The following is a 57,671-nucleotide window of genomic DNA, read 5'->3' on the forward strand; positions in this document are numbered from 1 at the left end:
GGGGGTGTTGTGGTTTTGGCGAGGATTATGGTGGGGCAGAAGCGTTGTGGATGCAACGGTGTCATGTCAAAGAGCTAGACAATTAGGTAAATTATAGCTAAATTCTATCCTTGGGATTTCGACATGACCTGCGATGATACAGTAACCAAAGTCATTATCATGAAATTCGAGGCAGTTTTCTGGCATTTTCGCCTTATTTTGCCTTAAAATGGCACTAAAACTTACCGAAGTTTAAAGACTGGTGGCAAGCGCCAATGTTTGGGGCATCCTTAGGATGCCCCAGTGAAGGGAGGTAACCGTGAAGGAGTCCTGGCTGACGAAACGTCTGGCGGCTTTTGTGCTGGCACCCTGCGTGGCGCTGGCGGGTTTTGCTATCGCCTTGCCGGCTACTTTCTTCCCAGTTGCCGAGAAAGCTAATGCCACCGACCGCGCCGCCACTGACCACAGTGGCCCCATCGGTACCGATAACGACCCCTGGCCCCAATCCTTCCCCCGGGATAATTCCCTCAATCACCTATCTAATATGAAAAGCGGTCGCATCGCTTTGCTGTTCGATTTCGATGCACGTTACACCTGGGAGACCATGGGTGGCAAGTCAATACCAAGAGGTTGGTATCAAAAAAGCGAAAGGAACTTCGACCAATCTCAACAGCTTAAGAGGTATATTTCCAATCTTAAAGGTGCCCCGGTACAGGTGGGCATCTACACTTTTGATAATTTTAGCCGCACCGACCAATACCAAAATGTGGCCTGGGGCAACACCCCCGATTTGCCGGCTACTTCCTTAGAGAATAAAGAGGGCTTCGACAAAGTAATGGCGAAATTGGATTCTCTTGATGCCACTGACGGTAACGGGAATCGCAAGAACGGTGGCCAGTTTGATTACTCTAACCAGGAACAAGGGCTGCAAAAAGTCATCAACGATATGAAAATATACCACTATACAGACGTGTTTCTGTTTACTGTGGGCAGCCCCAACCGTTGTGGGGTCAAGGATAGTGGTTGCGATGCTACCATAGCAGCGGCGAAAAATGACTCGGAGAAAGCCCAGTTTTTGAAAGCCTCTGGAGCATTGAATGACCAGGGGAATTTCAATGATGTTTTCGAGGGTAACAAGTGGAATTACAATCGTAATGGGGTCATAGCCGCCGCCCTTAAAGCTCATGAGCTGCAAAAAGCCGGAGCCAATCTGCGAATTATGCACATGTACACCAATAGCGGTGTAAATGAACGTGCCATCAAGTATGCCGGATACATGTTTGGTGGGCGGGTAACGTGGAGTAAGTCTAAACTGCCAGGTGATGAAGTCGAAGACTACGTAAATTTGAATGTGCCGGCAGCACTAAAAGATAAGTGGATTACAATCCGTCACGTTGGACGTTTCAGTGATTATTACGAGAAACGCAACAATATTTATTGGAACGGCCAGATTTACTGGGAACCAGATGAACAGGTCGTCCGGCCTGGTGGAAGTGCCAACAAGACTCGTATAGATGGCAGAGACATATTGCAAGCCTGTAATAACTGGCACGGTATCGGGGGGTTATACATACCCAGCCCCTCTGTGATTTGCGAGGGGGAGCCAAAACCACAACAGGACTGTGGGGGGAAAACCCAGCTCGGTAGAATCTGGCAGGATTCGATAAAACTTGGCGGTGATGATAACAGCCACAATGGTTTTAACAGCATGAACTGTAACCATGTCCGTGATGGGAAGTTCGGTCAAACTGTGGTGAAGTGGCTGCAAAAGGCCAGCGGCCTGGCAGTAATTAATGACCAGGTGGATCAGGATTTGCGCTTTATTAAACCCAATGCCGGGCGCTCATTTAAGGTCACTAAAGTTGGTGGCTCTACTGTCTCGAAGAAAACCGAGGGCGATGGTATGTTCGACTTGGATTCTACCGATGGCCGAGTCGCTTCGGTGGAACTAGCGGAACCCAATCCTACCGAGCAAATCACACCTTTTGCGGATAAGTATGACGAAAATGGACAACCGCAGGGTGAATTGCACAATGCTCGCTGTGTGGGATGGAATGCGGCGCATAAACCAGAGTCCTTCCACCCTGAGGATGTGAATAACGCTGAGGGCATCCCGGTGGGTTTCAAATTTACGGATGCGCAACGATCCAAATATCAGCTGGCTAAATGCGCCATGTATTCCCGCCCCCTGCAAGAAACTCAGATAGTCAAACAGGTAGAGGTCAAAAACGAACAGATTCGTTTCGTAATTGGCGGGGCGCCTATACCAGGCACTAAGCCCACCGAATTTAAGGGTACCCGGGCTTCCTATACCTTCCAATGGAAATGTACCGACCCGCGAAACCGAAGCCTGGAAGTTGCTAATAGCGATGGTATTAAAGGGAAAGGTAAGATTGCTGAAGATAAACGCACCAGAGACATTAACGGCTTGAATGTCTCCGCCGAGCTGCCAGCTGTGTCGCTCGGTAAGTTGCCGGTAGGAACCAAATGCGTGGTTACTGAAACCATCAATTTGCCCTATGACCGCAAGACAGAGACTAAGGGCAGCGAAGACGTTAAAAAGCGGGCGAAGCAGCTGTTTACCTCGGAGAATAAGGTAGAGGGACGATACTACCAGCTAACCCAGACAAAAGAAACCCCGGAGGATGGCCAAGCGGCATCTAGCCAAACTACTGCCACGGTTCTCTACCACAAAGTCAACAAAGGTGAACCGGTATCGCAATTGGTTTCTAAGACTTACTATGAGTCCAAGAAAGCCGGGATTAAACTCCGCTTGAAAATCACGAATAAAGAAAAAGACGCCGGCTTTGTCAGCGCATTCACTGGTGTTAAGAAAAAGCAGCTTACCGTCCCGGTTTACTACAACTGCCGGTTTATGCCCGATCCCACCAAACCGCCGGAACTGCCCGAAAAGAATCAGGGGTCTTATCCTGGATACGTAGAGGTTGGTTGGAAACCCGTGCCGATACCAAAGGGCGTAGATGAATACGGGACTGAAGTTGAAATAGGATACGACAAGAATCACCACCCCGCTTGGCCGGTTGGGGCTCACTGCCTGTTCTCTACCAATGTTCCCGCAGCGGATATGAATGTTGATTCCCGGCCACTAAATATTCCCGGTTTTAAGAGCGACGATTCTTACGCCTCCACGGTCTGTAGCAAACACTGGAACGCAACAGACAAAAAAGTTCAAGATTGTGGGAATAATTATTTCTGGGTACGTTCTGACGGTGAACAAAAGATTGACCTCACCCAAGATTTCAAGCGTCAATACGGGAAGCTAGAAGTTAACAAGATTCTGAGTGGGAAAGCCCAAAGTCAGGGTATTGGCAAGTCCTATGAAATGAATTTAATTTGTAAGCAAGGAAACGCGACGCTGCAACTCGGTAAAAATACAGCTAAATTTAACGTTACTGCTGGAACTCCTACAATGGTCAGTAACGTTCCGGTGGGAGCCGCTTGCTCTCTTACAGAGACTAAACCTAATCTGGACAATGTCGAGGTCGCGACTCCGGGGACTGTGTCCCTTGATACCTCTGATATTCTTAATCAACCTAAAAAGGTAGAGGTAACAAACAATTTTAGCTACAAAAAAGCTAACTTAACTGTCAACTTTACAAGCATTTTTGGAGGAAATCTTTCTGACAGTACAGTGCAGGCAGAAATCAATAAGTATTCTAAAAAAATAAATGTTAGCTGCACTGATTTGGATGGCAGAGTTACTCGCCACGACTTTGCTTCCACTGGCAATCAAGGTAGTAGCGGGCTACTTGTAGCTGCTGGCTCTAAGTGTCAAGTTAGCGCTGATACCAGCGACTTTGACGTATCAGTAGCGAGGCCTGGATCCAAGCCGAATTCAACAGTAACAAGTTCGTATCGCGTCCAGGTTATCTCCGATACGGTGGAAGTTGATGTTCCAGAAAAAGGGAAAACCGCAAATATTGAGCTATTATTCTCACAACCACCAGCCGGGCAGCTGTCCATTATTTCTAAAGTGCAGCAGTGGCCATCTTACCAAACACTTATAGACAGACTGAAGAATATTAAAATTAATGCTGCTATAAGCTGCGACGGATCTTCGAATGATATCTGGTCTGCTAATCTTGACCTTGACATGAGTAGCCCGCTAGCTCTCACGGGCTCAGCTATGCCCGCTAATAAGAGGTGTCAACTTAAACTTAATGCATCGTGGCCGTCACAGGTAGATGGGGAAACGGTACTTAAGATTGATGGCACGCCATCAGCTCCTATCAAGAACCAGTCCTCAATGACTTTTGAGTTTACGTCGCCCGCTAAAAATCAAGGTTCTTCGCTGGTGCTGAATCACACTTTCGCTGTGGCTATGACCAAGGCGGTACTCTCGGTTACAACCCCGCAGTTCCGGACTAGTGCTGATGCCACAGAGACTGATTTCGAGAAGATGATTCAGGTACCAGATTCCTGGACACAGGCTTTGATTGCTGGAAATAACCAGAGTGCGGCAACTGTTCCTGGAACGGTTAGCTGTGCACTAGATAACGATACCAAGACCTCCTATTCTGTGGATATTCCTCGTGGTGACCATACAGTAGACCTGGATGTGCCACGTGGCTGGGAGTGCAGTGCAGAAATAGCGTCGGCAGCGCTAAAAATACGTGGCACCGATTTTAAGTCGTGGCAATGGTCACAAACCGACTCTAGCGTCTCGACTCCGACTCGAGCTCATGCAGCGGACGAAGTGGCGCCGGTAAGGATAACCTGGTCATCTGGAGAGAAACCATTTGTTGCTAGCCTGCAAAGCGATTACAGAGTGCAGTTAGCTTCTTTTAACCTCAAGAAGAAAGTCGGCGGCGAAGGCGTGGCTATGATTGCTGGGGATCGATTGTACTCAGTGAAGTATTCTTGCAAACTAAATAATCAGGAAATTCAGCTGCCCGTCCCTGCCGACATTAATACCCCCGGCACGGCTGCCTTGGAAGGTAACTCACCTTGGGATGCCACCAAACATCTGAAGAGTGACCTTGGACGTCGCCTGAGCGATTTAGCCTCGGAAAGAACTGTCAAAATCGGCCGTTTCCAGCAGGGTGAATGGCATCCAATCGATGCCTTGCCAGCCGGGGCGGTATGTACCTTGGAAGAAACAGACGGAGAGGAAAAGTCCTCGCGGTGGGATAACTACTGGGAAATCACTCCCGGGTATCGCAGCCGTGAAAAAGAAAGCAAATGCGAGGCAGCCTCAGACAAATGCCGCCCGGTAAATGAAGCTAGTACCCAAAAGGTGGAGGTTGTCCTTCCGACAAATCAAAAACCGCAGGAAAACAAATATTACGACAAGAATAAAGACACGAAAGGCTTTTCTAACCATCCAGTTGTTCCCGAGACACTGCCGGAAAACTTTGCGGGCACCATGGTGCCGTGGAATAACTATAAGTTTGACAAGGTTCAAGTTAAGGTGAACATGCAGCTAGAGGGCAATGGAGCTGCGTTAGTGTCAGACCAGGCGGTGAATACCCGACTTTACTGCCGACCCCCCGCACTCAAAGACATCAATGACAATCTAGTAGCTTCTGATGCCAACGCCGCTCAGGTAATTAAAGTTCCTTTGCAGTTCAAGAAAGACAAGGGTAATAATCAAGACTGGCCTATAACCATGACAGCCAGCCAGCAGGTTCCGGTTAACTATCGTTGCATTATGGCTCAAGAAGATATTCACACTGGGGACGGCTATGTCAGCACCAAGATTGAGTATGCTGCGGGTAGCCAGAATCAATCCGACAACACTTTTACTGCCAATCAAAATAAGCCTGAGGAAGTCAAAGCGAAACTACAGGAATTATTTACCACCAAATCAGCTACTAGCGGTTTGGCGGATTTGGATGAATACGATAGCGATAAGAATTTGCACCTTGGTGAAAATGAAAGCTTTATTGCCGGATTCAAAGTACCGTCACAGGTAGCTACAGGTTCTGAATTTATCGATTTGACCCTGACCAACACGATTCAACGCCAGGGTGTGAATTTGAGTGCGCAGCATGTGCTGTCTAACGGGATTCCTGGATATTACAATCTGAGTTCACAGGACTTGGCGAGCCCGAGTTACAAGTTGCACTACGAATGTGATGACAAGTACCTGCGCGACGCTAACGATGTCACCAAGCCCCTGAAATACATGGGTGACCTGGTATTAGGTGGAAGCAGCACTAGTACTAGTGCCACAACAATCGGCACCGGTACCATGGTTTTCGAGGCTGACTCGAAGCAAACCGCCGGGGGCGTGGCCAACGCACCGCGCTTTGTGCCGGCCAGTTCCAGCTGCCAGTTCCAGCTTCAAAACACCAACAGCGACCCTATTGCAAGCTACCCTAATGTGCATCTGCTCACCACCGGTAGAGTCGCTGATGACATGAAACTCGATGGACGTTTCAACAACGAAAAGAAATCTACGGATCGTAATCCGGCCGCGCTAAATATTATTCCGGTGGTGTTTGAGAAATACGTTCCCGAGTCCACCGGCTCGGCTGATCCTAATGAAACTGCCGGCGGTACCACCGCAAACAGCGGCACGTTAAATCCCAGCACCGCGCCCGGAGGCACTGCCCCAAATGGTTCAACCAGTAGCACCAACCCAGGAACCACTCCCGGTGGCACGACTTCGTCCGGTACCCCGGTTAATATGGAACCGCTGCAGGCCACGCTGACCTTTAGCACCTGGTATTTCACCCCACAGCAGGTCTATACCCTGCGCACCTATGCTGTAGGTAATTACGCTGACCAGGTTATTGGTTCAGCTAAGTTCTCTTACAAGTACACTTGTGACTATAAGAATCTACCGGGGCACAACTTCGACAAAAAAGAAAAGACTGTTGAAGTTGCTGCCGGTTCGCCAGTCCGCCTGGGTGAACCTAATTGCGTCACAGACTCTAGTGGTATGAAAGTATGCAGTGAAAATGTGGTTCCCGAGGGTACTAGCTGTACAGTGACTGGGACGCAGCCCCAAGTCCCGGCAAACATGGACTACCTCAAGTTGGTTACCAACCAGGTGGATTCCACGAAGCTGATGGCTTTTGATAAGCAAGGCCAGCCAGTCGGCGAGCCTGACTTTACCAGCAAGGCCATTACTAATGCCACAGTGGTAAATGTAGATGCACAGAAGAGATTCACGGTTAGCTTCCGTCCCGCGCAGCCTGACGAAGCCACGCCACCTCCCAGTGACGTAAGTATTGGGCATATTGTGTATCGCAATGGAGCTGAAATCTATGTACGCCGGGTGGATAAACCCACTGCGGGGCAGACAACTGGGACAACAGTATCTGGCGCTAAATTCGACCTTTTCTATTCAAAAGCAGATGGCGCTATCGATACCTCGCGACCTGTGACGATAACCGAAGATGGTAGCAATTCTGGGGTGTACAAGGCTACTTTGGCACCGGGGACATATTGGTTGGGTACCACCGACACCGGGAAAGGCAACCAGACCGAGCTGCTGTGGCAACGCTATAAGTTCGAGGTAAAGGTTACCAAAGATAATGCCTGTACCAATACCGATACCTTCGTGGAATTGGCTCCCGAAACCAAGCACAGCGGACTGGTGGATTTGCAGCAACGCCAGCTGGAAAACACCCCCACCGCTGCTGGTACTGGCACCACAACGCCCGCATCCGGCACCGGCGCTGGCACCAATCCAGCAACACCGGGCAGTACCTCGACAAGTCCCGCGAGTCCTTCGACCCCAACCACCCCGAGTTCCGGAACCACATCCGGCACTGCTGCTCCACCAGAGCCGCAATGCCTCGTCAATGCGGCACCGGGGTTCACCAAGTGGGATGTAGATGTAGCGGATATCCGCTTCGGGGATTTGCCACTGACCGGCGGACGGATGCCGTGGCTGCTCGGAGCAGCCGGCACGATGCTGGCCGGAGCCGTGGCGCTGATGATACGAAACCGGAGGCGCGATGTAAACAATGCCTGACCACTACCTGTGGGGACGACCAGCTCCAATCCTGTAGCCCCACCACCAAAAACATAGCAAGGAAACACAAACACTAGCGTAAGGAAAATAAAATGGGACACCAAAAAATACGCAGCCTCAGGGTTCTTGCCCTGGGTCTCAGCCTCGCCCTAGCCATGATAGGCCTCTTCACCTGGGCACCCCTCGGCCACGCCGCCCCCAGCACAGACACCGTAGTGAACCCAAACAAGAAAGGTTCAATTACTGTCCACTCCATTGCCGGTGAACCTATTTCGAGCGTTACAAGTGACGGCACAGAGAAAACTCTGAGCTCTGCAAAACCTCTTAATGGGTCAATATTCAAATTGACCAAGAGTAACATCGATGTATCGACATTGTCTGGTATGAAACAAGCCAAGAGTGTTACTGTTACCAGCGGCTTTACAACGGACTCCACTTTTGCTGAAAAAACCTGCACTACAACAGGCAATGGGGCGTGTAAATTTGATCAGTTACTACCGGGTGTGTATAAGCTGGAACAGACCACAGCCCCCGCTGGACACCAAACAGCGATTCCTGCTATAGTTATTTTGCCGCTGACAAATCCGCAGGGTACTGGATTTATATATGATATCCACGTTTATCCAAAAAACTCGGAGTTAGGCAAAATCACTAAGGTGGACACCACGCCAAAAGGGACATTCCTCAAAGAGGGTGCCCAGATGACCTTCAAGATTACAGTTCCGGTTCCTAAACATGATGGAAATCAGTTTGAGTCATTCACTATTACCGATACTCCTAAAAAGGGCTTCGAGGTAGACACAAATCTCGTAGATTCAATGAAAGTTGGAGATACAAAGCTAGAAGCAGCTGACTATTCGGTTTCTATGGCTAGTAATGGTAAGGATGCTGTTATCACATTTACTTCTTCTTCGGGATTATCTAAAATTCAGAGTGCTGCGGCAAATACTTTGATTGAAGTAAATGTTAAAGGTAAAGTCAAAAACATTGCCACAGACGGAGCTGTGCAAAATGGCGCGTCGTATACTTACAAGTTCAAAGATGGTAAAGGCGGCGGCACCGGAACCACCGAGGGCGATAAGGACGAGCCCAACGTTACTTTCGGCTATGTCAAGATTAAGAACGTTGACGGTTCTGATGCTTTGACAGGCGGTGAATTTACTGTTGGTAAATGTAATACTGCTGGTACAGACATTGAGTCTGGAAATGGAAATGTGGTGAAAACTGGAGCAACTACTTCGGATGACAAGATTGGTCCAATAGGGCCTCTCACTGATGCAAAGCTTTGTGTGAAACAAACTAAAGCTCCCGATAATTACGCATTGAATTCCTCAGCCACGGCGGTTGATTTTGGTGCGACGCAGATTAAAACTGCAACTTCCGCTAACCCCATGGAAATTACTGTAACCAATACCAAGGCCAGCGATTTCCTCAGTAAGCTGCCATTGACCGGTGGACCGGGCGTGATTGCGTTCCTGGTGGGGGGAGCCTTACTGCTGATTGCAGCGGTCGCCACCATGGTGCGTAAACGCCGCCAAGATCAAGAATAAACCGCCACAAACCTAAGGAGCCAAAACATGAAACAGTGGGGACGGTGGCTGGCAGTAATCGCTGCCTGTGCGCTAGTGACTGTGGCTAATCCCTTCGGGGCGGAAGCCAGCGACACGCTGCCCGCCATCGCTCCCGCTGGCTCCACCCACGGACCCATCACCGGGGATGGAGACCCGGAAATTCTGACGAAAAAAAATACTCCCACAGGCTCGGGAACCCTGACTGTCCAGCTGTATCAAGGCAACCTCTATGACGATGTCAAAGCGCCCAACTCTGTGGGAGTAAAAATTAAGGTAGCAAAGGTGAAGGGTGTCACCTTGACGGATAGCGCCTCATGGAACGACATCAAAAACCTGAGCATAGCCCAAGCCACTCAGAAAGGACTCGCGGCACCCACTATCGCCACCACCGGCGCTGACGGCAAAGTCAAGTTCGAAAACCTGGCGGTGGGACTATACCTGGTCAGCCCGCAAGAAACCAACACCAGCTTCCACCCCTTCCTGGTAACCCTGCCGGTAGCGGATAAAAAACGGGGGGAATGGAACTATCACCTCGTGATAACACCAAAACCCCAAGCGAAACCCACCACCCCGCCCAGCTCCGGCGGCGGCACCTTGGATGTGGACACCGGCGCCAACAGCAAGGACACCTCGAAACAAGTCACCAAGAGCCCTACCCCCACTCCCAGTCCCAGCAACAGCCAGACTCAAAAAACATCACCCGGGACAGATACCACCCCGATGCCAAAGACAGGAAACACTGGCGAAATTCCTGCTGATGCCCTCAAGATGGAAAAACGCGAAAAACCCCCCGTCGGCGGCGTATGGATGCGCGCCCCCAACGGCGACATGATACTGGTAGCCCCCAACGGCGAGATTATCGCGCGGCTGCCCGCCACCGGGGTCGTCGCCACCCAAATCGGGGGAGCCGCCCTGGTACTGCTGGCACTAGGTATGGCCATCCTGGCGTGGGCACGGCGTCGCGCCAAGCGAGAAAACGATGCCAGCCACACCTAAACACCAAAGCCGACCCAAGGCACAACGAAAAAGCTCCCGAATCGTTCCCCTGCTGCTGGCTTTGGCCGGGATAGCCCTGCTGCTGTACCCCGTGTTTGCCACCCAATGGAACAACTATCGGCAAAACCAGATTACAACCTATTACGCCCAACAAGTCCAAGAACCCCAACGGATTGAAGCCCTCGAAGAATCCCTGGCCGCCGCGCGGCGTTATAACGAAAACACCCCCGGCGCCCCAATCCTCGACCCGTGGCTGGCACGGGTATCCCAAAACAACAACCCCTACCAGGCGTATTTGGCACAACTGAATGTCCTCGACCAGATGGGTCAGCTGCTAATCCCGAAAATCAACGTAAACCTGCCGATATACCACGGCACCGAAACCCAAACCCTGGAACGCGGCATCGGACACCTCTATGGATCCTCGCTGCCGGTAGGTGGCCCGGGAACCCACGCTGTACTCACCGGGCACACCGGCCTGACCACCGCCACCCTGCTCGACCATCTGGATCAACTGCAAGTTGGCGACGCGTTCTATCTCAACGTCGCGGGGCAGCGCATGAAATACGTCATCAACTCGACCATTGTGGTCGAGCCCTCCGAAGTGGAAACCCTGCGAGCCCAAGCCGGTAAAGACCTGGTAACCATCATTACCTGTACCCCTTACGGGATAAACTCCCATCGTTTGCTGGTCACCGGTGAACGTGCCCCCCTGGACGACCCCACCGAAGCCCAATTCACGCCGGGATTCATGCTGACCTGGTCGCTGTGGATGATAATCGCGATGGCCGCCGCCGGGATAATGCTGGTGCTGCTGCTGTGGTGGCTGCGACGCGGCTCCGGGCGCCGCCGCCGCGAACCCGCCAGCAACCCCCCAACCCGGCGCAACCGGGCGCGCGGTAACCGCAAAACTAAGGCTAATTTAGATTCAGCTATGGGACAGAAACACGCATAAAGAGAGGCAGCTCTCGCTCCAAACGGAGCAAAAGCGATTTGGTAAAAACGCCAATGTTACCGTACTATGGTTGCTTGGTGCTTGGTCGCTTAAAATCGGTTTCCACCGGGGTCGAGCTGTGCTGGGTGCCAAGAATTTTATCCCTACTATTTGACCCATTGGAGTCACCAACTCAATGACTACTACTGTTCCTACTACTGTTCCTCAGGTTGCGATAAACGATATTGGTTCCACCGAGGACTTGCTCAAAGAAATCGACAAAACCATCAAATACTTCAACGATGGTGATTTAGTTACCGGCACCGTTGTAAAGGTTGACCGCGACGAAGTACTGCTCGACATCGGCTACAAAACCGAAGGTGTCATCCTCTCCCGCGAACTATCCATCAAACACGATGTGGATCCGGACGAGGAAGTCAAAGTTGGTGACGAAATCGAGGCGCTGGTTCTGCAAAAAGAAGACAAAGAGGGGCGCCTCCTGCTGTCCAAGAAACGCGCCCAGTACGAACGCGCCTGGGGCGACGTCGAAAAAATCAAAGAAGCCGACGGCGTGGTTACCGGCACCGTTATCGAAGTTGTCAAAGGCGGCCTGATTCTAGACATCGGGCTGCGCGGCTTCCTGCCGGCTTCACTGGTGGAAATGCGTCGCGTGCGCGACCTGGCACCCTATATTGGCCGCCAGCTAGAAACCAAGATTATTGAACTGGACAAAAACCGCAACAATGTGGTGCTGTCCCGCCGGGCTTTCCTGGAACAAACCCAGTCCGAAGTCCGCACCACCTTCCTGTCAACCCTGCAAAAGGGTCAAGTACGCACCGGCGTGGTTTCCTCTATCGTCAACTTTGGGGCTTTCGTCGACCTGGGTGGGGTCGACGGCCTGGTGCACGTCTCGGAACTGTCCTGGAAGCACATCGACCACCCCTCCGAGGTGGTACAGGTCGGCCAGGAAGTCACCGTCGAGGTCTTGGACGTGGACTTCGACCGCGAACGCGTGTCCCTGTCCCTCAAAGCCACCCAAGAGGATCCGTGGCAGACCTTCGCCCGCACCCACAAAATCGGCCAGATTGTTCCCGGCAAGGTCACCAAACTGGTGCCCTTCGGGGTATTCGTCCGCGTCGAGGACGGTATCGAAGGCCTGGTGCACGTCTCTGAACTGGCCACCCGCCACATCGAGGTGCCCGAACAGGTCGCCAAGATTGGTGACGAAATCTTCGTCAAAGTTATCGACATTGACTTGGAGCGCCGTCGCATTTCGCTGTCGCTCAAGCAAGCTAACGAAGGCGTGGATGTGAGCTCCGACGACTTCGATCCTTCGTTGTACGGTATGCCCGCCGAATACGACGCGGAAGGCAACTACAAGTACCCCGAAGGCTTCGACCCTGAAACCAACGAATGGATGGAAGGCTACGAGGAACAGCGCGCCGCGTGGGAGTCCTCTTACGCCCAAGCCCAGGCTCGTTTCGAAGCCCACAAGGAACAGGTCGCCAAGAACCTGGAAGCCGATAAAGAAGCCGCCATCGCCGCAGGCGAAGCCGAATCCACGTCTTACTCTTCCGCTACGGAAGAAGACGCGACTCATGAAGGCACCCTCGCCGACGACGCCGCCCTCGCCGCTTTGCGCGACAAACTTGCGGAAGACAAGTAAAGTCGCCCGGTGGCATGAGGCGCCATTTCGGATGGCACCTCATGGCACGGCATAAAACCTAATCACAAATCGGGGCGGGAACCACAAGTTCCCGCCCCTTTTTCAGGATTTTTCCATCAATGTGCTCTATCCTGAAAAGGCGGCTGGGCGCAAACCCAAAAAACCGCCCCGCCGACAGCCACCCCCAACAGAAAGGCTCGAAACGTGAAGATAGTCATCGCCCCAGATTCATTCAAAGGAGCGCTTAGCGCCCAAGATGCCGCCGCCGCCATGCACCGCGGCGTGGAAACCATTTTCCCCGACGCCGAATGTGTCACCGTGCCCGTCTCGGACGGCGGCGAAGGCACCGCTGAAGTCATGCTCGCGGCCTACGGCGGGGAAGTCAAAACCTGTAAAACCGTAGATGCCCTGGGACGTGAACGCGAAGCCGAATTCACCTGGATACCCAGCCAAAAAATGGTGGTTATGGACACCGCCGAAGCCGCCGGCATCATGTACATCGGCATGTTGGAACGCAACATCATGGAATCCAACACCGAAGGCGTCGGAATGATTTTGAAAGCCGCGCTGGACTTGCAGCCTGAAACCATTATTGTCGGCCTGGGTGGATCGGCTACCAACGACGGCGGCTGGGGCATGATGTACAACCTGGGAGCGCGGCTGTACAACGAATCCGGCGAATCCCTCGACCCGAAAGTCTCCGCCTTGCCCAACGCCGCCAAACTAGACTTATCCGGTTTGGATCCGCGACTCCAAAACGTGAAACTGATAGCCGCCAACGACGTGCGCAACCCCTTGACCGGGCCGACCGGAGCCTCGGCTGCTTTCGGGCCGCAAAAAGGCGCGAAACCCCTCCAATTAGGCAAGCTAGACCGCTGCCTAAAGAACTGGGGACGGCTCTTGGAAGAAACCACCGGTCGCCAAATCGTCGACCAGGAAGGTGCCGGGGCAGCCGGAGGGATGGCCGCCGCCTTTTTTGCGTTGGGCGCGGAAAACCGCAAAGGCTTCGACGTGGTCGCCGAAGCCACCCATTTGAATGAAGCCCTGGACGGCGCCGACTTAGTGCTGACCGGGGAAGGACAGCTCGACCGGCAAACCCAACGCGGGAAAACCCCGTGGAGTGTCGCCCAACTGGGACGCTCGCGCAACATCCCGGTTATCGCCTTTGCCGCGAAACTGGGAATCGGACACGAAATCCTGTTACAGGACGGTTTCACCGCGATTGTACCGATTATGCACCAAACCATGACCAGCGATAAATCCGCCATGGAAAAAGTTCCCATGCTGCTCGAAGACTCGGTAACCCTGACGTTGCAACTGATGACCGTCGGCGCTAACCCGGCCATCAGCGACATTCTGCTCAAAGCCTTTGACGACTAGGCGGCCAGGATTCCGTCCACAATAGTTATGTCGGAACTGGAAAAACAGCCAGCGCCAACACCGTACACATCGGCAGAGATTACCGAACCAACAGAACCGGGTGTGCTGCAGCATCCGCAACTGCGGTTGCTGCGCCCCTGGCCGCCGCGCCCGATTGACCGTGCCTGGAAGATTTGCGTCAGCGGCGGCATCGGCAGCGGCAAATCAACACTGGTGCGAGCGCTTGGCGATTGTGGGGCAGAGGTGTTCGACGCCGACGCGGTGCTGCGCCGCGCCACCGCGCCCGGTGGGGTGGCGCGGCCGGCGCTGCGCCAGGCTTTCGGTTCTGGGGTGTTCACGAGGTGCCATCCGAGTGGCGACCTCGACACCGTAACTGTGCGCCACCCCGATATCGATAGAGCCAGCGAAACGAAGGCTAAACCGGGTGACGGTACAGGCACTGACACGGATTCCGACACGCTGGATCGCGCCGCTTTGGCCGCACTGATTTTCGCGGATCCGGGAGCCAAGGCTCGCCTGGAGGGGATTCTGCACCCACTGCTGTGGCAGGACTTCGACCGGGTGGTCGCCACCCTACCACCCGAGGCCATCCTGGTAGCGGAAATCCCCCTTGTTACCGAAACCGGGAATGCCGGACGTTTCGATGTCGTCATAATGGTGGATGCCCCTCATGAAACCCGAATCAAACGACTGGCCACCGGGCGCGCCATGAACGAAACCTCAGCCCGCGAACGCATCGCCGCCCAAGCCACCCGTGAAGACCGCGCCGCCATCGCCCATGTGTGGGTCGAAAACACCGGCAGCAAAGCTGACCTCTCGGGCGCGGCCAGGTGGCTGTGGACATCTATGATAAGCATGTAACGTGTGATATGATGTATTTGAAGTGGCCTGATACGACGTTGCGCACGGAGGATATCCATCCTAGGGTACTTCACCGCACTGCTTCCGCGCTCAAATTGGATGAAGCATGTTGTCTAGTTGACACACAAATGAACTTGTGATAAATTGCGAAAAATTCGATGGAGAAGCGGTATGGTTGAAAAAATAGTAATTTGCATTGTTTCCTTGCTCGCGATTGCGTTCGGAGTATTGATTGTTTACTGCGGAAATGCGATGAAAGCAGGGCGCCTTCGACCAAACGGATTGCTAGGAACAAGAACTGAGTTCACTATGAAATCAGAGAATAATTGGTACATAATGCAACGCAAAACAGCCAGATCAACCATATTGTTAGGTTATTCAATGTTTCTATGGGTGCCTGTCTTTTGTATAAATCATTCAGCCCTTAAAAGTTTTTTTTTACTTCTTGTGTTAGTAACGCAAATAGTATTTATTGTTCTTTTTTGGATTGATTATTTTAAGGGTACTAAACAAGTGCAAAGTACAGAAAAAACAGATTCTGATATATTAAAGTGAGGAATAAAAATGACAAAACATACCAAGTACACGCAAGAATATTGGTAAGATATTGTTACAATAGATGTGGAGAATAAGAGTAGATTTCTCCAGTCCTTGTCTTCTTTTCGAGAGTCTCTATTGAATGATGTGAAAGCTCAAGATGCTTTTGAATCATCCCCCAAAGCTAGTCTTATACGCTATGAAAGTCGACTGTGGCAATCAGGTAATTCTGATATCAAAGATATTCTTGCAAGGCTAGAATCCGCTCCTCGTGGAACACGGCTAATGATGTTAGATTATATATTACTATGTAATAGTGATGAAGGTGATTGCTTCAAGGATGATGGTGAGCAGCCCAACGTCTTTGTCGCATTCGCTAACGTAGCTGCGGTTTACAATGCTGGCGCAATTACAAACGGTCTTGTGTATCGACAGGCTGGAGCGTTCCTTTGGATTGCTGCTGTAGCAGTGTCTGTCACATTTGCAAAAGGCCATGGTAGCAGTCTAGCTGATTCACATCTACGGCCTGTTACGTTGGAGTTTAGCTCACGTTACATGCAGGGATCTTTTCATCAATATTTGAAGACTTTGGGATACGAACCTTTTTTGCTTGTACTTGACGAACCTACATCTTCTACTGATACTATTACCGAAAAGAATTTATTTCAACACATAAGCAATGATTGTCGCAATCAAACCATTATACTAGTCTCGCATAGTGTAGATACTATCAAGATTGCTGCAAAAATATTTGTAGTCGATGAGGGCAAAATTATCGCCGATGGTACACACCACGAATTATTAAGAAAATGTCAAACCTATGCTACTCTTTTTCTGAAAGAATGACTTGACTTGCTCATATTTGAGTGTTCGGTCAACCTTAACTGACTTTTCGCGGTTTGGGAGATATGATTAAAACGTGAGTGACGCGAAACCCCTGCCCCGCGACCTGGTGGAAAACCCGATCCCCTTCCAGGTCATCAGCAACTATCAACCCGCCGGCGACCAACCCCAGGCCATTGCGGAACTGGCCGAACGTATCAACGCGGGGGAGCAAGATGTCGTGCTGCTGGGCGCGACCGGCACCGGGAAAACCGCCACCACCGCCTGGCTCATCGAGTCCATACAACGCCCCACCCTGGTGCTGGAACCGAATAAGACCCTGGCGGCGCAACTTACCGCCGAATTCCGCGAGCTACTGCCCAATAACGCCGTGGAATACTTCGTGTCGTATTACGACTACTACCAGCCCGAGGCCTATGTGCCCCAAACCGACACCTATATCGAAAAGGATTCCTCGATAAACGACGAGGTCGAACGCCTGCGCCACTCCGCCACGAACTCGCTGTTAACCCGGCGCGATGTGGTGGTGGTCAGTTCCGTCAGCTGCATCTACGGCTTGGGCACCCCCGAAGAATACGTGTCACGGGGGATACACCTGTCGCGCGGAATGGAGATTGGGCGTGACGATTTGATTCGACGTTTCGTGGGAATGCAGTACAACCGTAATGACGTGGACTTCACGAGGGGCAATTTCCGAGTTCGCGGCGACACCATCGACATTATCCCCATGTACGAGGAACTAGGGGTGCGAGTCGAGTTCTTTGGGGACGAGATTGACACCCTGGCGGTTTTGCACCCGGTTACTGGCGAAGTCTTGCACGAGGTAGACGAGATTTACGTGTTCCCCGCCTCTCACTACGTGGCCGGCCCGGAGCGCATGGAGCGGGCGATGGCCGGAATCGAGGCCGAGATGGAATCGCGCTGTAAGTGGTTCCATGACCAGGGGAAATTGCTCGAAGAACAGCGCTTGCGGATGCGCACCACCTATGACCTGGAGATGATGCGCCAAATCGGGATTTGCGCGGGGATAGAGAACTATTCCCTGCATATCGACGGACGCCAGCCGGGCGAGCCCCCGCACACCTTGCTTGACTATTTTCCGGATGATTTCCTGCTGGTAATTGACGAATCCCACGTGACGGTACCCCAGATTGGGGGCATGTTCGAAGGCGATATGTCACGCAAACGCACCCTGGTGGATTTCGGTTTCCGCCTGCCCTCCGCCCTGGACAACCGACCGCTGAAATGGGACGAATTCCAGGCGCGTATTGGGCAAACCGTGTATCTGTCCGCCACCCCGGGAGATTACGAGTTGGGACGATCCGACGGGGTCGTGGAACAGATTATTCGCCCCACCGGGCTGGTCGACCCCAAAATTGTGGTCAAACCTGTGGAAGGACAGATTGATGATTTAATGGAGGAAATCCGGGTGCGGGTCGAGCGCGACGAGCGTGTGTTGGTCACCACCCTGACGAAACGCATGGCCGAGGACTTGAGCCAATACCTGGCCGAGCGTGGCATCAAGGTCGAGTATCTGCATTCGGACGTGGACACGCTGCGCCGCGTCGAGTTGTTGCGCGAGTTGCGTAAAGGCACTTTTGACGTGTTGGTGGGGATTAACTTGTTGCGTGAGGGCTTGGATTTACCAGAGGTTTCATTAGTTGCCATCCTGGATGCCGACAAACAGGGATTTTTACGTTCCACCAAATCATTGATTCAGACTATTGGGCGAGCCGCGCGTAATGTTCACGGCGAAGTCCATATGTATGCCGATGCGGTGTCCGATTCCATGCGCGCCGCGATTGACGAAACCGAACGACGTCGTGCCAAACAGCTCGCGTTCAACCAGGAACACGGCATCGACCCCAAACCCTTACAGAAAAAAATCTCGGATGTTACCGATATGCTGGCGCGCGAAGACATCGACACCGAACAGCTCCTGGCCACGGGATACCGCCAACCCGACAAGAAGCCGTCCGTGGCGGCTCGAACCGCCGCGCGCGATGCGGCGGCGGCCCGTGCCGCCCTGGAAGTCATCGCGGGTGCCCGAGAGCAAGCCACCATTAGAAACGCTGGTGCTGACCACACCGGCACTGTCCGTGCTAACGGGGGAGACCCCACTCGAGGAACCGCCAAGGTCGGGGCTAAAGGCGAAGAAATCGTGGATTTGGAGGCTTTACTGCGCGAACTTTCGACACAGATGCACCAGGCCGCCAGTGAAATGCGTTTCGAGTTGGCCGCCAGGTTGCGCGACGAAATCGTGGATTTGAAGCGCGAAATTCGACGCGGCAAACCACTCGGGGGATAATTAGCCACCGCCGCCTGGGATTCACCAATCAAACATTTCTTGGATTCCTCCACCCACTTTTTGGCTCTTCGGACTGTCAGGTCGCCGATTTTTTGCAGTTGCGCCAACTCGGTTTTGTTCAGGTTTCGCGATTTCGCTCTTTTGCTTTATCTAGTTGCTTTCTGCCGGGACAACCGGCTCGTAGTCTTTAGATTTTGCCATTTTAACGGCCAGGTCGAACTCAGCTTCAATTTCCGGGTTCGGTTTGTAGGTAACCATAGACACTGCATAGGCTACCAGCCAACAGACCACAAAGCCCGGCAGAATTTCGTAAATCTTGGTGTTAGCAATCACCGAGAACTCGCCGTTGTTCAACAAATAGTGCCACACCACCACTGTTACTGCCCCCGAAATCATGCCCCAGAGGGCACCGGGGGCAGTCAGTTTGCGCCACCACAGCGACAAAATAATGATTGGCCCGAAAGAAGCACCGAAACCGGCCCAAGCAAAGGACACAATTATCAAGATGGAAGAGGAAATCAGACTGGTGGATTCTTTGGCATTCCAGGCTAAAGCCACACCTACCAAGGTGACGAATAGCACCACTACGCGCCCCATGGTCACCCCCAGGTTGGATTGAGTCACGGTGCGATCACCAATGGTGATTCCCAAAGAAACGTTTTTCACATTTTCCTTGGAAAACGAGTTATAGATGTCTTCCACCACGGCCGAGGAAGTCACCAGCAGCTGCGAGGAGATCGTGGACATAATGGCTGCGAGAATAGCCGCCAGCATGAATCCCGCGAAAATCGAGGGGAACAGGGTGTGTCCCGTTACCAGGAAGATGGTTTCATTATCCGCGCCATCCATGTTGATAATCTTTTGGCGCACCAAGGAAATCCCTACTATCGCGGTGCCGATAGCACCAAATAGGGACAGCACCATCCAGATAGCCCAGATGCGACGTGCCTGGGTGGCTTGCTGGGGGGTTTTCAAAGCCATGAAACGCACAATGATATGGGGCATTCCGAAGTAGCCCAGCCCCCAAGCTAAACCGGTAACAATGTCACGCGGGTCGACGTTGAACACCAAAGATAGCATCTCTTGATTAGTTTCCACACCTTTCGCGGCCACGTCCACAGCCACCTGGCCAAGCCCCCCGGCGGCAATCAAACCGGTAATCGGCACCGCAACCAGGGCAATCACCATCATAAAGCCCTGTACCGTGTCGGTCCATGACACCGCTAAAAAGCCACCCACTAGGGTATAGAGCACCACAATAGCGGCCACAATCACCATGCCGGTTTCATAGGGAATCCCAAAGGAAGAATCAAAGAACTTTCCGCCAGAAACCAGGCCGGACGCCACGTAGAGAGTAAAGAACACCAGGAAGATTATGCCCGCTGCCACTCGAATGGCGTTGCTCTTGTCGCGCAACCGGTTGGACAGGAAGGACGGTACGGTGATGGAGTTCTTTGACACTTCGGTATAGGTACGCAGCCGAGGTGCCACAATCCACCAGTTGATATATGCTCCGGCGGTCAAACCGATAGCAATCCAGGATTGCACCAGACCGGCAGCGTACAAGACACCGGGCAGACCCATGAGGAGCCATCCGGACATGTCAGCGGCTCCCGCCGAAAGCGCGGCCACCAGCGGATTAAGTTCGCGTCCCCCCAACATATAGTCGTCCATGGTAGAGGTACGGGTATACGCCCACAGCCCAATCATAATCATCGCAGTAAAATAGACAATCATGGCGATGGCTACACCTTGGGGGCCAGACATCACATCGAGGACAGCGGGGACGATTGATATGGTCGAAATCATATATTTATTATCCCTTCCATCAGCGGATTTTAGGAACACCAGCGTCCAGTTACCCGCATTAGTAGTCAAAATTTAATGTTTGGTCAGTTTTCATTTTAACAATATTTGAGGTGCTTGGGTATTTCAATACCAGAATCTTTAGAAAACATGGGGAATCTATGGATACCCAGCAAAGTCTGGTAGTCTAACCTAGTTATGCATGTACCTCCTCTCGCTTGGGTTATCCTGATTGTCGTCGTCATTGGCATCCTGGTTTTCGATTTTTTGGGGCACGTTCGCAAGGATCACTATCCATCCTTGAAAGAATCTGCCATCTGGACCGGTATCTATATCTCGATTGCCCTGAGTGCTGGCCTAGTGATTGGCCTAACCTTGGGGTGGAATTTAGGAACCGAATATATCGCCGGATGGGTTACCGAATGGTCACTGTCCCTGGATAATTTGTTCGTCTTTGTCATCGTCCTGTCCGGGTTCAGCGTGCCGCGCCCCCTGCACCAAAAAGTCATCGCGGTGGGCATCACCCTGGCACTGGTTTTCCGACTGATATTCATCCTGCTGGGTGCTGCTCTAATAGAGAATTTTTCGTGGATTTTCTATATCTTCGGGGTATTTTTACTGTTCACAGCCTGGCAGCAAGTCCAGGAAGGGATGCATCCTGAAGCCGAAGAAAACGCGGAATATCAAGAAAACGGGTTTGTGTGTTTCGTGCGGCGTTTCCTGAAAGTAACCCCCGGCTTTGTGGGACACAAATACCTGCAGCGCGTCGACGGGAAACTGTTCATCACCCCGTTACTGTTGGTGGTTATTGCGGTGGGTTCGGCCGATGTGATGTTCGCGGTGGATTCCATTCCCGCGATTTTTGGGTTGACCAACGAAGCCTTCATTGTATTCGCCGCCAATGCCTTTGCCTTGATGGGGTTACGCCAGCTGTACTTCCTAATAGAAGGCCTGATGCAACGCCTGATTTTCCTGCACTTCGGCCTGGCCGCCATCCTTGGTTTCATCGGGGTCAAACTGCTGCTTCACGCCCTGTCCACCAACGAGATTATCTTTATTAACGGTGGCAAACCCCTGGATTTCCTGCCGGAACCAACCATTCCATTCTCGCTGGGATTCATCGTGTCCACTCTAGCGCTAACCGCCGTCATCTCACTGACAGCTTCCCACCGTCGCAACAAGAAAAACTACGGCAACCCCGCCGACGACACTCCCACCAATCAAACCCCACCACCAGAGACTAATTAATTAAACCCCCCCGAATTAATTAAACCCCCCGAATTGTCGATAAAATCTAGCTGTGACCAGAAAAAACTTGCTTGCGTGCCTGTTAAGCATGACTCTGGGTGTGATTACGCTCGGTATGTCTAACGGCACCGCGTTGGCGCTTGACCCACCTTCGCAGGCTGACCGAGCCGCCGCCCCATGGATAGCGCAAGTGGCCGTGATGGATTCGCGCGACCGGGGTTTCACTCACTGCACCGGCTCTATGGTGGCACCACAATGGGTATTAACCGCCCGACACTGCGTGGAATCCCCAGTACTCAGCGAAGCCTACATAGACATAGGCCCCGGCCCCTCCTACCGCTATCCCTATCGGATTACCTCCGTAGTGAAACACCCCCATTTCGACGTGGCCTTACTGAAACTCAATCAAAACTTGAACACCCCGACTCTCGACATCGAGGATTCCCTGCCGGTTCCTGGCACCACCGCCGAATTCTTTGGATTCGGGGGAGCCAACGTTTTGACCCAAACCACCCTGAAAATCCTAGGCACCGGCAGTGACAAGCATCTTTTCGCGCGCTCCCTGGACGGCACCAAGAGTGTTGTCGGAGACTCCGGCGGGCCGCTCATCGCTAATAACAAGCTCCTGGGCATCCTGACGGCGGCGGTTTACACGCCTTATGAAACATTTGCCAAGGAAGACTTCAAATTCGTGCCTACACCCCGATTTTCCGAATGGCTCCTCGTGAACCTGGGAATTACCCCCGCCAAAAAACCCGCTAAACCCCAACCGGCAAGCCAACCAGCCGCGCCCAAGCCCTCGGCACCAAACCAACCCGCCGCCCCCACCAAGGCTGCGCATCGAGCCGCGCCCAACCGTATCGCCGGGACAAACCGCGTACAAACCTCTTTGGCCGTGTGGAACCTAGGCGGTTTCATCACCGACTCCGTGGTAATCGCCACCGGAAAACACGCCCCCGACGCCCTGGCCGCCGGCCCCCTCGCAGCCGCGCTAAACGCCCCACTAGTGCTCTCTGTCGCCCCCACCATTGAAACAGAAATCGCCGCTGAAATCCTCAATCGCGGCATAAAACAGGTCTATCTAGTGGGTGGTGGCTTGAATTTCAACCCAAATATCCAAAGCATGTTAGTGGGGCGCGGCGTAAAAATTATCCAACTGGCCGGAGCGAATCGCTATCAAACCGCCACGATAGTGGCCAACACAGCCATCGCGAAGTGGAATCTGCAAGGACGGTTCCAAAACCCGATTCTGGTGGCAGACGGGCTTAACTTCCCCGATGCCTTGAGCGCCGGAGCAAGCGCCGCGAACCTCCACGGAGTGGTAGTGTTGAGCGCCGGAACGGCTATGCCCAAGGAAACCGCTGACTTCATAGCCGCCCGAGCCGGCGCTAAACCCCAAATTTTCGCTGTCGGCGGGCCGGCCTATCTGGCGTGGAACAGTTCGCGTCCCGGGGGAATCCCCGCAGCTGGTATCGTGGGGGCAAACCGCTACCAGACCGCCGCCCTGCTGGCCGCAAATCTGAACCCCAACACCACCAGCGCCCTGGTGGTCAGCGGTGCTGATTTCCCCGATGGGCTCGCGGCGGCACCCCTGGCGGCGCGGCGTAACTCCCGACTGCTGTTAACCACGCCAGGGGCTTTACCACCAGATTCTGCGAACAGCCTGGGCACTTTGACACGGCGCCAAGCCTCGCTGGTGATTGGCGGCAGGACGGTTATCAGTGATACCGTGGCTTGGCAAGTGCGGGGTAATGCGGTTTCATGAGGTGCTAACCCGGTCGCCTCGCGAAGCCTGAATCGTGACCCGACCTGGGATTAGATTAAGCTGGACTGGTGAAAGATCAGATATTTGTCCATGGGGCGCGCGAACACAACCTGAAAAATGTCGACGTGGCTTTGCCCCGCGATTCCCTGATTGTGTTTACCGGCCTGTCTGGATCAGGCAAATCCTCGCTGGCTTTTGACACGATTTTTGCGGAAGGCCAGCGACGCTATGTAGAGTCCCTGTCGTCGTATGCCCGCCAATTCTTGGGACGTATGGACAAGCCGGTAGTTGATTTCATCGAGGGACTTTCCCCGGCGGTATCGATTGACCAAAAATCCACTTCGCACAATCCCCGTTCCACCGTCGGTACCATCACCGAGATTTACGACTATTTGCGCCTGTTGTTTGCGCGAGCCGGGGTACCGCACTGTCCGACATGCGGTGAGCGGATTCAAGCCCAAAGTGCCGAACAGGTTATCAACTGGCTAATGAGTCAGACCGACGGAACCCGACTCGAGATTCTGGCACCTGTGGTGCGGGGACGTAAAGGCGAATATTCCGAGCTGTTTCGCGAACTTGCGGCTTCGGGTTTTTCACGAATTAGGGTTGATGGGGAAACCCACCGTTTGGAACAACCCCCGACGCTGGAAAAACAACTAAAACACGATATTTCCGTATCCATTGACCGAGTGGTGATTCGTGAGGGGGGACGTTCCCGGGTGGCGGATTCGGTGGAAACCGCACTGCGCCTGGCCGAGGGCTTGGTGCTAGTGGATTTCGTGGATCGGAAAACGGATGACCCCGAGAAATACCGGCGCTTCTCTGAGAAACGCGCCTGCCCAAATAATCACCACCTGGCTTTGGAAGAGATTGAGCCGCGTACTTTCTCTTTCAATGCCCCCTATGGGGCATGCCCGGATTGTTCCGGGATTGGTTCACGCCTGGTTATTGACCCGGAGCTGGTGGTTCCCGACCCGGATTTGACTTTACGTGAAGGCGCGGTAAGTCCGTGGAAAGTTTCCAGAGACACCATGCAAAGAATCTTGGAATCCTTAGGGGACGAGGTCGGCTTCGATTTGGATACCCCGTGGCGTGACTTGCCTCCCGAGATTCAGGATTACTTGATGTGGGGTAAGAACTACAAGGTCAAGGTACGATACCGCAACCGCTGGGGGCGCGAACGGACTTACGCTACCGGTTTCGAAGGAGCCGCGCAATACATCCAACGCAAATACGACGAAAGCGATTCAGATACCACCAAGGCCAGGTACATCGGTTACATGCGCGATGTGCCTTGTCCCACCTGTCAGGGCGCGCGTTTGAAACCTGAAGTATTGGCAGTGCGGGTGGGGAAACTGAACATCGCGGAACTCTGTGACCTGTCCATTAGTCGTGCCAGAGCCTACTTGCGTGACCTCAAACTGGACGGAATGGCGAAAACCATCGCCGCACCGATTTTGCAAGAAGTCGCGGCACGACTGGATTTCTTGGTGGATGTGGGATTAAACTATCTGACTTTGTCTCGCTCCGCCGGTACTCTTTCCGGTGGTGAAGCCCAGCGGATTCGCCTGGCTACCCAGATTGGTTCTGGCTTGGTTGGGGTACTCTATGTCCTTGATGAGCCTTCGATTGGGCTGCATCAACGCGATAACCAGCGTTTAATCAACACTTTGAAGGGCTTGCGTGACCTGGGCAACACCCTGATAGTGGTGGAACATGACGAAGACACGATTCGCGCCGCCGACTGGATAGTGGATATCGGGCCGGCTGCCGGGGAACACGGCGGCGAGATTATCTATTCGGGACCGGTTAAAAAGCTGTTACCGTGCAAAGCCTCGTTGACAGCCGACTACTTGAGTGGCCGCAAACGTATCGAGGTTCCACGCCATCGCCGTAAACCCGATAAAAACCGCCAGCTGACCGTGGTGGGAGCGCGGGAAAACAATCTGCAAGACTTGACGGTGTCTTTCCCGCTAGGACTGCTCACGGCCGTGACCGGAATTTCAGGATCGGGAAAATCCACCTTGGTAAACTCAGTGTTGTACCAGACCCTGGCGCGAGACCTAAACCACGCTCGCACCGTACCCGGCCGACACAAACGTGTGGAAGGCCTGGAATTCTTGGATAAAGTCATTCACGTTGACCAGTCTCCGATTGGGCGTACTCCGCGTTCCAACCCGGCGACTTACACCGGCGTGTGGGATCACATCCGTAAACTTTTTGCTTCAACCCCGGAAGCGAAAATGCGTGGCTACGGACCGGGGCGGTTTTCCTTCAACGTCAAGGGCGGACGCTGCGAAGCCTGCCATGGGGACGGTACCCTCAAAATAGAAATGAACTTCCTGCCGGATGTGTACGTACCTTGCGAGGTGTGCCAGGGAGCACGCTATAACAGTGAAACCTTGGAAGTACACTACAACGGCAAGAATGTGTGTGATGTCTTGGACATGCCCATCAGCGAGGCAGCGGATTTTTTTACTGCCCTGCCGGCGGTGTCGCGTTATCTAAACACCCTGACCTCGGTGGGATTGGGATATGTGAAGCTCGGGCAAAGTGCCACAACACTATCCGGGGGCGAGGCACAGCGCGTGAAACTGGCTTCAGAGTTACACAAACGCACCAATGGGCGAGCAGTGTACGTGTTGGATGAACCTACCACGGGCTTACATCTAGAGGATATTCGCAAACTGATGGCCGTGCTGCAAGGCCTGGTGGAAAAGGGCAACACGGTGATTGTGATTGAACATAATCTGGATGTCATCAAATGCGCTGATTGGGTTATAGACCTTGGCCCGGAAGGCGGGGAAGGCGGGGGACTGTTGGTGGCCGCTGGCACCCCGGAACAAGTGGCGCAGGTACCGCAATCTTTCACCGGTCAGTATTTAGCCGAGGTTCTGGAACCAAGTGAGCCCAGGAATCCGGGGAAGATAAAATAGGTCACCCTCAGTGATATACTGGTCTTGCTCTGGGGGCTGTGTAAATCAGCACCGGTGGTGAAAGTCCGCGAGCGCTCGCCCAATGGCGAGGGTTGAGCTGGTGAAATTCCAGCACCGACGGTAAAAGTCCGGATGGGAAGAGCCTTAGCCCGTGTGGTGCGCCTGGCGTACCGTTGACGGGTTGTTGTTCTTACCCCAGGCTGTCACGGACGCAATCCGAGGTGGGTAAGAATGTCTTGGTCAAGTGAAAACCGTACGCGGCGACACCCCGCGCGCGCGTTCACCGCTAATGACATTGTGGCACCCGCTGTTTTCGGGTTAATACTGTTGGGAGCCTGGTTTGCCACCACGGCAGGAGGGCGGATTCCCGCCTTTATCCTGCCCACTCCGACAGCGGTGTTTCGTGCGGCCGGTGAACTATTCGCGACCCCGAATTTTTGGCCATATCTGGGAAACACCCTGGTTTCGGCCTTGGCTGGAACCCTGTTAGGCCTCTTGTTCAGCGTGCCCTTAGCCTTTGCGATTCACCACTTTCACTGGCTCAATGCGGCGGTGCAACCATTTCTGGGAGCCTCCCAGGCTATCCCGGCAGTGGCACTGGCACCCCTGCTGTTGATTTGGTTGCCGGCTTCCTGGCTGGCGATAGTAGTGCTTTGTGCCATTATGGTGTTCTTTCCGATTCTGGTTTCCACCACCGTCGGTTTGCGACACCTGCCGGTGGAAGTGCTAGAAGCCGCGAAACTCGACGGGGCAAATACGTGGCAGCTGCTGCGACACATGGAGCTGCCCCTCGTGCTGCCAAGCCTGATGGGAGGAATCCGCAACGGCATCACGCTGTCGATAACCGGCGCAGTAGTGGGGGAAATTGTGATTGGGGGACACGGCATGGGAACCTTGATAACCTTGCAATCCCACAATGTGGACACGGCGGGAATGTTCGTCAGCCTCTTCACTATCTGTACCCTGGCGACCGCCATCTATCTGGGGGTTTACCAACTGGAGCGTCGTAGTAAATCCATCAACACGGTGTAAATACCACGGTGTAAATAAAGGAAAGGTAAGACCATGTTCAAACACATTTCCAAGTTGATTATTGGCTTCACCCTGGCAGGGCTAGCCTTGACTGGTTGCGGCATCAACGGAGGGGAAGGTTCGTCGAGCACCAGCCCGGCTTCTGGCAAAACTGCCGCCGGTAACCAAGAAGGCCGCCCGGTCACGATTGGCTTAACCTATCTGCCGAATGTCCAGTTCGCCCCCTTCTATGTGGCTAAAGACGAAAATCTCTTTTCCTGGAAAGGCGAAGCGGATACAAACAGCGCACAATCGATAGCACTGCGTCACCACGGTGCCGACGAAGGTTTGTTTAACGCGCTCATGAGTGGCAAGGAAGATATGGTTGTCGCCTTCGGCGATGAAGCCACTCAAGCCATTTCCCAGGGGATGCCTTTGAGTATTATCGGGGTTCTCTACCAGCGCTATCCGGTGGTGGTTATTGCCCGTCATGATTCCGGTATCAAGACTTGGCAGGATTTGAAAGGTAAAACCGTGGGTTTGCCAGGTCGCTATGGCTCCAACTGGTTCGGATTCCAAGCTGGCTTGCACGCGGCGGGTCTGAGCCTCGATGACGTGAAGGTTGCAGAAATCGGTTACACCCAGCAAACCCAGTTGACCACCGGGAAAGTTGACGCGGTGGTAGGTTTTTCCAATAATGACCTGGTACGTTTCCAGTTAGCGGGGGTGGGCGTAACCACCTTGACGCTGCCCTCGGAAACCCCGCTGGTGGGAGCGGTAGTGGTGACCACTCAAGAATTTGCGACTCATGAACCCGAAGTCTGCCAGGCTACCGTAAACGGCATGGCCAAAGCCATCCACAAGATTACCGCCGACCCTGAAACAGCACTTGCGGCCACCAAGAAATACGACCAAACCCTGACCAACGACCAGGCCATCGCAGCGGCTCGCCACGTCACGGAAGCGACTAATGAGCTGATTAAACTTGACCACTTTGACCCGAAAAACCCCGGGGCACAGTCCCTGGTCAACCCGCAAAAGTTCCGTGACATGGTCACTTTGCTGGATAAAATCGGTGCCTTGAGCGACAAAATTAACCTCAAGAATCTTGACGACCAGCAGGTAAAGAAGTTCGTGTGGCCGGGTGCCTAACTTCCGTTGAATCCGACTTCATGAGGTGAGCGGTGGCTTGCGCCGCATAGACTCCGGCACAAGCCGCCGCCAGGAAAGAAGCCGGATCCTCAGCCAAACCACGGGACATGGTGGAAAGCGGTACTGGAAAATCCTGCAGCACCTGGTAGAGACCCGCAGTGGAAACCTCGATTATCCGGTGGTGCTCGGCCAGCAGCTTCAGCTGCGACGATACCAAAGGTGCAAAACTGCCTTGGGGGTCAGCCAAAGCAGCCTCCCGTGGGGAGTCCTTTGAAAACACCGGTACCGGCACCGCCACCGGCGGCAAATCCATCCAAGTCAAAGCCGTCACCGTGTGATGGGAAATCCCAAAATGCCGCGGGCGAGCATCCCCGCTCGACATGCGCAACACCGCTATGGGTGTGCCCTGCAAGGCAGCAGCAATACGCAGCGCTTCGGAACTGGCAATCCCCGAAAAGCCCCAGCGAGTATCCGTGCCGAGGTTCCCCGGCCCTTGACTGACCACCACCGCGTCCAACTCCGCCACCAAATCCGCAATGAACATGGCTGACGGCAGGCTCACCGCTTCGAAATCCCCCCCGAAACACTGGCCACAGGTGATTGTAGCGGCCAGGAGTCCCCGGTCTTGCAAGGCACCCACCGTGCGAGAATACGCCAAAGGCAGCGCCCCGCCGTCGCTTTGAATATATCCGATGCGCCCCTGGGGGTAGACCTGTAAAAACCCGGCTACAACCGCAGGCAGGGCAGAGTGCAAATCCGCCACCAACACGGGCAATCCCCGCAGACTATCAGCCGACTGCAACACCTCGTGATAAGGGCTATCGGGTTCATCTGTCCCCAACACCAGTTTTTGATGCGGGGTGTAACGCGCCTTCACCAAGTGCCCCACCGAAGGCAAATCATCGAGAGGCAGACGGGTTTCATTGGCAATCACCATGGCCGCGCCGCCGGTACCGAGGTTTTTAACCAGCGGAGAAACCTCAATCTGTACCAAATCCCCCGGCTGCGCAGCCCCAACCAAATCGGGGTAGCACACCGCCTGACAGGTATCTCCCACCTGGAAACACGCGGCGGGAGCGGCATCGGACGGCGGGGGAGCCTCGGTTACCTCGCAAACCAACAGCTGATGCGCAGCGGCATACTTAACCTCTAAAACCCGAGCCTTACGCAGCATCACAATACCCATTTATATCCCAAAAAGCTTCCTATAATCAATGTATGGAGCAAAGCGAGATTTCGGATTCCCCGCCTGTTACCGACACTACCGCCGACGACCGCAACACCACCGCTGCCGCGTTGCGCCGCCAAATTGTGTTGCTGGCCGCGTTGTCCTCAAGTTCACGGTTGCAAACGGCGCGGGACTTACTGGTAAAGAACCGGTATTACGGCTTAGAAGCTTGGCAGGTACGTCGTTTTGCCGAGGCGGAAGGAAACGAAACCCCCCAGTGGCAAACAGCTAAGTCGCTGCTTGACAAAGACATTGCAGATTTGAACGCTGATGGGGAAATCATTGAAATCCAACCCACCCCGGGGAAAGAAAATCTCTATCGCTTGAACCCCACCCAACTGCGCCAAACCCGAGTCCTTTTCACCCCTCAAGAAAGCGCGTGGCTGGATGCCGCCCTGAAATTCCTAGACGGTAAACACCAGATTCTGCGCGAAAAAATCCACGGGCTAACCCAGGCTGGATCCCGAATCACTATAGATTTCGACCCGATGGTGCGAATCCCCCTGGCCGCCCAGCAAATGTATCAAGCTATTCTGGAACGCCGCCGGGTTTCATTCGAGTATAAAAATCGGCGCGGCGAAATCAGTCATCCCCAAGATTTCGAGCCCTGGAAACTGTATTTCCGACGCGGATTCTTTTATGTGCAAGGCAAATCTCCAAAGCACAACACCCCAGTGGTCTATCACCTGGCACGATTCCAAAGTGAGGTTGAACTCCAGCCAGCACCTCATGAAGCGGGGGCAAACCCCACCCCCTCGGGACAATACTGTATCCCGCTGACTATTCCTGATCCCTGCCTCGACTATTGCCTCGAAGAACCCCTGGTTTTAGCAATAGCACCCAAGGAAGCCCTGGAACTGCGGCAAAAAGCCACGCCGCTAAAGCAAGCCCCTCATGAATCCGCGCCCCTAAACCACCCAATACCACCCGGCTGGGAACTCTATCAAGTCAAAAACGCCCAACGCTATCGCTGGTACACCTGGGCCTTGGAATTCCTGGATAAAGTCGTGGTCGTCAGTCCCGAAGCCTTGCGTCAAGACGTGATTGCGGCCGCGAGACACCTGGCACAAAACGTGACCGAAATCCCTAAACCCCGGCGTAACCAACTGAAACCCGAAAATTCCACGCCGAACGTAAAATCCACCAAGTTACACCGTGACAATACGGGGCTGCTGCGCACCAGATTCCAAGCCATCTGCAGCTTCATCCACCTAAACCAACAGCTAAACCAGCCCATCACCGCCGAAACCGTGGCCAAAGAATTCCAGATTCCAGTTACCGAAGTAACCGCCACCCTAAACAATGCCTATGAATGGGGGGCGGGGGAATACGATATGGACGAAAACTTGAGGGTGGACGAGAGCGACGACGGAACCTTGACTATCAGCACCCAACCAGTACCGGAGTGGGTGACGGCCTTCGGACTACCATCGGCGGAATGCATCCCCCTGATTTTGAGTCTCGAGGCGCTCTCACGTTATCTACCGACTCGACGCCACGACATAACCCACGTGGAACTGAAGGTCTTGCGTTGTTATCTGCAAGACGAGACGGCGAATCTGGAGCTCCTGGGGGTTGACCAGCTAAGCCGCCAGCTGGAAGCCACGATGCAAACCCTGGATCAGGCCATCAAACAACGTCACCCCGTAACATTTACCTATGTCGATACCCACAATAAGCACAGTCGAGCTGATGTGTATCCCACCGAGTTACGGGCAGTGCGTTCCCGGGTGGAGCTAGAGGCTTTTAACCCTAAAAAACGCTCCCATAAGTGGCGCACCTACTGGTTGGAAAGAATGTCGGATTTGACGGTTTTGCCGGGTACTTTCCCGTCCGATTTGCCACGCCGCAGCGACAAGCCGCCGCGCCCCGTGTACCTAAAGGTTCGCGCCGAAGCCCTGCATGTTGCCGAACAGGTTGTGGAAGCCACCGTTTATCACCGAGCCAATAATGCGATGTGGGTACAGTTGGATGCCTATGATGCGACTTGGTTGACTCGACATCTGTTGGCTTTCGGGTCGGATTTGTTACAGGTGGCGGCCAGTCCAGATTTTCCGGGGTCATTAGGTGCCATTAAAGATACGGCTGCACGCGCCTTGATGAACTATCAAGTATGATATTAACCATGACCTGGCTTGGAATTGTGTGGCTTTTTCTGGGGATTTATGCCCTGGCCATGCTGGTTTTTACCCTGGTATGGTTATTCTTCAAGGTGCGCGGGGCATACCGAGCTCTACGCTGCATTGAGCTGCCAGAATCAGACGTGGTGCCGCCAGACACGCAGGTCGCGTTTCACGCTCCAGGCCCCACCGGCGACCCCGAAACCCTGAGTAGCGCTCGGGTTCGCCACCAAGAAATCAAGCAACAGCGCCGCGTCAATAAACAGCGTCGCCTACGCCGCGCTCAGGAACGCTGGGCCAGTCACGGGTTGGTGGGCGCACCCCGATGAGTCCCAAACGTAAACGCCGGCCTCAACAAAGCAAACGCGTCGCCCCACCCCAGCTGGATCCACAAACCCCCGCCGGGAAATACCGGGCTTTCAAAGCGCGGCAAATCTCGGCTCAGCTTGATGAATTCCAGGCCATGTTCGACTTCCCCTTTGATGATTTCCAGATTGCGGGGTGCCAGGTCTTGGATGGGGGCGCTGATGTGTTGGTGACCGCCCCGACTTCGGCTGGGAAAACTATCGTGGGGCTTTACGGGATTTTCTTGGCTTTACGCCAGGGCAAACGCTTGTTCTATACCACCCCAATCAAGGCGCTTTCCAACCAAAAATTCCTGGAATTGCAACAGATTTTCGGCTCTGACTCGGTGGGGTTGTTGACCGGGGACACGGTGGTAAACGGGGAGGCCGACATTATCGTGATGACCACCGAAGTCTTGCGTAACATGATTTACGCCAAAGCGGATTTATCCGCCCTGGGTTTCGTGGTTATGGACGAGGTTCACTATCTTTCCGACCAGTTTCGCGGCCCAGTGTGGGAAGAAATCATAATTCACCTAGACCCAGCGGTGCGCCTGGTGTATCTCTCTGCCACGGTCTCTAACTCGCGTCAATTTGCCGACTGGCTCGAAACCTTGCGCGGACCAACCAAGGTAGTGTCGACCTCCACCCGCCCGGTTCCCCTGGAACACTTCATGGTGAATCACGATGCCGAGATTTTCCCCCTGTTTGAAAACCAGAAAACCAGGGGAAACTTGAATCGAGCTTTACTGGCCGAAGCCGCGCAGCTCCTCATGAAACGGCGCGGGCGCTTCCCTCGCCGGCAGCGCGCCAACCGCGTCGAGATAGCACGACGCCTGCAGCGTGAAGGTTTACTGCCAGCCATACAGTTTATTTTTTCCCGGGCGGGCTGTGACGCGGCCGCCACCGAGGTGCAGCGTTCCGGGCTGCGTCTGACTAGCGAGGCAGAGGCTGAAATAATCCGGCGGCGCGTTGAAACCACTCTGGCGGGTTTCAACCCCGAGGATCTGTCGGCCAGCAACATCTATGCTTGGGAGGAAAATCTGGCAGCCGGGATTGCCTCGCACCACGCGGGGTTGTTGCCCATCCAAAAACAGTTGGTAGAAAACCTGTTTGCTGACGGCCTGGTTCGCTTGGTCTTTGCCACCGAAACCCTGGCTTTGGGGATTAACATGCCGGCGCGCACGGTGGTGCTAGAGGCTTTAAACAAGTTCAACGGATCGGAACGGGCGAATCTGACGGCGGGGGAATACACTCAGCTGACCGGAAGGGCGGGGCGACGCGGGATTGACACCTTTGGATATGCGCTGACTGTTTTGGATGCCAGGAATCCCCCGCAAGTCTTGGCGAGTCTGGCGGCGGGTCAGAGCTTCCCGCTGCATTCCGCTTTCGCTCCCAATTACAATATGGCGGTGAATTTGCTGGTCAGAACCAGTTTTGATGGGGCTCAACGCACCGTCGAAAAATCCTTCGCCCAGTTCGAAGCCTTGGGTTCATCGCGCAAACTCTTAAAGAATCTTAACAGCTTTGAAGCTCAAGCCCGCGAGCAGCGCGAGGCTGCCACCTGCCATGAAGGCGATATTTTCGAACTGCTCGACTTGATGAAGGCGCTATCAACGGCGGAAAAACAGGCCAAACAGCGTCGCCACAGCGGCGAGAATACCCCGGAAAACCGTGCTAAGGATCGCGAGCTCATTGACCGCACCCGCGAACAGGTTAAAGCCCATCCCTGCTATCGCTGTTCTGACCACGACATCCACCTCAGTCACGCCCGCCAGTATCGCCAGGCAAGCAATCAAGCCGCCCAGTTGCGTCAGCGTATCGAAATGCGCACCAAGAGTTTGTCACGCCAATTGCGTTCGACGGTGGAAGTGTTGCAGGCCTTGGACTATGTTCAAGCGGATTATCGATTGACCCCCAAGGGGGTAATGCTGCAAGGCGTGTACAATGAGCGTGATTTGCTGGTGGTGGAATGTGTGCAACGCGGCCTCTTTACGGATTTGACGGTGTCGGAGTTGGCGGGTGCCCTGGCGGTTTGCATCAGCGAGAATCGCGGCGGGGGGCCGTCACGACTGATTCCGGCCAATGCTTCACTGCGTCTAGCAACGGCGTTGGAAGCCATGGCTCGGCTGAATTTTGATTTGGCACAGTTACAGGAATCGCATCTTTTGGAACCATATCAGCCGCTTGACACCGGCGAAGCTTTGGGTGTGGTGGCCTGGGCACAGGGCAAAACCTTGACGGAATGTCTGGAGCTCGGCGGGGGAGTTGGCGCGGGGGATTTTGTGCGGATGGTGCGTCAGGTTATCGATTTGAGCAATCAGCTGCGCCAGGTGGTAGAGCCGGGTTCATCCCAACGTTTCCAGCAGCTCAATGACACTTTAAGGCGTGGAGTAGTGGCTTGGGATTTCTGATAACTCTAGGCTTGGCTCTGGGCGGGGGGATGCTTGGCGGACTGGCTTTTCCGCATTGGAATCTGTGGTTTTTGCTGTTTCCAGCCTTGATGTGTCTGTTCGGGGCGGTGCGTCGTTGCGCGGATTGGCGCCATCCCTCCTGGGGCCGCCTGGTGATTGGTTCAGTGTGGGGGGTGGTGTTTTTCGCCCTGCACTTGACGTGGCTGACGATTCCGGCTGCTTCACCTCTGCCGTGGGTGGCTTTGAGTGTGTTGCAAGCTCTTTTCATCGGGGGTTTCGCGGTGTTATGGGGGGCGGGCGAGGCTCGGTGGGATCAGCATCCCCGGGTTTTGTGGCCGCTGCGTCTGCTGTGGGGACCGGTGGCGTGGGTCGGGGTGGAACAGTTGCGTTCTCTGGTTCCGTGGGGTGGTTTTCCGTGGTCAAAATTGGGTTTCGCGATGGTGGATTCCCCGCTGATAGCGTGGGCTCCGTGGGGTGGCTCGGTGGCGGTGGGTGCGGTGGTGGTGGCCGTTTCATTAGGTGCCATCGAGTTTTTCCGGCGTGGTAAGGGGATTTTACGCCGCCCTATTTCCGGTATTTTGACTGTAGCGGTGGTGGTTTTCCCTCTGGTGGTGCCCGTGTCTAAGCCCGAGGCCACCGGCCAGTCTTTGCGGGTGGCGATAATTCAAGGTAACACCCCGGGGCGGGCTCCGCTCACCGCCAGCGGGGAGCCTTTCGAAGTGATGAATCTGCATGTCAAAGAGTCTTTGCGACTCCACGATAGTCTTGGCCGTCACAAGCGGGTTGACTTGGTGGTGTGGGGCGAGAATGCGGCGGATGTGGATCCACGGCTGAATGCCGATGCTTCCTGGCAGGTGGACAAGGTAGCCACTGCATTCGGGGGGGCTCCGATGATTTTTGGCACCTTAGGGTTCAAGAATAAAGAAATCAAAAATACCATTGTCTATTGGCAAGATGGACGGGCGCACGGCACTTATTCAAAACAGCATTTGGTACCTTTCGGGGAATACTTGCCGTGGCGCCATCTAGTAAGAACTATAGCACCGAAGTTTTCAGCGTTGGTTCCCCGCGATATTCGTCCGGGAACTGGGGTGGCACATTTACGAATTCATGCTGGGGGAGTGGATACCACTGTGGCCACCCCGATTTGTTTTGAAATTGCTGATGATGGGTTAATGCAGCGTGCCGTATCAGGTGCCAGTTTTATTATTATTCCCACTTCGAATATGCTTTTTGGGGATTCAGACCAAGCTGACCAACAGCTGGCTATCGCCCGGTTCCGTGCGATAGAATACGGGCTGGATTTGGTTCAGGCTTCCACTATGGACTCTACTGCGAGGGTTAATGCTAAAGGTGAAATCTTAGGGAAAGTTATCCCCACTTTCCACGCGGGATCTTTTGTTACCGCAGTGCCACTGCGTCATGGGTTCACCCCAGCGGCGGCTTATGGTTCAATGATTTCTCTAATGGCTTTGGCTGTGTTTGCCGGAATGTCTTTATTTATTATAATTAACACTGTTAAAGAAAGCTGGAACAAATGATTGAAAAAACAATTATAGCAATTCCTACTTACAATGAAGCTGAAAACCTAAGTGATATTACTCACGAAGTGTTAGCACAGGCTCCTAGCGTGGATATTCTGATTGTCGACGATAATTCTCCCGATGGAACGGGGCGTTTGGCCGAGGAACTGGGCACCAAGGATTCCCGCATCCATGTCTTGCATCGCCAAGAAAAGTCGGGATTGGGACCGGCATATCTGGCGGCTTTTGCTTGGGCCAGTGAGCACGGCTATACCTGGGTGGGCGAGTTCGATGCCGATGGATCGCACCGCCCCCAGGATTTGCCGCGTTTACTGGCTATGGCGCGGGGTACCACCCGGCCAGACTTGGTGATTGGGTCGCGCTGGATCCGTGGGGGCGGTACCCGGGGGTGGTCCAAAAAGCGTGAAATACTCAGCCGCGCGGGCAATTTTTATGTTAATATAATTCTCGGTTTGCGGGTCCACGATGCCACCGCCGGTTTCAGAATCTATCGCGTCGACTTCCTGAATCGCCTGTTGGGAGCCGTAAATATCGAGTCCAGAGGCTACGGTTTCCAAATCGAGATGACCTGGCGCACGCGGCGCGCGGCCGGGCAAATCAAAGAAGTGCCAATCATCTTTGTGGAACGGCGCGCCGGAACCTCTAAAATGTCGGGTTCAATCATCCAAGAGGCGTTCGTGAAAGTCTTACGTTGGCGCGTAAGCGAGTTACTTCATCGGGGTTCATGAGGTGCGTGCCTAAAATCCAGGCCACACCCCAGTTCCACCCAGTTATTTTCAGTGGCGGCGACCCGATCGATATGCCTCGAGGCGTTCCCCCAGCAACACATCAAGTTCCTCGATGGAGCGTCGATCCCGCAGCTGTTCCCAGTGGGTTTTCTGGGGTTTTATGGTTTTTTCTTCGGCAAAGTCTTCAGCTCCGACTCGCAGGGCTTTTTGGGAACATTGCGGGCAGTCCCACACATCGGGAACCTTGGCGTCAATAGCGAAGGTCACATCAAAGGTGTGGCCAGCGGGACAAGTGTAGTCAACGGTTTGTCGTTCAACGAAAACGACGCCTTCCTCGGATTCCAAAGATGTGAAGCCCATGTGGGTACCACGAAGTGCGCGATCAGCCATTTATTTTCCTCTCTAAAACGGGGCAACTCATTATAACCCAATCGCCAGGATTGCAGCTTTTTGCGGGGTCGCGATGGGGTTCCCAGACAGGCGAAGGGTTCAAAACTAGGTCGATTCCCAGTCGGTGCCAATCCGATAAGATACATTATGTCATTTTAGAATACACCAAAACCTCCACAAGCACCTCATGAACCGGAAACGAGTCGAACCCGAGCCCTACCCCGTCGCGAAACTAACTGGCGTGACGAGCCGCCCGTCGACGCGCCAATTCGTCGATAACCTCGGGATTATTGGCATCGTGCAGGTTCTCGGTGGGCAGCTCGGCCAAAGTGCCTTCAATCTCGCGCCACACGCGACCCACAGCAATCCCAAAAACGCCCTGGCCACCTTGCATCAAATCGATAACCTCGTCCGCCGAGGTACAGGCATAGACCGAAGCCCCATCGCTCATCAAAGTAATCGAAGCCAAGTCATCGACACCCATACTGCTCAAAGTAGCCACCGCCACTCGAATCTGTTGCAGGGAAACCCCCGTATCCAACAGGCGTTTCACCACTTTCAGCAACAGAATATCGCGGAAAGAGTACAGACGCTGCGAGCCAGATCCCCTCGCATTGCGTACCGTGGGTTCCACCAGCCCGGTACGAGCCCAATAGTCGAGCTGCCGATAGGTAATCCCGGCGGCTTTGGACGCAATTGGCCCGCGGTATCCTGTTTCTTCGTCAAGAACAGGAAGAACCTCGCCAAAAAGCATTGGCTGTTTAATTTGCGGGACACGTCCCTGATAGCTGTCTGCCACTTCCGGCTCCATTCAAACGCTGGTCGAAACTTCAGTATCTTTAGATTAAGGCTCAAAGAGTCAATAGTCAATGAGCGACGCGCCCAAACCTTACACTTCAAGTTAAAGTTTAAGGTTTTGAGTGTCAAGAAATCTCTTCAACCCCTTGCATAGTCAGAGCCTCTATCAACGAAGCCAGGATAGTCGCCAAATCATGGGCATCCTGGCGTGCCCGATCCTTGGACACTGCGGTGTTCTTAGCGCGAGCCGGTCCCACCACTTTGTCAATCAAATCCACCGCACTGTTCGCTGCCGACTTGGCGGAACGCAAATTCCGGGGTTCAATACCCACTACTTCCAACTGCATCACCGCGCGCACCACCGCCACGGCTCGCACCGAAAACCGCCCCGACAAATCCGGAGCAATCAACTTAGCGGCTACCATTTTCTCCAAAGTCTCCGAGCTGACCGAAGTATAGTCCATAATTTGGCGCACCGTGACCCGCTTCGTTTTTGGCACCGCCACTTCCCCGTCGCTGACCACCATTCGTGCGATGGGTTCAAGAGGAACCGGCTCCTCGCCACAATCAAGTAAAGCCAGGTTTTGACCAATTTTAGCCAAAGGTAAGTAACTGTCGCGTTGCTGGCGCAGGGCATAGCGAATCCGCTCCACGTCAGCTAGGGAATAGGCGCGGTATCCATTATTGGCGCAACGCGCCGGACACACAATCCCGTGGGTTTCCAACAGTCGCAATTTCGACTGGGTGACCGAGGGGAATTCCGATGCCACCAGCTCAATCACCTGTCTGATGGGCATAGAAGGAGTGCTGTCTACCTCAAAGGGCCAACAATTCGGGGATTCACCGTCAAATTTTCGGGCAGTGTTAGACGAATTCACTGTGCCACCGCTGGATAGTAGGCCAAACGGAACTTCCCGATTTGGACTTCCTCGCCCGCCGCCAACAGGTGCGATTCCACCCGAATACGGTCGACGTAAGTCCCATTCAAAGACCCAATGTCGCGCACCAGGTATCCCCCGTCGCCGCGTAAAAACTCACAGTGTTTGCGCGACACGGTTACATCGTCCAAGAAAATATCTGAACGTGGGTGACGTCCGGCGGTAATCCGGTCGGTGTCCAATAAAAATCGGGCACCAGCCGAAGGACCGCGTTGCACAATCAGCAGAGCTGATCCGGCGGGAAGCGAAGCCACCGCTTGTTCATCAGCGGCGGAGAGTACACGCTTACCCGATACATCCTCTGTGCCTTCTAGCCTTCCTATCGCGCCGAAAACGGCGGTTTCGTCCGGTGCTGGTATGCCTGCGTCAGTCATAATCGTCTCCTCTGCTCGACCCTACTAGACTATGTTAGTGGCTAGCGTGAAAAAAAGTTAACCATTTTGTTATATTCCTGTTATATTCCAGTTTAGCTTTCGTCCCCGCGCCAGAATGGCTTAAAATAAACGGGAGCCTAAAAAACTAGTCGAGGAAGCATGCCGTGTCAAAACCTGTGAATGCCGCCGGGGATGCCTGGATTACTTCGCTGTATTCCGCTCAAATCGGCCTGTTTCCCCTGTCTGCCCCCGCCGGCAGCTTGAGTTTCAATTTCAGCGAGGATAGCTTATCTGCTACCAGCCATAAGCTGCGTCAAGGTGCGCGCTTCGAGCTGTATCCAGTTCCCGCCAGCAGTGTATCCGAAACCCTAGCCACTCCGCCCGCCGTTCCCCTGGACATGCCAAATCACTGGCGGTGGTTGGTTGAGAATCTTGACGAAAACACCCAGCTACAGGCAGCTCTGGGGCTGGTACTGCCAGCATCGGGCAAGTGGTGTCTACCGATTTTCACTGCCGTCCTGCAAGCCACCCCGGCCACTCCCCCAGGTTTTCTCCAGTTGGAAACCGGAGCCAGGCTGCAGCTAAACACCACGGTAGTCAAGATTTTGTCCCAAAAATACGGGGTTTCCTCGCGATGGGTCAAGGCTGGTAAAACCGCATCAGGACTGAATCTAGACATCTTATGGCGCGGTTTGCTTCACGAGCTCCGCAATTCACCCCGGGCCGCTGGTTTGCAATTAGTCGCGGGGGGTCGCGTGGGTCTGACTCGACGTGGATTTCATGAGGTGCTTGGGGATTTACGCAAAAACCTTGGCGTCTATCTCGGCTCACCCCTCGTGAAACAGTATGCCACCCCCAGTAAAACGCAAGATTACCCACCCAACAGATACCCCAACCTAGATATTTCCAAGCTGCTTTATACCCCGCTGAAAGCCGACCATAACCAGCTGCGGGTACCGGCAGCCTTCGGACACCAAGAGAGTCTGATTCTGGTTGGAGAGCCAGCCACCGGCAAAACTACGGCGGTAGTAAACGCCCTGTCGCAGGGCATTGTGGAACAACGCACCGCCTTGGTGATAGGAAACCCAAATGCATTAAACCGACTCAAAACACGGATGCAACGAGCCGATTTGGGGCATTTATTCCTTACTTTAGAGTCACACGATTTTAACGAGTCGGCACGCGCAGCGCTTAAAGCAGCATGGGACAAACCGGTGAATGCGGATTCGGATTATTTACAGTCCTGCCGCCAATCCCTGGTGGCGCTCGCCGCTGACCTTGATATTTACGCCGCGACGGTGCATGAACCCGGACCGAATCAGCTCTCGACTTGGGATGCTTACGCCGCCACCTTGGTTACCGCAGCGAATCTGAATGCACAGGAACTCGACTTAGCCTCAGAACTGGCTCAATCCCCATTGTTTCCCTACCAGCCTCAACAGCGCATCCGTGCCGCGCGATACAGTCGAGAGCTGGCCGATTTGGATAAGGAATCAGTGGGGGGACTGGCCGCAAATCCCTGGTCTTTGTTGGGGCCAGGCTACCAGGTCGATAAAGCCACCTTGTCCCAAGCCGTCAATGCTTTAGAAGCTGCAATTACCCACGCGCACCCGGCGGTGCTCGAAATCATGTCGGCCTGCACCAGCATAGAGACTTGGCCATTGTTTGCACGATGGCTTGACCTGCTGGAAATCGGCTACGGTCGAGAGCCCGTGGAACTCACCAACGGGGAACGCATAGAAATTACGCAAAGTATCCGGGCACTTAAGGCTCGCTATCGGGAACTGATTCAAAATGCGAAGCCGCTGCTCGAGATGGCGCGCGAGGCTTATTCTCAACAGCTAGACAAGCGCTTATTGGTCGATGCGCGCCACGCGCAGTCCTCTAGCGGCTTCACTCGCGGATCGCGACTCAAAGCGGTGCTAAAGGAACTCCAGCCCTATCTTTCGGCTCCTTTGCCGGCCGCAAAGGTAGTGGAAACTCTCGAGGAAATGGCAAAAATTCGGCGGCAAAGTGAAGAGCTAAGTGCCTTGATTGTATCCAATCCTTTGTTGGGTCTGGATGAAATCGATGCCTTAGCCACCGGGGCTCACGAGCTGTTTTTGCGCCACGCCGACACGATTTTAACTTCCATAGAACTGGCTGCCCAGCTGCAAACTCGAATTCCGGACTTAATTTCCCTGAAAGACATTGCCCAAGAGGGTGGCAACCTGGGGAAACAGGTGCGTGCCATTGCCGGATCTTTCGCTGGAATCCTGGATATTTTGCGCACCCAACCCCGCCAATTGCAACACTGGGCCGAAGCAATGCCTCCATTGGCAAAATACCTACAGGTACGCAAAATCTGGTCGGCTTCCTTAACGCCCGAAGATTCCACTTTGGACAGCATGGCTGCCTTTCGCCGCCTCGAACCCAGGCTTAAAGAAATTGGGCTGGAAACACTTTCACAATGGGTGGAACAAGGCAGGCTCAGTGGTAAGGGCATTTCTGAAGTTTTACACCACGCTTTGAGTCTCACCGCCCTAGAGGAACGCAACCATGCCCTGCAGCTGCAGTCTTTTTCGGCTGCCGAACATAACGCCCAAGCAGAACGACTGGCCGCTACCGCCGCTGAAACCCGACGAGAAATCACCAATGCGATACAGGCCGCTGCCGCTGACTTTACCCATCGCCTGGACAAAAATCAGCTGCGAGCCTTCGGGGCACGCCTGCGTGAAGAAGACTTCTCGATTTCCACCGCACTACGCCAGGATTTACCTCTGGTATTGGCGCGAACCCCGATTCTGGGGTTGACTCCCCAACAGGCCGCACAATATCTGGTACCGGGAAAATCTCGCTTCGATGCCCTCGTGGTGCTGGATTGCGAAAGCCTCCCAGCCGGGGCAGTAGTCAAGGCTTTGAGCTGTGTTGAACAAGTTCTGTTTGTAGCTAACAGCCTCGCGACCTTAACTTTTGGCGGTCAAAAAGAAGCGCCTTCGGTGTACACAGCGGCACGCCAAGCCGGTTTCCCGCAGCTACGCTTCCACCTGCGTTACGGTTCGAAGCTGTCCCCCGTAGTGCCTCTGGTAAATAAAGAATTGGGTGCCACGGGGCAAGGCTGGCCGGTGGCGTGGCGCCCGGAATCAGCTACCATCTTGACCTTGGAAAATCCGGAGGCTGCGGAATTTGCGCCACATCTAGCCGGGGAGGCTCCGGGGTGGACGGGACAAAATCCCAGCCTCCAGTGGTTTGAAAAAGCCGGAAATTTCTTAATTAACCTGGCGCTAAGAAACAAAAACTCCCGGCTACTGGCCGTAACCTTCACGGCTGATATGGCGGCGGGAATCCGCTGGTATCTGGGTGCCACTCTCCGGGAACACGGCTTGAAACTGCCCGCGTTGCGAGTGGCTCATCTAGGTGATTTTCCTGCCGGAGAAATCCCGGCGCTGGTGTTTTTCCTCGGTTCTGATGCCTCCCCCCAGCCCTCACCTGCCAGTTGCCGTGAAGACCTCACCGCCGCGTTTACAAGGCTGATGCAAAGTGTCAGTCAACGCCTATGGCTGGTAGAAGACAGCAATCTTGACCGAGGCGCTCTGCCCGATTTCTTGCGAGATTTCCTCGAAGAAATCGAGTTACCCCACAGTCCCCACGAATTCGTCAGTGAATCGAATTTTGTGGTGGAACACCTTAAGAAACTGCTGGGACAGGCTGGATTGGAAGTCAGCGGACCGCTCGGAAATCCACCGCTAAGCGTTGATTTAGCGGTTCGAGGCAGTGCCGAGGCACCCTGGATGGGAATCATCCTTGATAATCCCGAGTGGTGTGGCCTGAGTCACACCATCGACCGCGAGGTAAATCTGGAAGATTACCTGGTACAAGACTGTGGCTTCGCCCAAATAGAACATATCTACCTCGATCAGCTAATCAATGATGAAGACGAAGTCACTCGACGTATTGTGTCTCTCTCCCTTGACTTGGCTTTCCCCGGGGATGTCACCGAAGGTGCAGTTGCCAGTGAAGACCGCTATTCTTCCCCGGCTCGGATAGTTGCGGCTCTCTCCCAACGCATGGATTCCTGGGAGGCACCTCATGACCCCGAAACCATCTGGAGTCTGCCCCCCAACCTGCCGGCTCCAGCCACCCTGGCGACCACTGTAGCAGCCACCGCTACCCCCGACTCCGAATTACCCGAGGTAACTCATTCCACGTCGATAACGCCATCCACCCCGGAGTTAACGATTGATATCAACGCAGTCGCCACGAGCCAATCCCCAGATTCCAACACCGAATTGCCCCCAGAACTTCGGATTGCCGACAACATTATCAACGCCCTTCACGAGGCGCCATCCGCAGATGCGGCTTTATACATGTTCCCAGCTCTCGCGCATCCCGGAACTTTGCCCAAACAGATAACCGACGGGGAAATTGCCCTGGGCAAAGGATTAAACACGCATTCCCCAGCACCAATTGTCTTTGATATCCCCCAAAGTGCTTTCACCCACTTGACGCGCGAGCAAGCCGAGGAGGCTCCACTGCCTCAACCCACACTCTCAGAGCGTCTCGGCGACAGTGAAGGAGCATGGATTGCTAATCTGACTGCGCCCGAGGAAACCGGCAAAATTTCCAAACCCGGATTGGGGGTGTTCGCGCCACTCTATGTACCGACAAATGACTCCCCCGGGATAGCATCGAGAGTATCCGGGATGTCAGGCACCACCCCGGATACTCATTTTGATGCCACCACCATTATCACCGAGGCAGACCCCGAATTCGTACCGTTGCCAGACCACGGTGAAACCACGATTAAACCATTTGTACCTCGGGGTAAACCCCAACACGACCTGGGGGAAAAACAGGTTCTAGACGAACTTGACGAACCCGATAATGCAGCCGTTGTGAAGAAAGCCTTGGAAAAAATCCTTTATACCGAAGGCCCAATTGGCACCGCTAGACTGGCGAAACTGGTGGCGGATGCCTTTGGAATGCAACGTTTACACCCGAAGCGACGCGATAAGATTCTCGCCTTGTTATCGCCCGAAGCTGTAGTGCAAACCACGAATTTTGGCGAGTTCGTTTGGCCACCAGGAACCGGCAAAGACCGCTTTAAGGTATTTCGTACCGGCTCTATTTACGGGCAACGCAATCTGACCGATATTTGCGACGAAGAGTTTAACAACGCTCTGACCTGGGTTATTGCCACGCAAGAGCCCCTGGAAGAGGACGCTAGCGAGGCAGTGGCACGCGTCTTAGACTTGACCCCGGCACGCACCGCCATCCGATTGCGGATGTCTTTGGGGCTAGCGCAACTGGACAGCGAAGGGCGCTTGGAAAGAAAGGGCGGCCGTCTTCGTCTACAATAGTGGAGACGTTATTAAGGAGCAGCATGGGAAAAACATCCAATAAGAAAATCGTAGTATCCAATCCGAACAACGCCGGTCACGCCCGCACGGTGATGATTATAGTTATCGTCGCCCTGGTTTTGGCGTTGGCACTGGCCGCAGTGGTTATCGTCACCAAGAAACGTGCCGTGGTGTCACAGCCCGACGGCACCATTGCCAATACGGCATCGCTGACGGGATATGCTGAACCCACCGAGTACTCCCAAGGCAAGGGTTTGTGGTTTAAACATGGCAAGCTGCTTTCCGACGAAGAGATTGCCTCGGAGGCAGCCAAAGGCACCAAAGTCTTAGAGTACTATTTCGATTACACCTGTAACATCTGCAATGATGTGGACGAGAAGCTGAATCAAGGCAAGCAACTCGAGGATTTGGCCGAGGACGGCAAGGCTCTGTTGGTGTTACGCCCCACCTTGACTCATAATGCTCCTTTTGCGCATGTGGCCAATAATCTGATTTACTGGGTGGCTAAAAACCAACCGGAAAAGACGTGGAAGTTGTCAAAGGCGTTGACACACTATGCCATGAATACCTATAAAACTGCTGATTTCCAGAACAATAAGAACAATTCCAAATGGATTAACGAAGCCACGAACCCTGAACCCGTGGTTAAACGAATTGCCGAGGAAAATGGAATTGATTATTCTCAGGTGCCTGCGGCATCCCCGGAATCGGGGCAGATATCTATCGATATCTATGCAAAACAGCGCATGGCTAAGCTTGGCGAAAACAGCGCGGGGACACCGCTGTACATTGCCAATGGCAAGATTTTGAAACTCGGTGGAGTGAAACTAAGCGATAAATTGTTGGAAAACGCGACCCTGTAGAGCAAATCCAACCGTTGGGGTACCCTAGCGTACCCCAACGGCAATTTCGCGCAGTTTCGCGATAGCCCTAGCAGGTTCGCGTTTAAACACGAAAGAACCAGCGACGATGACATTCGCCCCTGCTTCAACCACCTTGGCGATATTCTTGTCGCTGATACCGCCATCTACCTCGATATCGGTGCTCAGCCGGGCTTCCTCTATCATCTTGCGTAACCGCTTAATTTTGGGGTAGACCTCGGGGATGAAACCCTGCCCCCCGAATCCCGGTTCCACGCTCATCAACAGCACCTGGTCGAAACGTGGCAAAATATCCGCTAAGACGCTAACCGGGGTGGCCGGGTTCAAAGCTATCCCCGGTTTAGCGCCCAGTTCACGGATAGCTTCGGCGGTGCGCAGCGGTGCCTTCGCCGCTTCGAAGTGGAAACTTACGATAGAACACCCGGCTTTGGCATATTCCGGAGCCCACCGGTCGGGATTGTCAATCATCAGGTGTGCATCCACTGGTAAGGTAGTGGATTTCACCACTGCCTGTGCCGTAGGTAACCCCCAAGTCAAATTTGGCACAAAGTGGTTGTCCATAATATCTAAATGCACCCCATCGGCACTGTCAATAGCATTAAGCTGATTGGCAAAATGCATCTGGTCACAGTTCAAAACAGAGGGGTAAATTTTAATTTTCATCAGTTTCTTTCTTTCGTAGTAGGGCTAAAAACATGGCATCCGTGTGATCTCTGTCGGGCCAAAGCTGCAGGTAAGGCCCCGATCCAAAATCATGATTGGCGTCGAGCGCCACCTGCTTCGCTATCTCTACGGCATCGAGCACTTCCAAATCATCACGCTTTTGTAACACCGAGTTCACCAGGGCGCGGGTTTCGGCCAAATGCGGGGAACACGTCGCATACGCCACTACCCCACCGGCTTTGGCAGCCTCGATTCCCGAAATCAGTAAATCGGCCTGCAAAGGCGATAATTCGCTGAAATCTGCCGGGTTTTTGCGCCACCTAGCTTCGGGACGTCGCCGCAGAGCCCCCAGCCCGGAACACGGCGCATCCACCAGCACCCGGTCGGCCTTGCCGGGATGCCGGGATCCGAATTCACGCCCATCCCCACGGATAACCGTGACATTACCCGCCAAGGCTTTGACCGAATCACGCACCAACTCGACTCGGTGTTCCGCGATTTCATTGGCCACCACTGCCACGTCCTTCGGCTTAGCCAAAGCCGCCAACAAAGCGGTTTTCCCGCCCGGACCGGCACATAAATCCACCCAGGTGCGCTCTACTCCAGGCACTTCTACCGCCGTCAACACCTCAACCAGGAATTGGGAACCCTCGTCCTCTACCCCAGCATAGCCCCTCGTGACCAGGCGTAACCGACGCGGATCACCACCCGAAAGCACCACCGCGTGCGGCGAGAGCCGTCCCAAACGGGTGTCCACATCAAGATAGGTTTCCGCTGCTGTCGCCAATTCGTCGGCTGTGCACAAGCTCGGGCGGGCGCAAAGAGCCACATAAGGCGGTGTGTTTTGAGCGTTTAGCAGTCCCGGCAGTTCCTCTGCCGCTCGCCCGGCCGCCACCAGGGAATCGCGCAACGCCCAAATCATCCATTCGGGATAAGAAAACGCCACGGCCAAGGCTTTTTCCTCACTCAGGTTTTCGGTAATAATGTCCAGCCATTCCGACAGCGATTTTTCCGACACCCGACGCAAAACTGCATTGACCATCCCCGCCGGCCCGGTGCTGATTCGGTCGCGCGCCAAGTCCACCGCCGAATCCACAGCCGCGTAGCTTTCAACTCGCATCCCCAGCAACTCGTGACACCCCAAGCGCAACACCGTAAGCACATCCGCGTCGAGTTCCCCCAAATCTCGGTCTACCAGCCGTGCGATAATCGCGTCGTAGCGTCCCTGTAAACGTAGGGTACCATAGGCCAATTCCGTGGCGAAAGCAGCGTCGCGCCGGTTCAAATGGTGGCGTTCAATCTCGTTGGGCAATACCAGATTGGCAAAAGCATCGTCTTGTGCCACGCGATGCAAAGTCCAAAATGCGGTGTCTCGAGGCTGGTCACGACGCGTTTTAGCGCGATACTGATATCCAGTGTGGGGGTTGCGAAAGGATCGCTGGTTCACGCTTCATCTCCGTTCGGGTTGGGGGTTTACCGGTTTGGTGGTGTCGGCTTCATGAGGTGCCACCCCTAAATCAAAGTTCATTCCGAATTCCAAGCGTGCCCCGCGTGCCCAGTCAACGGCTGGCATATGTTTCTTACCCGCCGGCGCTATAGTACCTAGACATACCGGAGTGGAACCGGTTCCGACCCAAACCCCTTGTCGGGTAGGAAAGATTTGTCCAGGAGCCAGTTCCATAGCCTGTCGCGGGAACTCCGCTCCACTGGCCAGTACCCCGATTTTAAACCGTAAACCACTCAAGATGGTCCACGCCCCCGGGTTGGGGGTAAAGCCGCGAATATGCGCAGAGATGGCCTCGGAATTTTGAGTCCAGTCAATCTGTCCTTCCGCAACACTCAGTTGCGGGGCATAGCTGATTCCGATTTGTGCCTGGGGATCTGGGGGGGTGCCAGCCACGATTTTATCCAAAGAAATCTCGAGGGGGCTAATGGCTAGTTCGGATAGGTCTTCCAGTACTTCCCCCGCCGAGGCGTTGGGGGGAATATTGTAGCGAAGCTTGGCGTAGATGGAACCGGTATCTAGGGTTGGCTCCAAGTTGAACACGGTTACACCTGTTTCGGTGTCGCCCGCTTGCACGGCACGTTGTACCGGGGCAGCTCCGCGCCATCGTGGCAGCAGAGAAAAATGGAGGTTAATCCATCCGTAACGCGGAATCTTCAGGATTTCGAGAGGTAGGATTGCCCCGTAGGCCACCACTACCCCCAAATCTGGGGATAAGTTCCGCAAGATGGTGGCAATAGTGGAATCATTCTTCAGACTGCGGGGCTGATACAGGGGCAGATGGTGTTCTTGGGCATACTGAGCCACGGCAGAGGCTTGCAGTTTCCGCCCCCGTCCCCGGGGCGCGTCAGGACGAGACAGCACCCCCACTACTTCGTGGGAAGAATCCACTAAATATTCCAAAGTCGGCAGAGCGGGAGCTGGGGAGCCCGCAAAAATAATTCGCATAGAACCAGTCTAATGTCCCCAAGCACTATTTGGGGATTTAGACGATTTGTCCCCCGGGATCAGCGGGGTCGACTTCTATGGACAGGCCGCCTTTATCGGTAGCTATCCCGAATCTCGCCCCCAAAACCCGCAAGGCTTTGCCCAGTTGTGTGCCCTCCCTTAAAGGCGCCGACACGAAAGCCGCTTCTATTCCCGGGCGTGTCGCCGAGGGCACCGGGCCAAGAATCAGCGGCTGATCCAAGGATTGGTGCAAGTAGTCCAGCGCCTCGCCCAACTGCGGGGCTTGCAACAAAACCGTACGCCAAGCCGGGGCAAAATGCCCGATTTGGCGCTCGCGCAAATCAGCCGCCGCCGCCTGCCATGGATCCCAACGAATCAGACTCTGTTCCCACAAGGTTCCCAGGGGCTCCGTGACGAACACGGTTTTCCCGGGGGCAACCAGTGCCGCCACATTCAAAAACCGACGCATCACCTCTTGGCTAGTCCACAGCGCAGTGCGCGAAGCCAACATGTGTGCCCGTAAAATCAAGGCTGCTTGATAGCCGCCTTCGGCCTCGGGTTCTCCCCCGTGGCCGGCCACAACCAGACGCGACTCGCTGCCTATCCGGGTCAGGTGGCCGTCACCGGGTTTCGACACCAAGATTGATACCTCTGGGAACATTCGACCAATATCTTCCACCAAGGTACGCGACTGTAAAAGCCTCCCCCGCACCTTAGCACTGCCACAACGTGAGCAGGTAAAGCCCCCCACAACCAGTCCGCAACGCGAACACATCAGTTGGGAAGCCTGGAAACGCAATGGCCCACTGCAGTGCGGGCAAGACGCGTTTTCCCCACAATTCACGCAACTCACCACGGAGTACTTTCCATCCGGTGGTACCGAAATCAATACCGGACCGCTGTCCAGCGCCCGGCGCGCCACCCGTAAAGCTCGGGATGGCAACAGCATCTGGGCGGTGGGTCCCTCAGTCATTTGCGATTCCCAGTCCAAGAAATAAAATCGTGAGGTGTTCTCACGTAAGGTTTCCCGATTCGGAGCCAGCTTACGGGCAAAACCGCGCTCCACCAGCTGTAAGTCCCCGGCGCTCACCGAGTAATGCGCCAAAACCAGAGCCATATCCGTTTGCGTCACCCGCTGCAACAGTACTTGGCGAGCCGAAAAATTCGGGAACATGTCGGAGCTTAAAGACAGGGCGGTGTCATCCCAGCAATAGCACAATCCCGGTCGAGCCAGCGGCAAAAACACGCCTCCACGGGTAGAGACAATCACAGCGGCGTGGCCGAAACGCGCTTTCAGAAAGGCTTCATAGGCGGCAGCGGGAGGAATCTGAGAGGTATAAAGCACAACTTGTTGTTCGGCTTGGTCAAAGAAATGACGCAAGAACAAGTATGCTTCTGCAGCCTCGGCCGCAGAGGGGAAAACTAATAGAGATTGTCGTCCAGATTGCCACATTGTACTGGCCAGTTCAGCCACCGATAAAAAACGCGCCGACAAGCCACTATCCGCAAGTTTTTCGGGCAAAACTCCATTCACACAGCCGGTTATCTGGGGCAAGGCCGCCACCACGGCACGCGGACTTTCGCCCGCCCTGATTTCCGCCAGAAACTGGTTGCCCCCACCATAGCCATCCCAGGAGCTGCCCGCCATTCCCGGCCAAGGCGCGAAAGCGGCTAAATCCAAAGGGGACGTGTCAAACTTGGCTTCAATCTTGACGCGGCGTGTCGGCAGCACATAGCGCAGTAACGCCGCCGGTCCCACCCCGTAGTGCAACGACACGGATTCCAATAATTCCAAAGTCGCACCGTCGAGCAGCGGCCAAGGAGTGAGTACCCGGCGTATCTCTGACAAGGGTTTCATCCATTCGGTTTGATCCTTGCGCGCAGTGATAACCCCCAAGTATTCTTTGCCACCAACCTTTACCTTTACCAAGCATCCCACTTGGGCTGTTTCCGAAAGTTTGCGGGGCACTAAAAAATCCAAGGGCTGGGAAAGTTGGGGGGTAAAAGTATTAATCAACACGGCCGCAACCGGATTCACCACCCCCTCGAGTGCGACTCGGCGCGAACCGGGGGTTTCCAGTCCTGTCAACGGCAGCATAGCATCCATATGTGTAATTTAAACCCACCCCGCCCCCTAAAATTTTGCTTACTAAACCGGGTGGCTCCTCATGCACCCGAAGGGCACGGAGAGCCACCCACGAAAAGGTAACCGCGCAAAAACTACTTCAAGAAACCCTGCAGCTGCTCCACCCGGTCGGTCTTTTCCCACGTAAACTCCTCGCGACCAAAATGCCCATAATTAGTGGTAAAACGGAAAATTGGACGCACCAAATCCAAGTCGCGAATAATAGCGGCGGGACGCAAATCAAAGACCGCGTTTATAGCCTCCTCGAGCCGATCATCCGCCACCACCCCGGTGCCGAAAGTCTCTACCGAAAGCGACACGGGATGCGCCCGTCCAATCGCGTAGGAAATCTGAATCTCGCAGCGTTTTGCCAACCCGGCCGCCACGATATTTTTGGCAATCCAGCGCAAAGCATAGGATGCCGAACGATCCACCTTAGAGGGATCCTTGCCTGAAAAAGCTCCGCCACCGTGACGCGCCATCCCCCCGTAGGTATCCACAATCAACTTGCGTCCCGTCAAGCCGGAATCCGCTGCCGGACCGCCAACCACGAAGTTTCCCGAAGGATTAACCAGAATCTCGACCCCGGAAGTATCAACATCCACCCCCAGGTTGTCAAACACCGGTTTGATAACCTCCGCTTCGACCATGGCTCGCAGCTCGGCTTGGGTGCGGTCGGGATTATGCTGGGTCGAAACCACCACCGTGGACAAAGCTCGGGGTACATTACCTTCGTAGACAACGCTGACCTGGGTTTTCCCGTCGGGACGTAGTCCGGACACTATGCCTTCCTTGCGTACCTTCGCCAAGCGCGCCGCGAGTTTATGTGCCACCCAAATCGGCATGGGCATCAAATCTGGGGTCTCATCACTGGCATAGCCGAACATGAGCCCCTGGTCGCCTGCACCTTGTGCTTCGAGAGGGTCAACTGTCTGCCCGTCTCGCGTTTCCAGCGAATGGGACACCCCAGCGGAAATATCGGGAGACTGCTGGTCGAGGGACACCATCACCCCGCAGCTGCGTCCGTCAAAACCGATATCAGAGGAAGTATAGCCAATTTGCGAGATTTCGTGACGAACAATATGTGGGATTTCCACGTAGGCCTCGGTAGTGACCTCGCCCATCACATGTACCAATCCGGTGGTGATAAAGGTTTCCACCGCAACGCGCGCCTTCGGGTCTTGTTCCAAAATGGCATCCAGGATGGAGTCAGAGATACGGTCGCAAACCTTGTCGGGATGGCCTTCAGTTACAGATTCAGAGGTGAAAATTCGGGTTTTACTCATAGCTCCCCAGTCTAGTCAGTTTTGGCTGATTTTGTCTGCTAGCTGTAGCAGATACTGTCCCACCGCGAATTTGGTGCCGCTTGTCACCGCGATTTCTTGGCCGTCACGGTCGAAAAAAAACAGCGTGTTGGTGGGGGTGGCGAAGCCTTTACCAGCACCTACTTGGTTAACGGCCAGCAGGTCGGCTTGTTTGTGTCTAGCTTTCGCCGCACCTTTGGCTCGGACTTCCGCTTCCGTGCCGGTGAGCGCGCCGAATCCGATAATTACTTGTCCGGGTCGGCGCTCCGCCAGGAGGTGTTGCAAAATGTCGGGGGTGCGTTCGAGTTCCAGAGTGGGTATCTGGTTGTCGTGTCGTGAAAGTTTTCCCGCCACAGGTTTGGGGCGGAAGTCAGCTACGGCGGCACACATGATTATTACGTCGGCATGAGGCGCCATTTCTTGCATGACTTCGAGCATTTCCACAGCTGTCTCGACTGATTTCACCGTTACGTCCGGGGGCAGCAATGCCGCTTCCACATTGGCTGCAACCAGGGTAACCTCGAATCCAGCCTGGACGGCGGCACGCGCAATCTCACAGCCTTGACGCCCCGTAGACCGGTTACCCAGGAAACGGACTTCATCCCAGGGTTCCCGAGTCCCCCCGGCGGAAACCAGTACTTTAGTAAAGGTCACTATGCCCCCTGGGGTTGCCAATTAAGGGCAGATTGTACTGTAGAGACAATGATTTCGGGTTCGCTGAGTCGTCCGATACCGGTGGTGTCGTCCGCTAGTCTTCCAGAAACCGGCCCGATGAAGTGCCAGCCGCGTTCCCGCAAAATAGAGACATTATCCTGGGTGGCAGAATTGTCCCACATGGTGGGGTGCATCGCCGGAGCAATGAAGCACGGACAATCGACAGTCAAAGCGGCGAGAGTCAGGAAAACATCACCCAAACCAAGGCGGAATCGAGCAATTAAATCAGCACTGGCAGCCACCACGATGAAGGCCTCGGCGCGGTTGGCGATTTCGACATGCGAAATTGCGGCGGCATTATCGAAAGTATCGACATGCACCGGGTGCCCCGATAAGGATTCCCAGGTAGCAGCCCCTACAAAACGGAGCGAATCCGGGGTGGGACACACCCACACGTCGATACCCAACTTAGTTAAAAGTCGCAAAACTTCAACGGCTTTATAAGCGGAAACCGAGGCTCCCACCCCCAGAACTACCGTGTGGAGGGCAGCGTTATGATTCACCGTCATCGAGGTCAGAATGCTGGGTAGGGGTGCCCTCTTGCAATTTCATATCCAGCATCCCTTGGGAAATCTCGTGCATCGCGATGGACAGGGCTTTTTCGTGAGGGGTATGATCCACCAAAGGCCCAATCGTATCCAACAGTCCGGCTTCAAGCTGCTGGTTGTATGCGTTTATTTGCCTGGCTCTAGCAGCCGAAAACGCCACTAAGGCGTACTTCGAGTCAACGTGTTCCAGGAGTTCATCAATGGGTGGATTGGTGATTCCTTCTGGTTTAGCCACAGTTCCCGTCATTAAAATCCTCTTCTTTCATTGCATTCTCAAGGCATCTTATTCTACGCCAGTCCCATGGATTTAGCCAAGGCAGACACGGCATCAGCTAGGTTATCGTTGACAATCAGCTCGTCGAACTCGTTTTGTGCAGCCAGTTCAACCCGTGCTGTTTCCAAGCGACGGTGTTGTTCCTCTGTGGATTCCGTACCACGTCCAATCAAACGCCGCTTGAGTTCTTCCCAAGAAGGTGGCAGTAAGAAAATTGAATGCGCTTCTGGTCTAACTGCCTTGACCTGACGGAAACCATCTAAATCGATTTCTAACAGCACCGGTAAACCCCGCTCCAAGGCTTCGTCCACCGGCTTGGCTGGGGTTCCATAGAGATTTTGTTGGTGAACTTCAGCCCACTCCAGCATGCCTCCTGAATCTATAAGCCCCTGGAATTCCTCGCGGGAAACAAAAAAATATGATTTGCCCTCCACCTCGCCGGGACGTGGCTGGCGGGTGGTAGCGGAAACCGAAAGATAAAATTGGCTCGGATAGCGTTCACACAGAGAACCCACTACCGTTCCTTTGCCAACAGCAGTGGGTCCGCAGAGGATGAACAATCGAGCCGCAGCCCTGTTATTCATATCATCCATTATCCAAAACGTTTAATCAGTTCCTCGGTTTGGTTTGGTCCCAAACCACGGATACGTCGTGCGGGCGAAATGCCAATTTCTTCCATGGCTGCAGCTGCGGTTTTGGTCCCCACTCTCGGGAGAGCCTCCAGCAGAGAAACCACCTTCATTTTGGACAGTGCCTCATCTTGACTAGCTGCCGCTAGAATCTGTGAAAGGGTTCTTTTGCGGGTTTTCAAATCTGCCTTGATTTCCGCACGGTGTTTACGCGCAGCGGCCGCTTTCTTTAGAGCCTCTGCTCGTTGTTCAGCGGTAAGTGGAGGAAGTGCCATAAATCATAACTCCTGTGTAAACCGTTTTACAATGGAGGCTACCCCGTGTAGCCTCTGGAATATCCTACACTGAGTTTTGCTTCATAAGTATAAGTTTCAACGCCTCAAGATTATTTTTAAACGAATTTTGGAGGCTGCGCTGGTCAGGTCCGGCACGCAAAATACCCCTCGAGCTGGAAACCACCACCCGATCCACCGATGTCCCAAATAGCTGTGAAATGTCGCTTGACGTGCCCCCTTGGACACCAAAACCAGGCACAAGTATCGGGCCGTTAGAGGTTTCTAGCAGACCTTCGAGGCCTTCGAGTCGTTCAGAAACGGTGGCCCCAATAACCATCCCAATATTCCCCAATTTGGCGTGCTCCCCATCAGCCGCGTTCTCTCTACCTACCCGGGACATAATTCCAGCGGCTACCGTGCAGCCTTCAGGTGAGACAGTTTTGTCTTGGATGATGGCAGACTGCAAGGCAGCGGACTCGGGATTAGAGGTCAATGTTAATACAAAGACTCCTCTACCGTTGTTTTTTGCCATGTCGAAGGCGGGACGCAGGGATTCAAATCCCAAGAAAGGAGATACTGTCATCGCATCGGCTCCCAGCGGCCCATCCCCCAAGTAGGCACGAGCATAAGCGCTCATGGTAGAGCCGATGTCGCCACGTTTCACGTCGATGATACTCAACGCACCCACATCTTTGATGGCTCTCAAGGTAGCTGTTAAAGCCGAGATTCCCGAAGACCCATATTCTTCATAGAGGGCTGACTGGGGTTTAAAAAACCCGCAGGTGTCCCCCAGGGCGTCGATGACTCGCATCGAAAAATCCCACACCCCGGCACCGGTAACCGGCAAGTCCCAAGCTTCTAGCAGTTCTGGATGTGGGTCTATCCCCACGCAAAGCGGCCCGCGAGTGAGGCGCATCTGTTGAAATCGTGTCCCGAAGGTTTGGATTTGAGTGTTTGTAACCATGGGCTATCTCCTTTGGCTCGGCTTACTATGCTATTTTCCCACTAAAATCCGCTTTACGCGCATTTTCAATCTCAACTTGACGATCCTGCAGACACTTCACAGCAATTTCCTGGTTTTGCTGCAAGAAATCTAGTTCTTGCACCGCAACTTGCAGGGCTTGAACAGTAGTGATGATTTGTTTGTTGGCAGTGGCCGCAGCTGTCCGAATTCGATAGCCAGCTTCGCGGATACCCTTGCTGCGCTCCGGAGTATTTACCACCATCGCGACCTCATCTGATTTTACGAACGTCGTGAAATGCGTGTTTTCCCCGAAGTCTTTGGAAATAGCGGTTACCGGAATCCCGTTTCGCTCCAAGACACTAGCGGTACCTTCGGTGGCCACTAACTTATAACCCAGTTGATGCAACCTGGAACACGGCATAATAATCATGCGTTTGTCGCTGTCCGCCACCGTGACCACGATGGTTCCGCTGCGGGGAATAGCCCCGACGGTAGCCTGTTGGGCTTTGGCAAAAGCCACCGGTAAATTCGAGCCGATGCCCATAGCTTCGCCGGTAGAACGCATTTCCGGTCCCAAAACCGTGTCTACCATATTGCCGGAAAACGTGCGGAAACGTTTGAAAGGCAGCACAACTTCTTTCACCGCAATATCAGGATAGGTGCGCCAATCCGCAAAATCTCCAGGAGGCAAGATTCCCTGTTCCCGTAGCTGCGCGATGCTTTGTCCACACATAACCAGAGAGGCAGCCTTAGCCAGCGTCACTCCGGTAGCCTTGGCTACAAAGGGCACTGTGCGGGAAGCCCTAGGATTCGCTTCGATAATATAGAGCGTCCCAGCAGTCATAGCGAACTGGATATTAATCAATCCCACGGTGCCAACCCCGGCCGCTATGGCCTCAGTGGCGCGTCGAATTTGATTGATAATAGCCGAAGACAAGGTTGGCGGCGGCAGCACACAGGCAGAATCTCCAGAGTGTATTCCCGCCTCTTCAATGTGCTCCATCACCCCCGCCAAGTACAGTTCCTGCCCGTCATAAAGCGCGTCAACGTCAATTTCGATGGCATCGTCCAAAAAATGGTCTATCAAAAGTGGGCCGGAACCAATCCCGGCCGTGTCCGGTCCGTTGCGATCCAGATAGTCCTCGAGGTGCTCGGGATTGAAGATAATCTCCATCCCTCGTCCCCCCAGCACATAGGAAGGCCGCGCCAGAATCGGAAACCCAATCTTTTGAGCAATCTCGCGGGCTCCCGCATTGCTAGTAGCCGTACCATGGGCGGGAGCGGCCACCCCGGCCGCAGTGTAAACTCGTTCGAATTCCTGGCGGTCTTCGGCCAGGTCAATAGCCCGCGCTTGGGTACCCAGAATCGGTACCCCGGCCGCAGTGAGCCGGCTCGCCAGTGAAAGCGGGGTCTGTCCCCCGAGCTGCACAATCATACCAGCCACCGGCCCACACGCCAGTTCCGCTAGGTAAACCTCGTAGACATCTTCAAAGGTCAATGGCTCGAAATACAGCCTCGAGGCCACATCGTAGTCGGTTGACACTGTCTCTGGATTACAGTTGACCATAACTGTGTCGTATTTGTCTTGCAATGCCAAGGCGGCATGTACACAGGAATAGTCGAATTCGATGCCTTGACCAATCCGGTTGGGACCAGAACCGAGAATTATCACCGCCGGTTTCTC

Annotated in this window: 40 protein-coding genes and 1 riboswitch (1 of these 41 cut by a window edge); of the genes, 22 read left to right on the plus strand and 18 right to left on the minus strand. The window is 54.1% G+C overall.

Features of this window, described 5'->3' with window-relative positions; genetic code table 11:
* Window positions 1-298: 298 nt before the first annotated feature.
* The 10 genes from HMPREF0577_RS03700 to uvrB all read left to right on the plus strand — a co-directional run bounded on the left by HMPREF0577_RS03700 (window position 299) and on the right by uvrB (window position 19,023).
* Complete coding sequence (locus HMPREF0577_RS03700; protein WP_004012341.1) at window positions 299-7,927, plus strand: DUF5979 domain-containing protein; 7,629 nt, start codon at window positions 299-301, stop codon at window positions 7,925-7,927.
* Between the two features lie 92 nt (window positions 7,928-8,019).
* The gene (locus HMPREF0577_RS03705; protein ID WP_004012342.1) at window positions 8,020-9,477 is read left to right on the plus strand and encodes a SpaH/EbpB family LPXTG-anchored major pilin; all 1,458 of its coding nucleotides are present in this window, start codon (window positions 8,020-8,022) and stop codon (window positions 9,475-9,477) included.
* Between the two features lie 27 nt (window positions 9,478-9,504).
* Window positions 9,505-10,494 carry an isopeptide-forming domain-containing protein gene (locus HMPREF0577_RS03710; RefSeq protein WP_004012343.1) on the plus strand — a complete coding sequence of 330 codons (990 nt, stop codon included), beginning with the start codon at window positions 9,505-9,507 and terminating at the stop codon, window positions 10,492-10,494.
* Complete coding sequence (locus HMPREF0577_RS03715) at window positions 10,478-11,449, plus strand: class C sortase (protein WP_004012344.1); 972 nt, start codon at window positions 10,478-10,480, stop codon at window positions 11,447-11,449. Before HMPREF0577_RS03710 ends, HMPREF0577_RS03715 begins: the two co-directional genes overlap by 17 nt.
* A 175-nt stretch (window positions 11,450-11,624) precedes the next feature.
* Window positions 11,625-13,094, plus strand: coding sequence for a 30S ribosomal protein S1 (rpsA, locus tag HMPREF0577_RS03720; RefSeq protein ID WP_004012345.1), 1,470 nt, complete (start codon window positions 11,625-11,627; stop codon window positions 13,092-13,094).
* 204 nt (window positions 13,095-13,298) lie between these two features.
* Window positions 13,299-14,474, plus strand: coding sequence for a glycerate kinase (locus HMPREF0577_RS03725; protein WP_004012346.1), 1,176 nt, complete (start codon window positions 13,299-13,301; stop codon window positions 14,472-14,474).
* A gap of 27 nt (window positions 14,475-14,501) precedes the next feature.
* Window positions 14,502-15,335 carry a dephospho-CoA kinase gene (locus HMPREF0577_RS03730; RefSeq protein ID WP_004012347.1) on the plus strand — a complete coding sequence of 278 codons (834 nt, stop codon included), beginning with the start codon at window positions 14,502-14,504 and terminating at the stop codon, window positions 15,333-15,335.
* Between the two features lie 171 nt (window positions 15,336-15,506).
* Window positions 15,507-15,890 carry an SdpI family protein gene (locus HMPREF0577_RS03735; RefSeq protein ID WP_004012348.1) on the plus strand — a complete coding sequence of 128 codons (384 nt, stop codon included), beginning with the start codon at window positions 15,507-15,509 and terminating at the stop codon, window positions 15,888-15,890.
* Window positions 15,891-16,010: 120 nt separating this feature from the next.
* Window positions 16,011-16,718, plus strand: coding sequence for a hypothetical protein (locus HMPREF0577_RS03740; RefSeq protein ID WP_146742425.1), 708 nt, complete (start codon window positions 16,011-16,013; stop codon window positions 16,716-16,718).
* A 73-nt stretch (window positions 16,719-16,791) separates the two neighbouring features.
* A complete protein-coding gene (gene uvrB, locus HMPREF0577_RS03745; RefSeq protein WP_004012350.1) occupies window positions 16,792-19,023 on the plus strand; it encodes an excinuclease ABC subunit UvrB in 2,232 nt (743 codons plus the stop codon).
* 150 nt (window positions 19,024-19,173) lie between these two features.
* Here uvrB and putP read toward each other — a convergent pair whose 3' ends face one another.
* Window positions 19,174-20,901 carry a sodium/proline symporter PutP gene (gene putP / locus HMPREF0577_RS03750; RefSeq protein ID WP_036342263.1) on the minus strand — a complete coding sequence of 576 codons (1,728 nt, stop codon included), beginning with the start codon at window positions 20,899-20,901 and terminating at the stop codon, window positions 19,174-19,176.
* Between the two features lie 126 nt (window positions 20,902-21,027).
* Between putP and HMPREF0577_RS03755 the strand changes: the two genes are divergently transcribed.
* The 5 genes from HMPREF0577_RS03755 to HMPREF0577_RS03775 all read left to right on the plus strand — a co-directional run bounded on the left by HMPREF0577_RS03755 (window position 21,028) and on the right by HMPREF0577_RS03775 (window position 28,941).
* Window positions 21,028-22,077 carry a TerC/Alx family metal homeostasis membrane protein gene (locus HMPREF0577_RS03755; protein WP_004012352.1) on the plus strand — a complete coding sequence of 350 codons (1,050 nt, stop codon included), beginning with the start codon at window positions 21,028-21,030 and terminating at the stop codon, window positions 22,075-22,077.
* Window positions 22,078-22,129: 52 nt separating this feature from the next.
* A complete protein-coding gene (locus HMPREF0577_RS03760) occupies window positions 22,130-23,842 on the plus strand; it encodes a cell wall-binding repeat-containing protein (RefSeq protein WP_248613674.1) in 1,713 nt (570 codons plus the stop codon).
* A gap of 68 nt (window positions 23,843-23,910) precedes the next feature.
* Window positions 23,911-26,778, plus strand: a complete 2,868-nt coding sequence (gene uvrA, locus HMPREF0577_RS03765; RefSeq protein ID WP_004012354.1) for an excinuclease ABC subunit UvrA — start codon at window positions 23,911-23,913, stop codon at window positions 26,776-26,778.
* A 21-nt stretch (window positions 26,779-26,799) separates the two neighbouring features.
* A riboswitch (FMN riboswitch) is annotated at window positions 26,800-26,926 on the plus strand.
* A gap of 83 nt (window positions 26,927-27,009) precedes the next feature.
* Window positions 27,010-27,810, plus strand: a complete 801-nt coding sequence (locus HMPREF0577_RS03770; RefSeq protein WP_004012355.1) for an ABC transporter permease — start codon at window positions 27,010-27,012, stop codon at window positions 27,808-27,810.
* Window positions 27,811-27,843: 33 nt separating this feature from the next.
* Window positions 27,844-28,941: an ABC transporter substrate-binding protein gene (locus HMPREF0577_RS03775; RefSeq protein ID WP_004012356.1), complete on the plus strand. Its 1,098-nt coding sequence runs from the start codon at window positions 27,844-27,846 to the stop codon at window positions 28,939-28,941.
* On the opposite strand, the gene HMPREF0577_RS03780 is transcribed toward HMPREF0577_RS03775, so the two are convergent.
* Window positions 28,889-30,127 carry a DUF3866 family protein gene (locus tag HMPREF0577_RS03780; RefSeq protein WP_004012357.1) on the minus strand — a complete coding sequence of 413 codons (1,239 nt, stop codon included), beginning with the start codon at window positions 30,125-30,127 and terminating at the stop codon, window positions 28,889-28,891. The genes HMPREF0577_RS03775 and HMPREF0577_RS03780 overlap by 53 nt on opposite strands.
* A gap of 32 nt (window positions 30,128-30,159) precedes the next feature.
* On the opposite strand from HMPREF0577_RS03780, the gene HMPREF0577_RS03785 reads away from it, so the two are divergent.
* Genes HMPREF0577_RS03785 through HMPREF0577_RS03805 form a run of 5 tightly spaced genes read left to right on the plus strand, consistent with a single transcriptional unit; the run spans window position 30,160 to window position 37,319 of the window.
* Window positions 30,160-32,286: a helix-turn-helix transcriptional regulator gene (locus HMPREF0577_RS03785; protein ID WP_004012358.1), complete on the plus strand. Its 2,127-nt coding sequence runs from the start codon at window positions 30,160-30,162 to the stop codon at window positions 32,284-32,286.
* A gap of 8 nt (window positions 32,287-32,294) precedes the next feature.
* A complete protein-coding gene (locus tag HMPREF0577_RS03790; protein WP_036342439.1) occupies window positions 32,295-32,618 on the plus strand; it encodes a hypothetical protein in 324 nt (107 codons plus the stop codon).
* The gene (locus HMPREF0577_RS03795) at window positions 32,615-35,047 is read left to right on the plus strand and encodes a DEAD/DEAH box helicase (RefSeq protein ID WP_004012360.1); all 2,433 of its coding nucleotides are present in this window, start codon (window positions 32,615-32,617) and stop codon (window positions 35,045-35,047) included. Before HMPREF0577_RS03790 ends, HMPREF0577_RS03795 begins: the two co-directional genes overlap by 4 nt.
* Window positions 35,035-36,588, plus strand: coding sequence for an apolipoprotein N-acyltransferase (gene lnt / locus HMPREF0577_RS03800; protein ID WP_036342265.1), 1,554 nt, complete (start codon window positions 35,035-35,037; stop codon window positions 36,586-36,588). The genes HMPREF0577_RS03795 and lnt overlap by 13 nt, the downstream gene beginning before the upstream one ends.
* Window positions 36,585-37,319, plus strand: a complete 735-nt coding sequence (locus HMPREF0577_RS03805) for a polyprenol monophosphomannose synthase (protein ID WP_004012362.1) — start codon at window positions 36,585-36,587, stop codon at window positions 37,317-37,319. The genes lnt and HMPREF0577_RS03805 overlap by 4 nt, the downstream gene beginning before the upstream one ends.
* Before the next feature lie 48 nt (window positions 37,320-37,367).
* Here the strand turns inward: HMPREF0577_RS03805 and HMPREF0577_RS03810 are convergent, their stop codons facing one another.
* The 4 genes from HMPREF0577_RS03810 to HMPREF0577_RS03825 form a co-directional block, all read right to left on the minus strand.
* Complete coding sequence (locus tag HMPREF0577_RS03810) at window positions 37,368-37,709, minus strand: RNA polymerase-binding protein RbpA (RefSeq protein WP_004012363.1); 342 nt, start codon at window positions 37,707-37,709, stop codon at window positions 37,368-37,370.
* Between the two features lie 232 nt (window positions 37,710-37,941).
* Window positions 37,942-38,520 (minus strand): MerR family transcriptional regulator, encoded by a 579-nt coding sequence (locus tag HMPREF0577_RS03815; protein ID WP_004012364.1) that lies wholly within the window; start codon window positions 38,518-38,520, stop codon window positions 37,942-37,944.
* A 112-nt stretch (window positions 38,521-38,632) separates the two neighbouring features.
* The gene (gene ftsR, locus HMPREF0577_RS03820; protein WP_004012366.1) at window positions 38,633-39,304 is read right to left on the minus strand and encodes a transcriptional regulator FtsR; all 672 of its coding nucleotides are present in this window, start codon (window positions 39,302-39,304) and stop codon (window positions 38,633-38,635) included.
* A gap of 77 nt (window positions 39,305-39,381) precedes the next feature.
* A complete protein-coding gene (locus HMPREF0577_RS03825; protein ID WP_004012367.1) occupies window positions 39,382-39,819 on the minus strand; it encodes an FHA domain-containing protein in 438 nt (145 codons plus the stop codon).
* 164 nt (window positions 39,820-39,983) lie between these two features.
* Between HMPREF0577_RS03825 and HMPREF0577_RS03830 the strand changes: the two genes are divergently transcribed.
* Together HMPREF0577_RS03830 and HMPREF0577_RS03835 are read left to right on the plus strand one after the other, a co-directional pair.
* Window positions 39,984-45,158 carry a DUF3320 domain-containing protein gene (locus HMPREF0577_RS03830; protein WP_036342268.1) on the plus strand — a complete coding sequence of 1,725 codons (5,175 nt, stop codon included), beginning with the start codon at window positions 39,984-39,986 and terminating at the stop codon, window positions 45,156-45,158.
* A 23-nt stretch (window positions 45,159-45,181) separates the two neighbouring features.
* Window positions 45,182-46,021 (plus strand): DsbA family protein, encoded by an 840-nt coding sequence (locus HMPREF0577_RS03835; RefSeq protein WP_004012370.1) that lies wholly within the window; start codon window positions 45,182-45,184, stop codon window positions 46,019-46,021.
* 24 nt (window positions 46,022-46,045) lie between these two features.
* Here the strand turns inward: HMPREF0577_RS03835 and rpe are convergent, their stop codons facing one another.
* From rpe to carB, 12 genes are all read right to left on the minus strand, one after another.
* On the minus strand, window positions 46,046-46,702 hold the full coding sequence (rpe, locus tag HMPREF0577_RS03840) for a ribulose-phosphate 3-epimerase (protein ID WP_004012371.1): 657 nt from the start codon (window positions 46,700-46,702) through the stop codon (window positions 46,046-46,048).
* Entirely contained in the window at window positions 46,692-48,149 is a 1,458-nt protein-coding gene (locus HMPREF0577_RS03845) for an RsmB/NOP family class I SAM-dependent RNA methyltransferase (RefSeq protein WP_004012372.1), read from the minus strand. Before HMPREF0577_RS03845 ends, rpe begins: the two co-directional genes overlap by 11 nt.
* Before the next feature lie 3 nt (window positions 48,150-48,152).
* Window positions 48,153-49,154, minus strand: coding sequence for a methionyl-tRNA formyltransferase (fmt, locus tag HMPREF0577_RS03850; protein WP_004012373.1), 1,002 nt, complete (start codon window positions 49,152-49,154; stop codon window positions 48,153-48,155).
* A 37-nt stretch (window positions 49,155-49,191) separates the two neighbouring features.
* The gene (locus HMPREF0577_RS03855) at window positions 49,192-51,261 is read right to left on the minus strand and encodes a primosomal protein N' family DNA-binding protein (RefSeq protein WP_004012374.1); all 2,070 of its coding nucleotides are present in this window, start codon (window positions 51,259-51,261) and stop codon (window positions 49,192-49,194) included.
* Window positions 51,262-51,374: 113 nt separating this feature from the next.
* Window positions 51,375-52,565, minus strand: a complete 1,191-nt coding sequence (metK, locus tag HMPREF0577_RS03860; protein ID WP_004012375.1) for a methionine adenosyltransferase — start codon at window positions 52,563-52,565, stop codon at window positions 51,375-51,377.
* A gap of 15 nt (window positions 52,566-52,580) precedes the next feature.
* Window positions 52,581-53,237: a phosphopantothenoylcysteine decarboxylase domain-containing protein gene (locus HMPREF0577_RS03865; protein ID WP_004012376.1), complete on the minus strand. Its 657-nt coding sequence runs from the start codon at window positions 53,235-53,237 to the stop codon at window positions 52,581-52,583.
* Window positions 53,237-53,806 carry a flavoprotein gene (locus tag HMPREF0577_RS03870; protein WP_004012377.1) on the minus strand — a complete coding sequence of 190 codons (570 nt, stop codon included), beginning with the start codon at window positions 53,804-53,806 and terminating at the stop codon, window positions 53,237-53,239. Before HMPREF0577_RS03870 ends, HMPREF0577_RS03865 begins: the two co-directional genes overlap by 1 nt.
* The gene (gene rpoZ / locus HMPREF0577_RS03875) at window positions 53,790-54,092 is read right to left on the minus strand and encodes a DNA-directed RNA polymerase subunit omega (RefSeq protein WP_004012378.1); all 303 of its coding nucleotides are present in this window, start codon (window positions 54,090-54,092) and stop codon (window positions 53,790-53,792) included. The genes HMPREF0577_RS03870 and rpoZ overlap by 17 nt, the downstream gene beginning before the upstream one ends.
* Before the next feature lie 41 nt (window positions 54,093-54,133).
* A complete protein-coding gene (gene gmk, locus HMPREF0577_RS03880; RefSeq protein WP_004012379.1) occupies window positions 54,134-54,712 on the minus strand; it encodes a guanylate kinase in 579 nt (192 codons plus the stop codon).
* On the minus strand, window positions 54,712-55,023 hold the full coding sequence (mihF, locus tag HMPREF0577_RS03885) for an integration host factor, actinobacterial type (protein ID WP_004012380.1): 312 nt from the start codon (window positions 55,021-55,023) through the stop codon (window positions 54,712-54,714). Before mihF ends, gmk begins: the two co-directional genes overlap by 1 nt.
* A 64-nt stretch (window positions 55,024-55,087) precedes the next feature.
* Window positions 55,088-55,987, minus strand: coding sequence for an orotidine-5'-phosphate decarboxylase (pyrF, locus tag HMPREF0577_RS03890; RefSeq protein WP_004012381.1), 900 nt, complete (start codon window positions 55,985-55,987; stop codon window positions 55,088-55,090).
* 25 nt (window positions 55,988-56,012) lie between these two features.
* Window positions 56,013-57,671 carry the 3' portion of a carbamoyl-phosphate synthase large subunit gene (gene carB, locus HMPREF0577_RS03895; RefSeq protein WP_004012382.1) on the minus strand. Its footprint extends 1,659 nt past the window's final position, so the window shows 1,659 of its 3,318 coding nt (coding positions 1,660-3,318); the start codon falls outside the window, past its right edge; it ends in the stop codon at window positions 56,013-56,015.

Source organism: Mobiluncus mulieris ATCC 35243, from assembly GCF_000160615.1.
In the GTDB taxonomy this organism is placed as follows: Bacteria; Actinomycetota; Actinomycetes; order Actinomycetales; family Actinomycetaceae; genus Mobiluncus; species Mobiluncus mulieris.

Coding starts and splice junctions, on each gene's coding strand:
- fmt (WP_004012373.1), bottom strand. CDS start 49,154: ATGCGAATTATTTTTGCGGGCTCCCCAGCTCCCGCTCTGCCGACTTTG.
- metK (WP_004012375.1), bottom strand. CDS start 52,565: ATGAGTAAAACCCGAATTTTCACCTCTGAATCTGTAACTGAAGGCCAT.
- gmk (WP_004012379.1), bottom strand. CDS start 54,712: ATGGATGATATGAATAACAGGGCTGCGGCTCGATTGTTCATCCTCTGC.
- HMPREF0577_RS03790 (WP_036342439.1), top strand. CDS start 32,295: ATGACCTGGCTTGGAATTGTGTGGCTTTTTCTGGGGATTTATGCCCTG.
- rpe (WP_004012371.1), bottom strand. CDS start 46,702: ATGAAAATTAAAATTTACCCCTCTGTTTTGAACTGTGACCAGATGCAT.
- HMPREF0577_RS03810 (WP_004012363.1), bottom strand. CDS start 37,709: ATGGCTGATCGCGCACTTCGTGGTACCCACATGGGCTTCACATCTTTG.
- HMPREF0577_RS03870 (WP_004012377.1), bottom strand. CDS start 53,806: ATGACGGTGAATCATAACGCTGCCCTCCACACGGTAGTTCTGGGGGTG.
- HMPREF0577_RS03705 (WP_004012342.1), top strand. CDS start 8,020: ATGGGACACCAAAAAATACGCAGCCTCAGGGTTCTTGCCCTGGGTCTC.
- HMPREF0577_RS03780 (WP_004012357.1), bottom strand. CDS start 30,127: ATGGGTATTGTGATGCTGCGTAAGGCTCGGGTTTTAGAGGTTAAGTAT.
- rpoZ (WP_004012378.1), bottom strand. CDS start 54,092: ATGACGGGAACTGTGGCTAAACCAGAAGGAATCACCAATCCACCCATT.
- rpsA (WP_004012345.1), top strand. CDS start 11,625: ATGACTACTACTGTTCCTACTACTGTTCCTCAGGTTGCGATAAACGAT.
- HMPREF0577_RS03805 (WP_004012362.1), top strand. CDS start 36,585: ATGATTGAAAAAACAATTATAGCAATTCCTACTTACAATGAAGCTGAA.
- ftsR (WP_004012366.1), bottom strand. CDS start 39,304: ATGCCCATCAGACAGGTGATTGAGCTGGTGGCATCGGAATTCCCCTCG.
- HMPREF0577_RS03855 (WP_004012374.1), bottom strand. CDS start 51,261: ATGGATGCTATGCTGCCGTTGACAGGACTGGAAACCCCCGGTTCGCGC.
- HMPREF0577_RS03815 (WP_004012364.1), bottom strand. CDS start 38,520: ATGGAGCCGGAAGTGGCAGACAGCTATCAGGGACGTGTCCCGCAAATT.
- HMPREF0577_RS03775 (WP_004012356.1), top strand. CDS start 27,844: ATGTTCAAACACATTTCCAAGTTGATTATTGGCTTCACCCTGGCAGGG.
- HMPREF0577_RS03730 (WP_004012347.1), top strand. CDS start 14,502: ATGTCGGAACTGGAAAAACAGCCAGCGCCAACACCGTACACATCGGCA.
- HMPREF0577_RS03735 (WP_004012348.1), top strand. CDS start 15,507: ATGGTTGAAAAAATAGTAATTTGCATTGTTTCCTTGCTCGCGATTGCG.
- HMPREF0577_RS03715 (WP_004012344.1), top strand. CDS start 10,478: ATGCCAGCCACACCTAAACACCAAAGCCGACCCAAGGCACAACGAAAA.
- HMPREF0577_RS03825 (WP_004012367.1), bottom strand. CDS start 39,819: ATGACTGACGCAGGCATACCAGCACCGGACGAAACCGCCGTTTTCGGC.
- HMPREF0577_RS03785 (WP_004012358.1), top strand. CDS start 30,160: ATGGAGCAAAGCGAGATTTCGGATTCCCCGCCTGTTACCGACACTACC.
- mihF (WP_004012380.1), bottom strand. CDS start 55,023: ATGGCACTTCCTCCACTTACCGCTGAACAACGAGCAGAGGCTCTAAAG.
- HMPREF0577_RS03770 (WP_004012355.1), top strand. CDS start 27,010: ATGTCTTGGTCAAGTGAAAACCGTACGCGGCGACACCCCGCGCGCGCG.
- HMPREF0577_RS03710 (WP_004012343.1), top strand. CDS start 9,505: ATGAAACAGTGGGGACGGTGGCTGGCAGTAATCGCTGCCTGTGCGCTA.
- HMPREF0577_RS03755 (WP_004012352.1), top strand. CDS start 21,028: ATGCATGTACCTCCTCTCGCTTGGGTTATCCTGATTGTCGTCGTCATT.
- HMPREF0577_RS03835 (WP_004012370.1), top strand. CDS start 45,182: ATGGGAAAAACATCCAATAAGAAAATCGTAGTATCCAATCCGAACAAC.
- pyrF (WP_004012381.1), bottom strand. CDS start 55,987: ATGGTTACAAACACTCAAATCCAAACCTTCGGGACACGATTTCAACAG.
- HMPREF0577_RS03795 (WP_004012360.1), top strand. CDS start 32,615: ATGAGTCCCAAACGTAAACGCCGGCCTCAACAAAGCAAACGCGTCGCC.